Consider the following 57671-nt stretch of genomic DNA (forward strand, 5'->3'; position numbering starts at 1 on the left):
CCAATTTATTGGGATTAATTTAAAAAAGCCACACACACTTTTTGTCCTATAAGCCCATGATTTGAATATAAAGAACACATATTAACATTGTTCGTAGTAGCTAAGACTTTTTCTTGATAGGTTTAAAGGCGCCTATTTGTTTATATCTGGGCAATTGATATGAACATTAAGACGCCTCTTTTATAAAAACCTATAGTATGTTAGAATAAAGGTAGTTAATTCAATTAAAAACTTTGTTTTTAGCCGTTTAGTACGCCAATACTAGACGGTTTTTTCTTTTTCTTAGTGCAGTCAATTGTATATATGAGACCTCCTTTTTAAAAAAATCCCTCATGTATTACTGACATTCTTTTAAATACGTTTGCTCTAATATCATCTCCTTCTTTCTTAAAATTAGAAAATCCTTTAAAATGTAACTAGTTATAATAGCCTTTCTATAATCATTTCGGCTATAATTGGATTATAACATACTTTATGTTAATTGTCGATTTAGAATTGATTTTACATAAAAAGTAATTTGAAATAGATTTTTGGAGATAGGGAGATTAATAAATGTTTATATGCAAGCTAAGCAAAATTTTAAAAGAGCGGAATCTGAAAAAGACGTCATTTGCTTTGGACAATGGTTTCCCCAAAACTTTTATTGAAAACTTGGTAAGCAATAAGTTCCGAGATATTAATATGGAATCATTGGAACGGGTTATGCAGATTTTGGATATAACCAGGCTCGAGGATATTTTAATCTACGTTCCCTATGAAATAGAGATTGGAGATACCTATGAGTCCAAGACACAGGAAGAAAGTTATGTATTGGGCTTTAAGGATATTTCTATTGATGTAATTTTAAAAAATAAGGAGGGCGCCAAGACGCTGACGACGTTGATTCGGATTCCTCATGGCGAGATGCGCAGTAATGTTATGCTCCTTTCTATCGGTAGTATTGAGGATATTGTAGAAAGGGATAAGTGGCTAGACTTTTTTAATGAGTATGATCCTTACTTTTTATATTATGTATTGGCAAGGGTTGCCGAGCAGGCGCGAAAAGAATTTAAAATTAAGAATTTTGTAACGTCGAGTAGCTTACAAATTAATAAAAAATAGGCGAGAAACTAAACACCCCTGCAGATTTAGGTTTGCAGGGGTGTTTAATTTAATTGAGTTAAATTTAATTGTAGTTAGGAAAAGTTCGCAATCTATCTTGCAGATAATTTTGGTATAAGGTTCCCGTCATTGTCTGTGCTGAGGCCGGGAATTCGTGAGTCCCAAACTGACGTACCGGCATGATGCCCATGAGGGAATTGGTAATAAAACACTCATCGAAGGAGCCGATTTCATGAGGAATGATGGTCTTTTCAACTACTTCATAGCGCTGACAAAGGTAGGCCCGGACGATGCCCGGCAAGAGGCCGGCCTCGATGGGTGGTGTATAAAGTCGGTCGTTTTTTATAAAAAAGAGATTGCTTACGGATCCTTCCGTAAGTTCGCCGCGACTGTTACAGAAAATCGGCTCGTCGATGCCTGCCTTAGCAGCTTGTCGCTTGGCTAAGATGGATTCACCGTAATTAAAGGTTTTGTGGTAGACAAAAGGGGATGATTCGTTACGGCGAATGTCGGACATGGCGAGGACAAAACCCGGACGAGACGGTAAATTCTCATAGGGGTTAGCTCTTACTGTGAAGCTTAGATTGTTAGCTGACACCATGATTTTAACAACGCCCATGCCGTCACCATTTTTGTTTAAATAAATTTGAAGCTGCTGTTGCCAATCGTCAGGTAGGGTGATGCCAAGCCAGTCGAGTGTGCGGCGTAGGCGCGCTTCGTGGGCTTCTAACCAAATTGGCTGATTGTTTACGAGGGCTATGGTTTCGAAGGCACCAAGGCCAAACTGATAGCCGTCATCAAAGGTAAGGTTCATAATCAAAAGTTTCTCCTTTCAAGGCACTGAGTAAGGCCTTTGCCTTTTGCCAGATTTCTTCATATTCAAAGCCACGTTCCGATTCGGCGGTAATACCGCCACCGACACCGATATAGTACGAATCGCCTTGGTGGACGGCCGTGCGGATGACGATGTTGAGGTCGCAGTTGCCGTCGAGGGATAAGTAACCGATGGTGCCGGTGTAGAGTTGGCGACGGCTCGATTCCAGTTCGTCGATGATTTCCATGGCCCGTCTTTTTGGCGCGCCTGTAATGGAGCCACCTGGGAAAAGTGCCGAGAGGGCATCGATGGCGGTCTGATTCGGTTTGAGCGTGCCAATCACGTTGGCGATTAAATGGAAGACTGTGGCATACTCTTCTACCGCAAAGAGGTCGGGTACGATAACACTGCCGGGCTCACAGATTTTATTGAGGTCATTTCGCTCCAGATCCACAATCATCAAGAGTTCGCTTTGGTCTTTTTGCGATTCGGCCAGTTCTTTACGAAGCGCCGCATCTTCCTCGGCTGTTTTGCCGCGTCGGCGAGTTCCTTTGATCGGACGGGTTTCAATTTTTTTGCCGTTGATGCGAAGCAATCGTTCCATGGAAGCACTGATTATCTGATAGGAGTCGTATTGCAGGTAGGCTCCGAAAGGCGACGGATTATCTCGGCGCAGCCGGCTAAAGAAGGTGTACGGCGGGCACTGACAATCGATGGTCAACGTACCGGTAAAATTGGTAACATAAACGTCACCGGCTATAAGGTAGTCCATCAATTTATGAAGGGCCTGAGCATATTCATCCGATGTGCTGTCCGGATGAATTGCTAGGGGATAAGTTTCTGCCAGTGATTGTGACTTGAAGTTAGCCATCTTCGCGGCGATAAGATCCTCCATCTTTTTCAAAAGAACGGGAGCCGGTTCGGTATGACCGTTAGCGATGAACCAAAGGGAGTGATCTTTTAAATCTTCTATGATAAAAAAGTCGTAAAAGCCCCATTTCATATCGGCCATGGTGACCTTCGTTTCGTGTTGCGAGGTAAGTCCCATTTCTTTCATGCCGTAATCATAGGTAACATAGCCGATGGCACCGTCTGTCAAAGGTAGGTCGGTATCGTTTTTACGGTAATGATTTTGCAAGTAGGTCTTGAGATAGTCTTCGGCGCTTCCCGGATGGGCTTTGCCGTCCACATAAAGGCACCCGTTTTCAACTTTTACCTCGTGATAAGGTACGAGACCGATGATGGAATATTGACCGAGGTTGTTTTCTAAGGATGAGTCGAGAAAGGCGGCGTTCTTTTCGTCGGCAAAGAGGGTGAAAATATCACCGGCGCTATAGGGCAAAGTTGAACGGCAAATACAGGCTTCAGCCTCTGTTTCAATCATGGTGTCGCCAATAGATTCCGTCATTGTTTTAGTGACGTTTTTTATCATGGCTTCAGGCATGGGGGTGACCTCCTTCTTCGGCACGACGGCAAAAGGCTTGGATTAATTCAGAGCCATATTCTGACAATAAGGCTTCCGGGTGAAACTGCAGTCCGAAGAGCGGTAATAGTTGGTGTGACATGGCCATAACGGCCCCATCGTCGCTGATGGCATCTACGTGATAAACGGGCGGCAAGGTGCTTTTTTGGACAACCAGCGAATGATAGCGGGTCACGTCAAATGTTGTGGGCAGACCTTTGAATAAGCCGGTTCCTTCATGATGAATGGCCGTAATTTTGCCGTGCATCGGCTTTTCGCCGCGTACCACGGAAGCCCCGGCGTTATGAGCCAGGATTTGCATGCCCAAGCAGACGCCGAGAATAGGCATCGTATTTTTAAATTCACGTACAATATCCAAGGATTCTTTGGCATCGGCAGGCCCCTTGGGGCCGGGCGAGATGATGATGCCGGTAGGTTTCATAGAAGTAATTTCATCCACCGTAATGGTGTCGCAGGGGCGCACCTCGACTTGGCGTCCCGTTTCGGCCACCAAGTTGGCCAGGTTATAGGTAAATGAATCATGATTATCGACGATGAGATACATAATAGCTCCTTATATGAAAAAAAGTATAACGATGGCAGCAAAAAACTGCACAGTCGTTATCCTTAAAGGCCCGTAAACTGTAAGTGGAAAATTCCTTTTATTAGTATATCATATTTAGCTCTTTGACTAAAGTTTTTACTATGATTGTTTTAAATAAAAAAGCCCTACAAACCTAGGTTTGTAGGGGTGTAATCTAACTGGCGGAGGATTAGGGATTCGAACCCTAGCGACGGTAACCCGCCCTAACGATTTAGCAAACCGTCCTCTTCAGCCTCTTGAGTAATCCTCCATATCTAATTACTAAAATATCATATCATTAGTAGAAGGCACTTGTCAAGATTTTGTAAATAATAGTTGTAAATTTTATTAATTCTTTTAGGATTAAATTGCTTAGCAATTAAGCTATTGCCGTCTGGTGTTTTTAGTTTTTAGACGCCTTTAGCATCGGGATCCCAAATGAATTTGTGGATTTGTAATTGCAAGCGAATCTGCTGCAGATTATTTTTCAGTAAATACGCTACGATTTCTTGCGGGTCGATTTTGCCAAAAACGGGGGATACGAAGATATGTCCTTTCGGCTTTTTAGTGAGCACGATTTCTTTCATGCGCTGTAAATCGCCGTAGGAGCTGACTACGAATTTCAATACATCTTTATCCGTCATGGCTTCACATAATTTAGGGTGCATGGACTCTTCGGCACTCGAATCGGGACATTTGTAATCGTAAGTATAGAATACATTATCTCGCTGGAAGGGAGCAATAATGCTGCCGTTCGTTTCGATGTTGAACTCATAGGGACCAAACGGCGTTGTTTCACGGCTCAATACATCGATGAGCTGTTCTACTTCGTCGGCTTGCAACAAGGGTTCGCCGCCGGTAATGGTAATGTAGCGATTCCCCATTTGGCGCAACGCATCCGCTACGTCTTCCACGGATTGTACTTCATAGTCTACTTCGTCGCCGTAGCTGTACGTTGTGTCGCAATAGACACAACGTAAGTTGCAGTCGTAGAGTCTTAGAAAGGAGCAAAGGGACCCTTGGCGGGTACCTTCACCTTCGATGGAGCTGAAACGCTCAATCACGTTCATAAATCGCCACATTCCCTTCCGATTCCTGAACAACAACTTTGAAGCATTTTTCGCCCAACTGATCGGCAATCCATTTCGCCATATTTTCGGCAGTCGGATTGATGTCGCCCATAACATCGTTCACGTGTTTGTGATCAAGTTGGCCGTGAATCGCTTCTTTGATATGACCGAAGTCAATGACCATACCGTTCTCATCAAGCTCGGCGGCGCGTGCGTGAATGTGCACAATCCAGTTATGACCGTGTAGGTTTTGACACTTACTTGGGTAGGTCAACTTCAGCTGATGAGAGGCGCTGATTTCTAGTTTTTTTACTACTGTAAACATGTATACCTCGCTTAAAATTGTAATGTTTTAATTCGCTCAATGGCACGCAATGTGTTTTCACGACTGCCGAAGGAGGTGAGACGTAAGTATCCTTCGCCGCAAGGGCCGAAACCGGCACCCGGGGTGCTTACGATATGTACTTTTCCCAATAAAAGGTCGAAAAACTCCCAGCTTGTCATGCCGGCCGGAACTTTAAGCCAAATGTAAGGCGCATCAACACCGCCGAATACGGTGAGTCCGATGGCAGTAAGGCCTTCGCGGATGATGCGGGCATTTTCTTTGTAGTACGCAATGGCTTCACGTGTTTGACGATGGCCTGCTTCAGAATAAACGGCTTCGGCGGCACGTTGAATAATATAAGGAACACCGTTGAATTTAGTGCATTGTCGACGATTCCACATAGGGTTTAAGGCCTGTTTTTGACCGTCTGCCGTATTGACCGTTAATTCCTTCGGAACCACTGTATAGGCACAGCGTGTGCCGGTGAAGCCGGCTGTTTTGGAGAAGGAACGGAATTCAATGGCTACTTCGCGAGCCCCTTCGATTTCGTAAATGCTGTGAACTGTGTCTTCACTGCTGATGAAGGCTTCGTAGGCGGAGTCAAACATGAGCACCGTATCATTGGCTTTACACCAGTCAACCCATTCTTTAAGGCGTTTGCGGCTCAAAACGGTACCGGTCGGGTTATTCGGGCAGCAGAGGTAGACAATGTCTACATGTTGATTCGGAAATTCCGGCGAAAAGTTATTTTCCGCATTGGTTGGTAAGTAGACGATGTTTTCAAAACGGCCGTCTTTGAACTGACCGGAACGTCCGCCCATGACATTGCTGTCGAGATACACCGGATACACCGGGTCGGTAATGGCAACTACGTTGTTGGCACTGAAGAGCTCCTGGATGTTGCCCACGTCGGATTTGGCTCCGTCGGAGATAAAGACTTCGTCAATATCGAGGTTGATTCCGAGTGGTTTATAATCGTGATCGACAACGGCTTGACGTAAGAATTCGTAACCTTGTTCCGGGCCGTAACCGCGAAACGTTTCGGCTTGACCCATTTCGTCAACTGCTTTATGCATGGCTTCAATCACGGCAGGTGCTAATGGTCGTGTTACATCCCCGATGCCTAAGCGAATGATGTCGGCATCCGGATTATTTTTCTGAAATTCTGCCACTTTGCGAGCAATGTTAGCAAATAAATAGGAACTTTGTAGGTTGGCATAATTTTCGTTGATTAGAGCCATGGTGAACCTCCTTGAAGCTTGGGTACAACTGAATTAAAATTTATAAAAACTACATTATATAGAAATTTATAAATTTAATAGTAACATTTTACTATATATGAAGCCCCTCTGCAAATAATGGCCTGTAAAGACTTTGTCAATAAGGGCTAATAGTAGTGTATAAATATTTGAAAATAAAGAAAAACAGGAATCCGGGGAGGGATTCCTGTTTTTCTTGTAAGGGGAGTGTTAGTGTTAATCAAATGAAATCTTGATCACCTATATTGGCTGAACAGGGAGGGTTCAGTATCAATATAGTTCCCTGTAATCAATGATGGAGGTAATTCGAATGGGGTATCGAAATTACCATTCATTTGATGATATAACTATACGTCATCAAAATGAACGCAAAATGAACGTTTTTGAGTTTTAATGACTTTTTTTGATAAAATTTTCAGATTAAAATTAATAGTGATAATTAGTAGTAAAACACATGTACTATGTGACTTTAAATTATCCTAGAATCTTAGTGGAAAATAGATTTTATAATATGTCCATTAACCCCGTCGATAATTAAATCATAGGTCAAACTGGAGCGTTTGGCTGTAATTTTATACAACGGATGCTTTAATAATTCTTTAGGCGGAGTCCGCGTGAAATCATTAATTTGTACGCCCTTGGCTAATTCGTCAATTGGGGGATGCTCACGATCGGTATTACTCTCATTCGGTTTGATAAGCGTTCTTTCGCTTTCCAGCGGCGGTTTTGGCCCGGCTGCAGCTATTGGCGGCGGCACACGAAGAGGCGGCAATGAGGCCACATTACTGTTTTCGGCTGTAGCCGGCAAGTTTAAGTTCTCATGGCTATCAGACGAATCGGCAGCTTGTCCGTTCATGGGCTTATTTGTCGAAGAATCTGCATTTTTATCATTAGGCATCATTCCTTGGCCGATAGGCGGTCCCGGTGGAAAGGGCAGATCATCAAAGGTGATTAAGGCAATTTCCTTAAATGTCAGCTCATTCAGGGGCACCCCGGTATTAATGGCCGTCAACTCTTTAATGGTATCTTCGCTCAAGAGGGTCAATTTATTGGCTTTGGCCTGGGCTTTGATCATTTCGGTGCGGGCTGCACTGACACGCATCGCTTCCTGTTGTGCCATATAATCATGGACTGCATAGATACCACCGCCGATTGCAAAAGCGGCAACAAATAGCAGTATTATACGGTGTAAAGCTCGTCGAGGCGGCTCTGCATCGTTGGATTCTACTGTGAACTGTCGCAATAATGGTTTCATGGTGTATCCTCTCTAAAGACCTCATCGGTCATGATAGGAAATTCTAAAATAAAACTTGTTGATACATGAGGCTCACTAATTGCATAGGCTTTGGCTTGATGCAAATTAATGACATTTTTTACAAAATAAAGACCTAGTCCCAACCCTTGATTAGCTTTTTTGGTACGGGCCTGATCGACTTGATACATGCGATTCCAAATCTTATCGAGGTCGTCTTGATTAATACCTTCGCCATTATCTTTAATGGTAATACGAATGGTATTGTTTAGTTTTACGACCTGAATGGATATAGCATCTTTGGTAAATTTTATAGCGTTGTCAATCAAGTTGCCCACCGCGCGTTTTAAAAACGGCAGATTGCCGACCATGGATAAATCCGGTTGGATGGTTGCGGTTAAGGTAATATTTCTCTCTTTACAAATTCGTTGATAACTGTCGGCTACTTCTTGCATCATTTGACTGATGCTGAGCGGATCCTTCTTGATGCTGTCCATATTGTCCAAGCGGGCAATATCCAATAATTGGGTAACCATGGCGGTCATGAAACGACTTTGTTGGAAAATATGTTCAAAGCTTTCTTTAGCTTCGTCGATATTGTCGATATAGGCACGACCGTAATCGCTTTCTGCCTGAATAACGGCTATCGGCGTGCGAAGCTCATGGGATACGTCGGAACTGAACTGCTTTTCACGCTGCGAAGAGCTTTCTAAACTGTCAAGCATTGTATTGAATGTTTTAGACAGTGCGGAAATTTCGTCGTGGCTGTCTACCAGTTGTTCGATACGTTGAGATAAGTCGCGTTTTTGACCAATGTCAGCGGCTGTTTGGGTCATATTACGAATCGGTCCGAGACCACGCTTGATAATCCAATAACCGCCACTGGTGCCGATAACGAGGAATATAACCCCGCCGAGAATCAAAGAAAGCAACATAATGTTGGCCGCACGACTGGCTGTGGTAGCGGGCATTACGCCGCGAACCCAACCGTGGAAAGCCGGGTCGGCTACAGGTGCGTCATAATAATAGAAGGTAGTGTTTTTGACAGTTACTTCTTGGATGTGATGGGGAGAAATCATACTTTCCGGTGGGAAACCGTCAGGAATGACCCCTTTGACAGCCACGCCGTTATCCGTATAGAGAACGGTAAAAACACCTTCTTGGAACGGACGGAACCGGGTCAGATTGTCGGCTGTATTAATAACCCTTGATTGTAAGGTACTGCGCATTTCCGAGGCTTCCCACAGTTGCGTGAACTGCAGAATGAACACGGAGAGCATGAGTAACATTAATAAGAGAAATATAGAATACCAGCCGGTAATCTTAAGCGTTAGCGGTAAACGGCTGAAAGGGTTAAGCGAACGACCACCGGAACTTAGCTTATTCTTCCACTTTGAAAACATAGCCCACACCTCGAACTGTGTGAATTAATTTGGCTTCGTTGGCTACATCCAATTTTTTACGTAAATCCTTAATATATACATCTATTAAGTTGGAATAACTTTCGTAGTCGTATTCCCATACGTGGTCGAGAATCTGTTGACGGGATAATACGATGTTTACATTGCTGGCTAAATAATATAATAAGTCAAATTCTTTAGCGGTAAGTACTAATTCCTGGCCGTGTAAGGTAGCGGTACGGCTTTGGCTGTTGATTGTCAAAGGACCGGCTTCCAAATCATTGTGCGCATGATTGTAGCTGCGGCGGGATAAGGCATAGATACGAGCAATCAACTCTTCAAATTCAAAAGGTTTGACGAGATAATCGTCGCCACCGTGGTTCAGGCCTTTTACTTTATCTTGCAAAGTATCTTTGGCGGTTAAGAACAATACCGGCGTTTTGTTGCCTTCCTGGCGCAAGTGTTGCACAACGGTAAAACCGTCCATTTTAGGAATCATTACGTCCATAACGACTACGTCGTAGCTGGATGTATTAATGTGATCCAAAGCGGTTTCGCCGTCAAAGCAGCAGTCAACCGTCATAGATTCAACGCGCAAGCGTTTGGCGATAATATTATTTAGCATTTCTTCGTCTTCAACAAGTAAAACTTTCATACAATCACTCCTGTCTTACAGAAATAAGCCTGTTTCACAACCTCCGTCGGTGTAACAGACTATAAAATAAAACTATAAATCAATTTAAAGAACGTCTAAATTTATTATAACACTTCATAGGCATAATAATAATAGCCTTAAGTTGAAGTCAGTATAGCGTAAGGGTATGAACCCATTGTGAAGGGATAACGTTAAGGCATTAAATTTATGATAACTAAATTGTGTACCTTTGTGTTTTATGCATAGATTGGACGTTTTTCGGACGTTCTTGAAAAAATCAAAAAAAATGTGTGAAAATGATTTTCGATTAGATATTCCGTTTTTCTATCCGGCCATATAAATAAACAGAATAATATTAGCGTTTGTCTAGAAAATACATTAGTTTATGATAAATGTCGGTTTAAATACACACTAAAAATAGGGGGATTTAGCAAATGATAAAAATTATCATTTATGAGGGCTGTTTTCAAGTATGCGTATTTGATTTTGGACAAAAGGCTTTGTAAACCGCTATAATTAAAGAACAAGCTATAGGAAAGGCATGCCCAGGTACGGCGTGCCGGATAAGTCTGTAGGAAGTAGGTACAAGTTTAGGAGGTTATTATGGAACAGTATGATGTTCTAGTAGTAGGTAGCGGCGGAGCCGGCCAACGAGCAGCTTTAGAAGCAGCTCATCAAGAAGGTTTGCGCGTAGCACTTATTACCAAGATTTTCCCAAGTCGTTCTGCAACGGCTATGGCTCAAGGCGGTATTAATGGCGTATTAAACAATGTGGCAAAAGAAGACACTATTGAAGACCACATCTTCGATACCGTTAAAGGTAGTGACTATCTTGCCGACCAGGATGCTGTTGAATTCTTTATCAACCGTTGTCCTGAATTAATCAAAGAACTTGATTATTTCGGTACCCCATTCTCCCGTACTAAAGAAAATAAAATCGCACAACGTAACTTCGGTGGCCAGGCATACCCTCGTACATGCTACAGTGCCGATAAAACCGGTCATGTAATTTTGCATACGTTGTATGAACAATGCTTAAAGGAAAACGTACATTTCCTTCAAGATTGGTACTTATTAGACATCGTTAAAGCCGACGACGGTTCCGTAGGCGGCGTTGTTGCTTGGAACATGAAAGAAGGCCGTGTTGAAAAAATCGCAACTACTGCATTAGTAATTGCAACCGGTGGTGCCGGTCGTATGTATTGGACTCGTACTTCCAACCCTTACCTTTCCACAGGTGACGGTATGGCCGCATGTTTCCGTGCAGGTTGTGCTTTGAAAGACCCTGAAATGGTTCAGTTCCATCCAACCGGTCTCGGTAAAAGCGGTATCTTGATGTCCGAAGCTGTTCGTGGTGAAGGTGGTTACCTCTTGAATAACAAAGGGGAACGTTTCATGAAGGATTATGCTCCTAGCAAAATGGAACTTGCACCTCGTGACGTTGTAGCTAAAGCTATCGAAACTGAAATCGCTGAAGGTCGCGGCTGGGGTACCGGTCTTGACGCATATGTAGTAGCTGACGTTCGTCACTTACCAAAAGAAGTTATTCTTGAAAAACTTCATGGTATCCGCGACCTCGCTATCACATTCGAACATGCCGATCCATTAGTTCAACCTATTCCAATTCGTCCAACTTGTCACTATTCCATGGGCGGTATTGATGTAAAAGATTTCAAAACTTGCGGTACTGTAGTCCCTGGTTTATTTGCAGCCGGCGAAGCTGCTTGCGTATCCATTCACGGTGCTAACCGTCTTGGCGGTAACTCCTTGGCTGACGCTGTTGTATTCGGTAAAGTAGCCGGTGAAGGCGCTGTAGCTTACGTTAAAGAAAACCAAGCTAAAGACGCTGCTAAAGCTCTTAACGAAGCAGCTAACGGTTGGGAACAACGCTTCCGTGAAGTAACCGGCCGTACAACCGGTCGTCCTATTTCTGAAATTCGTGACGAAATGGCTCTTACTATGTGGAACAACGTAGGTATTTTCCGCGAAGAAAAGAAAATGGAAGAAGAATTGGCGATCTTGAATCGTTTGCTTGAAGAATATAAAACTTGCTACGTTGGCGATACTAACCGTACGTTCAATATGGCTTTCGTAAACTACGTTGAAGTAGGCAGCCTCTTAACTATTGCTAAAGCTGTTACTTTGGGCGCTATGCGTCGTAAAGAAAGCCGCGGTAGTCACCTTCGCGAAGACTATGCAAAACGTGATGATGCTAACTTCTTGAATCACACAGTTATTACACTTAAAGAAGATGGCGAATACGAAGTAGGTCAGAGTGAAGTTGTAATTACTCGCTTCGAACCAAAAGAAAGGACGTACTAAGATGAGACAGATTACTTATAAGATTCATCGTTATAATGAAGGTCGCTCCTATGTACAGACCTATTCCTTTGATTATGAACCGGACCGTACAATTCTCTGGGGCCTTCAAAAAATTAAAGATACTATCGATCCAACCTTAACATTCATCGCTGCTTGCCGTAGTGCTGTTTGTGGTGCTTGCTCCATTAAAGTTAATGGTCAGGCTATGCTTGGTTGTGAAAGCAAAATCGACGACATTACCGAACGTTTTGGCAGCGACACTATCGAAATCGCTCCAATCGGTAACTTCGACGTAATCCGCGACTTGGCAGTTGACTGGGAAGCTAAAGTTAACCGTCTTAAAACAGTTGCTCCATGGATTTTCATGAAACCTGAATTCAACCGCGACATGGGCTCTCGCCAAACTCCGGAAGATTTCAAAAAATTTGTTACTAACACAGAATGTATCCTTTGCGGTTGCTGTGCTTCCGAATGTAACAAATTGTCCGCTAATCGCGAAGACTTCTTGGATCCATATGTTTACACTAAAGCTAATCGCTTTGTTCAGGATTCCCGTGATGCTGCACCTATGGCTCACGTAAACCCTGCTTTTGAACATGGTCTTTGGAAATGCGTTCATTGCATGAACTGTATCTCCCGTTGTCCAAAACACTTAAAACCTGCAAAAGATATTTCCGAACTTCGTGCAGTAGCTACGAAAGCCGGCTTATCCAATAAAGGTACTCGCCATGCTATCGCCTTCAAACAAGACCTCATGCAGACCGGTCGCTTGAACGAAGTAACGATGAGTCTTAAAACTGACGGTCTTGTAGATTCCGCTAAACAAGGTCTCTACGCATTGCGTCTCTGGGCACATGGTAAGATTAATCCTCTTGAACTCGTAGTTCCACACAAACCTGTTCAAGGTATTAAGGATGTGCGCACCATTATTAAGGCAGCAGAGGAGGCAGAAAGATAATGAAATACGCATTTTTCCCTGGTTGTGTACTTGAAGGTGCAGCCAAAGAAGATTTTATCGCCACTGTTGCGGTTGCTAAAAAATTAGGCATTCAAATCGAAGAATTGGAAGGTTGGACTTGCTGCGGTGCGTCCCACGTTCAGGACGTTGATCCATTGGCAATTCTTTCTACCAATGCTCGTAACATTGCCTTAGCTGAAGCACAAGGCGTTCAGTTAATGACAGTTTGTAACACTTGTACTTTAATGCTTCGCGAAGCTAAAAATGAACTCGACCGCGATGAAACTCAACGCGCTCGCGTAAACAACATTTTGGGCCAAGCAGGCTTACGTTATAAAGGTACCAGCGATGTAACTCATTTCTTATGGGTATTGATTCGCGACTATGGTTTGAACAACCTTAAAGCTAAAGTTGTTAAACCTTTAAGCGGTCTTCGTGTTGCTGAATACTATGGTTGCCATCTTCTTCGTCCGCAAGAAGAAACCGGCTTTGAAGACTTCCAGATTCCAACCAGCTTGGCTGATGTAATCAAAGCTATCGGCGCTACACCAATCGATTTCTCCCGTAAACTCGATTGCTGTGGTTTCCATGCTGTATACCCTGCACATGATTCCGTTATGCAGATGACCGGTTCCATCAATGCTGATGCTGCTAAAGAAGGCGCTGATTGTGTTGTTACACCTTGCCCACTTTGCCAGATGCAGCTTGATATGTTCCAAAAAGAAGCTAAACAATATGTTCCTAGCGACAAAGATATGCCTATTATCCATATGAGCCAGTTAATCGGCTTAGCATTGGGTATCAGCCCTGCTGAACTTGGCATGACTAAACGTCATATGACAAGCACAGCTGCTTTGAACCGTTTTGTAGGTGCATAATAAGCTAAACAAACTAATACAGGCATTTGATTGATAGCTTGTGCCTATGAAGAAAGCCCCACCCGGCAACGGGTGGGGCTTTCGTTTGGTTATTAGAAGCCAAGTCAGGCTTATAGGACGAAGCGTGTTGGTTTTAGCGGCCAAGTTATTAGAAACCAAGTTCTTCGTTGACAATGATGACCTCCATAATGTCCATATTGCGCATTTTCTTGTAGTAAATGGTAAGGGCGTTGCAGATTCGATCCGGAGAGGCGCAATCATAACAATGATCCTGTTTAATGGCACATGGAGTCTTGGAGAGTTTTTTGTTTTTTACAACATTACGAGGTGCCGCTACATTACGAGCTCGATAAATGGCGGATGCCAAATCGGGGGTAATCTTATTTACGCCGAGGACGAAGAATACTTCTTCGGAACCGAATAGGGAGCAGGCTACGCGATTGCCGGTGCCGTCGATATTAACGAGTTCTCCTGTTTGAGCCAAGGCATTTACGGACGTAAGGAAAACATCACGCTGCATAGTACGAAGGGCTGTCTGACGGAAATTTTCCCCTTCTAAGGGGCGGTGAATATCCGTTATTTCCTTATTGGTAGGCTCTAAGGCTTCATAGACTTTAAGGGCTTGTAAGGTGCGGGAGTCGCCCAAGCCAACCCGTTTATTTTGAATGCGTTCTTTTAAGTAAGCCGTGGCTTCGGCGCCGGTCTCAAAATAATGCACAACAAAGTTATTGCGTGTCAGATTTTTAATGGTTGTTTCTATGTTAATAGCTGTGTAATTCGGTTCAGGATTGGTAACTGCATTAATTGTGGTGTCGGTGTTGGCCATGGGACTTCCCTCCAAAATAAACTGCGAAATATAAGGATCCTAAAATAAATACACTATATGTATATTATACCACCAAGATTGATTGTGATGTGAGAATTCAAAAAAATATATGACGCTTTAAATCCCAATTAATGCTTGTTATTAAGGTATTGGTAAAGCTTAGTTTTAAATTTTATGAAAACCTTACAAAAAAAATCTTGACATTTGACGTCATTGTGTATATTATAAATACAACCTAAGTGGACAGAGTTTCTTGTTAAAAGAACAAACTGATAAAAATTGTACATCACGAGATAACACGAAGGTAGCTTGAGGGAGCAGAGAGAAGGATTTGTTCGGCATAGGGATTGCCGGGCAATATGGAGTGAGAGACATTTGATTTTAACGGCCGCCGGGGTGGTGGCTCGTATATAACTTTATAGCGAACCTATAAACCGTTGAGACGGAGATAAAAATAAGACGTGCACTTACAGAGAGTGGAGTTAGCTGAGATTTTCACAGAACGCAGCTTATTAAATGGACCGTTGAGGGCGCTGGGAAAGAGTTATGTTAATAGCTTTAGTATACAGCGACGCGACATTGGCGTTAGCAATGAGGGGTATGTTAGTACCCTGCGAATGAGGGGGCGTTTTATTGTATGTAGAACGTCAAACAAGGTGGTACCGCGAGTATAATTACCCGTCCTTGGCATATATTTGCCAAGGACTTTTTTGTTACCAAAAGAGAGTTAGCATAAAAAGCTTGGCATGGAAAGTATTAAATGTTATAAGCGTTGGCCCAAATGATTGAGAAAAAGGAGCTGCCATTATGAATCAGTTACCATTGGAAACATTAAAAAAATACGCTGCAGATTATCCGATTGTGCCCGTATACAAAGAAATCTTTTCGGATACGCGTACCGTAGTGAGTGTGCTTAAAGCGTTAAAACGTGTAAGCAAAACCGCCTTTTTATTGGAAAGTGCGGATAACAAAGAGAACTGGGGTCGCTATTCATTCCTAGGCTATAATCCTCTCCTTGAAATCACCTGTAAGGCCGGCACGATGACGATTAAGGGCGCTACGACACAAACCTATCGGACGACCAAGCCGAATGAAGAAATTCGCCGGGTAATGAAAGAATACCGTAGTCCGCAATTCGATTTTTTACCCACCTTTACAGGTGGTCTTGTAGGTTACTTCGGCTATGAATACATGACCTACCAAGAACCGCATTTGGATCACGGGTTTCAAGCACAACGGATGAAGTTGATGTCCACCGGTCCTTACGATATACTCATTTTCAACGATGTGGAGCTTTTGTTGTTTGATAAAGTTATTGTGTTTGATCATTATAAGAAAAAGATTATTTTAATTACCAATATTCGCACCGATGAGTTGGAAACGAATTATAACAAGGCTCAACTGGAGCTGGAAAGTTTAGCCAAATTGGTGGCGACAGGGGAAGAAGTGAATGAACCGGCCGGTAACCTCTTAACGGAATTTGAAGACGAGTTTACCAAAGAAGAATTCATGGCAAAGATTGAAACCTTACAGGAGCATATTAGAAAAGGGGATATTTTCCAAGGCGTGTTATCCATCGGACGTCGCGCACGGTTTAAAGGCAGTTTACTCAATGCTTATCGTATCTTGCGTACTACAAATCCATCGCCGTATATGTTTTATCTCAGCAGCCCGCATATGGAATTGACCGGAGCCTCACCGGAAACTTTGGTGAAGGTTCGTGATGGTCAGGTGGAAACCTTCCCAATCGCCGGAACGATGCCGCGAGGTAAGAATAAAGCGGAAGATATGGCGTATGAAGAGCGGTTGAGAAATGACGAAAAGGAATTGGCCGAACATAATATGTTGGTCGATTTAGGCCGTAATGATTTAGGTCGTGTTTGTGAATTCGGTAGTGTGAAGGTAACAGCGCTTAGAGAAATTCAACGATTCTCTCATGTGATGCATATTTGTTCCGCCGTATCGGGAACACTTCAAAAAGATAAGGATGCATTGGATGCATTAAGTGCTACCTTACCGGCCGGCACCTTATCGGGGGCACCGAAGATTCGGGCCGTAGAGATTTTGCAAACACTTGAGAAAGCACCGCGCGGCGTGTATGCGGGGGCTATCGGATATTTAGATTTTGCCGGCAATATGGACACTTGCATCGGCATTCGCATGGCGGTGGCCAGAGGCGGTTATGTAGCGGTTCGTTCCGGCGCCGGTATCGTACGGGACAGTGTACCGGCCAATGAATATGAAGAAACGCGCAACAAGGCGCAGGCTATAATCGAAGCGATTAAGAAAGGGGTAGAGGTGACCGGTTATGATATTGTTGATTGATCATTATGACAGTTTTTCCTTTAATTTATATCAATTTATCGGAACCTTGAATTCGGATATTAAAGTGGTTCGCAGCGATGAATTAACGGTACCGGAAGTGCTTGAACTGAACCCGAGTCACATTGTATTATCACCGGGACCGGGTCGGCCGAATGAAGCGGGCATTTACGAAACCTTGATTCCGGCCGTGGCCGGTAAAATCCCGCTTTTAGGAGTTTGCCTCGGTCATCAGGCCTTGGCGGAAAGTTTTGGCGGCACCGTAGGTTTTGCCAAAACGGTAATGCACGGCAAGTCCAGTGAGGTCAATATAATTAAAGACTCCAAGTTGTTTGAAGGTCTGCCAAAGCACTTCGAAGCGGCTCGCTATCATTCTTTGGCGGTAGATAGAGCAAGCTTACCGGAAGAGTTGGTGGTTACGGCGGAAACGGCGGACGGCGAAATCATGGCCATGGAACATAAATCAGAACCACTATACGGCGTTCAATTCCATCCGGAATCGATTTTAACACCCCATGGCATTGAGATTTTAAAGAACTTTTTGAACATGAGTGTATAAGTAAATTACGATGAAATATTGAGAACTGAGAGTATTGACAAATAAGAGAGGGCAGGGCCCGAGAGGAGCTAATCATGATAATTAAAACGGCGATTGAAACAGTGGTAGATGGTAAGGATTTGACCTACGATATGGCTTTGGGAGCCATGCGTGAGATTATGAACGGTGAAGCTAATGAGGCTCAAATTGGTGCTTTGTTGGGGGCTCTTCGCCTTAAGGGGGAAACCATCGATGAGATTACCGGTTTTGCTCAAGGCATGCGTGAAAAAGCCATGCCCGTAAAGCACGCTAAGGATGTATTTGAAATTGTCGGTACCGGTGGTGATAAGGCGAATACGTTTAATATTTCCACCACTGCAGGCTTTGTAATCGCTGCCGGCGGTATTCCGGTTGCTAAGCACGGCAATCGCAGTGTATCCAGTAAATGTGGCGCTGCTGATTGCTTGGAAGCCTTAGGGGTCAATTTAAATGTACCGGGACCGGCCAATCAGGATGTGCTTAATAAAGTAGGCATGTGCTTTATGTTTGCCCCGCTCTATCATAGCTCCATGAAATACGCCATGCCGGTGCGCAAGGCTTTAGGAATTCGCACCGTGTTTAATGTTCTGGGACCTTTGACGAATCCTGCCGGTGCGACCATGCAGCTCATGGGCGTATACGCTAAGGAATTAGTTGAACCGATGGCTCAGGTATTAGCTAATCTGGGGGTTAAACGAGGCGCCGTAGTTCACGGTTTTGACGGTCTCGATGAAATCACCGCTTGTGATAAGACCTATGTTTGCGAAATTAATGATGGTAAGTTAACCAGCTATGTGCTGGATCCTGCTGAATTCGGTCTTGCCTATGCCAAACCGGCTGAACTCGTAGGCGGTGACGGTCCGGTTAATGCGGAAATTACCCGCTCCGTACTGAATGGTGAAAACGGCTCCCGTCGTAATGCGGTTCTTCTTAATGCAGGCATGAGTTTCCGTTTGGCAGAAGAAGATACTACTTTAGCTGAAGGTATCGCTAAGGCGGCGCGGCTTATCGATGAAGGCAAGGCTCTGGCGGTGTTGGAAGGTTTAATCGCCGCTACCAATGAGGTGGCTTAATGATTCTTGATACGATTGTAGCAGCCACTAAAGCGCGGGTGGCCAAGTTAAAAGAAAGTGTGCCTTTGGAGCTGATCAAGGCCAAAGCAGAGGTGATAGCACGAGCCGAACTGACAAGACAGGGCGGACAATTCCCCTTTGATTTTGAAAAAGCGCTTCGGGCGGGCTCGATGAATTTTATCTGCGAGGTGAAAAAAGCATCGCCGTCGAAAGGCGTTATTGCGGAAGATTTCCCTTATTTGGCGATTGCCGAGGATTATGAAAAGGCCGGTGCCGCCGCTATATCGGTATTGACGGAACCGGAGTTTTTCCAAGGGGCCGATACATACCTCACAGAGATTGCCAAGGCAGTACAGATTCCGGTGCTGCGTAAAGATTTTACTATCGACAGCTATCAGATATATGAGGCCAAAGTAATCGGTGCCTCCGCCATTTTATTGATTTGTGCGATTCTATCGGAAGAAGAATTAAAGAATTTTCATGGGTTGGCAAACAGTTTAGGCTTGGCCTGTTTGGTTGAGGCCCATTCGGAAGAAGAGATAGCTAAAGCTCTTAATATAGGGGCACGGGTTATCGGCGTAAATAATCGTGATTTGCGTGATTTTACGGTAGATATTAATCACAGTTTGAAGCTTAGAAAGCTGGTGCCTGATTCGGTTATATTTGTATCGGAAAGCGGTCTTAATACGGCCGCTGATATAGAAGCTCTTCGTGAAAACGGTATCGGCGCCGCCCTTATCGGGGAGCGTTTTATGAGAGTGGCCGATAAGGGAACAGCGATTGCCGAACTCTACGGCAAAGTACCACCGGTGAAAGCAAAAATTTGCGGCTTGAAACGGCCGGAAGATATTGCCTTAATCAATGCGTTGCCCCATGAATTAAGACCGGAGTATATAGGTTTCGTATTTGCTCCCAGCAAACGGCAGGTGACTTGTATTGAGGCTAAAACCTTGGCGGCCCATTTGGTGCCGACAGTAAAAAAAGCAGGCATCTTTGTTAACGAATCATTAGAAGTTATGGCGAAGCTGGCTATAGCCGTGCCCCTTGATGTAATTCAGCTTTCCGGTGATGAAACGGAAGAGGACATTGAGGCGTTACGTCAATTGACGAAGGCGGCCATTTGGAAAGTCGTTCCGGTGAAGTCAGCCGCCGATGTAGCGCGATGGCGTGACAGTTCAGCCGATATGATTCTATTTGATACGTTTGTAAAGGGCGAACGGGGCGGATCCGGTCAAAGCTTTGACTGGTCGCTTTTAAGAGATTTTACGAAACCCTTTATGTTGGCCGGCGGTTTAAATATTACAAATGTAGCTCGAGCGATGCGCATTGCCAAGCCTTATGGCGTTGATGTGAGCAGTGGTGTAGAGACTGACGGCGTTAAAGATGAACGAAAAATAGAAGACTTTTTGAAAATAGTAAAACAATAAAAGAGAAAGATTGGAGAGGTGAGTTTTGTGAGTGAAGTACAACGCAAGGGCCGCTATGGTGAGCATGGCGGGCAATATATTCCGGAGATTTTGATGAACGCCGTCCTTGAAGTAGAAGCAGCGTATGAGAAATATAAAAATGACCCCGATTTCGTGGCCGAATTGGAAGAACTACAGGTGAATTACACGGGTCGTCCGTCGATTTTGTACTATGCCAAGCATATGTCGGAAGATTTGGGCGGTGCCAAAATTTATTTGAAACGTGAAGATTTAAATCATACCGGCTCCCATAAGATTAACAACGTATTGGGACAGGTTTTGTTGGCCAAACGAATGGGTAAAAAACGTATCATCGCTGAGACCGGCGCCGGTCAACATGGTGTTGCGGCGGCTACGGCAGCGGCGCTTCTCGGCATGGTATGCGAAATTTTTATGGGTAAAGAAGACACGGAACGTCAGGCCCTTAATGTGTATCGCATGGAATTATTAGGTGCGAAGGTACATCCCGTAACGTCAGGGACTATGACCTTAAAAGACGCAGTCAGTGAAACGCTTCGTGAATGGACTCGCCGGGTGGATGATACCTATTATGCCATGGGGTCAGCCGTAGGTCCGCATCCGTTCCCCATGATTGTCCGCGATTTCCAAAGCATTATCAGTAAAGAAGCGCGGGAACAAATTTTGGACGCTGAAGGCAAGTTGCCAAGCATGGTGCTCGCCTGTGTCGGTGGTGGCAGCAATGCTATCGGCATGTTCTATCATTTCATCCCTGATGAAGGGGTTCAGTTGGTCGGTTGTGAAGCAGCGGGCCTCGGTATCGAAACGAAAGAACATGCGGCTACGTTGGCAAAAGGAACACCGGGGATTTTCCACGGCATGCGTTCCTATTTCGTGCAAAACGAATACGGCCAAATTGCACCGGTATACTCCATCTCTGCCGGTCTTGATTATCCGGGTATCGGACCGGAACATTCGTACTTACACGATACGGGTCGAGCTACTTACGTTCCGATTACCGATGAAGAAGCGGTAACGGCCTTTGAATATTTGTCGCGCACCGAAGGCATTATTCCGGCTATTGAAAGTGCCCATGCCGTAGCCCATGCTATGAAGGTGGCACCGACAATGGGTCGTGACGAATCGATTATTATTTGTATTTCCGGTCGCGGTGATAAGGATGTAGCGGCTATGGCGCGATACAGGGGGTATGACATCAATGAATAAGGTACAACAAGACAGTTATGCAATAGAACAAGCTTTTGCCAAGGGCAAAGCATTTATCGGATTTTTGACTGCCGGCGACCCTAATTTGGAAGCCACGGCCCGTTATATTAAGGTTATGGCTGATGCGGGCGCCGATTTAGTGGAAATCGGCATTCCCTTCTCCGATCCGGTGGCCGAAGGGGAAGTCATTCAGCGCGCCTCACAAAGAGCGCTAAAAAGCGGTGCTCTTACGGATGCCATTTTTGCCATGGTTCAAAAAGTCCGTGAAACTGTTACGATTCCGTTGGTGTTCATGACCTATTTGAACCCGGTTTATGTATATGGCGCGGAAAAATTCTTTGCTCGCTGCCAAGCGCTTAACATTCGCGGCATCATTGTACCGGACATGCCTTACGAAGAAAAAGGTGAAATTGAAGATGTGGCGGCTGCTGCGGGAGTTACCGTGATTTCCTTAATCGCCCCAACTTCAGAACAGCGTATCGAACGCATTGCATCTGATGCGAAAGGTTTTGTTTACTGCGTATCTTCCTTAGGGGTAACGGGCGTGCGCAAAGAAATTACTACCGATATCGCAGGCTTAGTGCAAACGATAAAAAAATATACCGATGTGCCGGTGGCCATCGGCTTCGGCATTGCTGAACCGGAACAGGCGAAAGCTATGGCAGCCGTTTCGGATGGGGCTATCGTAGGCTCGGCTATTGTAAAAATCATTGAAGCTCATGGTGATGCGGCTGATGAAGCGTTAGGGGAGTACGTAAAAACTATGAAAGCGGCTGTTCTGAGTGCCGTGTAAGTTAAAACATTGTAAGGGATAACAGTTGAATAGATAAAAACGGCTTTTTACTTAAACATTAGTATGTTGGTAAAAAGCCGTTTTTCATGAAATTCCGAAATGAATTTTGTATAGTGCTGTTAGGACCATATTTGCTTGAAATGGGAGGATTTTTTTGAAAAAGTTAGGGCTATGTTTGCTTGAAACAGGCGAAGCTTTTGGAAACAGGCGAATAACTTTAATTAATTTTGATAATGACTTTCAATGATAGCAAAGTTCGTAAAAACATGGTATAATATTGATGAATTTAAGAAAATAAGGAGATTGACCATGAATTGGAAAAAAGCTTTATTAGTAGCCGGTTTATGTACCGTTTGTACTGTAGGTATCAGTCAGGCCGATAATCGCCTGGCCGATGTGAAACCGTCGGATTGGGCGTATCAGGCGTTAATGACGCTCGAAAAGCATGGGGCACTTACTGATACTAAAGGTTTAAATTTGGGTACGCAAGTATATACGCGTTATGAATTGACACCACTGGTGGCGGATATTGTGGAACGTCGTGAGACAATGAATGATACGGATAAAAATATTGCCATTCGCTTGTATAGTGAATTCCGTGAGGATTTGATGCAATATAACCGGGATCAGGAAATTCGCGAAGGTAAGCGCGGCGAAGATGCTATTTCGCAAGGTCAACAGCCGGCATTAACCCGCGAAGAAATTGCGGAAAAAATGAAGCATTTTGAAGTGGACAGCAGCAAGGTGCAAACTGGTGGCGATGTGCGCCTTCGTTTTGATAATCGCGGCCGCAGTGATGCCAGGGCTCGTGTAGGTGTGGTCATTTCGAGCAGTGGTGTGGCAGCACCGGATGCTTTATATGATAAAGTAGGCAAACAGGCGATTGCTCAGGCTGATGAAGAAGCGGCTAAATCGCGTGAAAAATTTCAGGAAAATCGTGCACGCATAGAAGCGGAAGAAAAAGCAGAACAGGCTAAACAGGATAAAGCAGCAGCTAAGGCACAGGCTAAAGCCGATAAAGAAGCGGCTAAGGCCCAGGCTAAAGCTGATAAAGCAGCCGCGAAAGCACAGGCTAAAGCAGATAAAGAAGCTGCCAAGGAACAAGGCAAATCCGGTAATAAAGAGACCGGCGCGCAGGCTCAGCCCGGCCCGGTAGTTCAGGGAGCAGCTCAAGCTGATGCGGCTAATAATGGCGAGGCCAACGCCGATGCTAAACCGGTAAATCCAAATAGTGCTGCTGAAAGTGCATCTGCTGCACAATAGTGTTTGGACTGTGACAGGAAGGGGACCCTTGCTGAAATCCAAGCCGTAATTATGAGTGTATGTGAATCGGTGTCGTTGGATTATAAAAGATAGGAAATGGTGAAGGGTATGTTGTCACGTATTAAAGAAAAACTAAATACGGTCCACAAACAGGGAGTTTCGGAAGTTTTCCGATACATTGGACCGGGGATTATCGTAACGGTCGGGTTTATCGACCCGGGGAACTGGGCGGCCAACTTAGCGGCCGGGGCCCAATTCGGTTACAGTTTGTTATGGGTTGTTACGCTTTCAACGATTATGCTCATCTTGTTGCAACATAATGTGGCCCATTTAGGTATTGTAACCGGTCGTTGTTTGTCGGAATGTGCCTATGAAACATTGCCCCGTTGGTTGTCGCGCACTTTACTGAGTACGGCAGGGCTGGCAGCGGCGGCCACAGCGTTGGCGGAGTTTATCGGGGCGGCCATAGCTTTAAAAATGCTGTTCGGCATTCCGCTTTTTATCGGATCTATTTTGACGGCCATTGTGTGTACCGTCATGCTGTTGACAAATTCGTACAGTAAGCTTGAAAAAGTTATTGCCGGCTTTGTATCGCTCATTGCGTTAGCCTATTTGGCAGAGCTTTCCATGGTTGATGTAGATTGGGCTGCATCAGGACTCGGTTGGGTGAATCCGACATTGCCGAATGAATCGATGCTCGTTATCTTGAGTATTTTAGGGGCCGTTATTATGCCTCATAATTTATTTCTTCATTCGGAAATTATTCAGAGCCGTGAGTTCAATAAAAAAGATCCGGAAATTATGAAGAAACGCTTGCGTTATGAGTTCTTGGATACTATTCTTTCCATGGGGATTGGCTGGGCCATCAATTCCGCCATGATTATTCTGGCGGCCGCTACGTTCTTTGCGCAAGGCGTAATGGTAGAAGAGTTAGAACAGGCTCAGGAATTGTTGGTACCGTTAATCGGGCCGTCGGCAGGGGTTATTTTTGCCATCGCCTTACTCTTTGCGGGGCTTGCTTCGTCGGCTACGGCCGGTATGGCGGGAGCCAGTATTTTTGCGGGGATGTTTGGTGAATCCTATGATATGAAGGATTTGCACAGTCGCATCGGGCTCGCACTTACTTATATTCCGGCGCTCGTGCTCATTTTATTCATTCAAGACTCGTTTAAAGCACTCCTCGTTTCACAAATGTTCCTCAGTTTGCAATTGCCGTTTACCATTTTCTTGCAGCTCTACTTGACCGGTTCGGCCAAGGTTATGGGGGTATACAAAAACAAACCGTCTACGGCGGTTATGTTGTGGCTTATCGGGCTTGTGGTGACGGGGATGAATATTTATCTCTTATTTGAAGCGTAATCGTTTATATTTGAAGCCTAATCGTTTACTGCAGATTGACCGCGTGTATGCATGACGCGTCAATGTAACAGTCAATATTGGTTATACTAAGGACTTTCGCAAATTCTGCGGAAGTCCTTTTGATTTTTGACGAAATATAATGAAAAACATATTATATGGTATTGTCCATGGGGGATATAGAATATTTTAGGTAAAAATGCTATAATTATATGGTTAGAATTAGAAAGAAGCTTGACTGTTTCGATTTAGTGTATTGATGTAGGAGGATCGCGTAATGGCAGAAGTTAAACATTCCGATTATGAAGAAGTTGTAGAAGATGTAGCGGTTCAGTTGTCAGCACAGTTGAAAACGGCCGAATCAGGCTCCGTTATAGATATGTTTTTGAGTGATACCTTAGATCCGGCAGAACAATTCTTGTTCTACGGCGCTTTGGAACAGGCTCTTTTGGAGTACCGCAAAGGTCATAACCAAAAGACTGTATTTATTCGTTTGCAGCCGGAAGGCCTGGCTACTACGGAACCAGTTTCGACGCCGGCTAATGCCTTGTTAGATCGTATTATATTGCACCGCATGGACGAGTTTATGCACGATAAATTATTCATTGAAGAGATTTTCTACAATGGTGAACATATGGTATATTCCGGCATGGATTTAAAAAATCGCCATGTTGTGATTTTGACTGACGGTATTGATGAAGGTTCGCCATATTTGAATGAAGCAATTCATATGTGTAAGGAAATGAAAGCCAAGTATGTTGTAGGCTTGCCAATGATGATTTGGAGTAAAGACTTGCAGGCGCAGTTAGTAGCCGAAGACGAAGCTATGCATGAAGAGGCAGGTATGAGTAAGCATGAAAATACTCCTGTCTCCTAGTAAAACGAAAACCTTGCAGGGCAAGGCTACAGCACCGGTTTTTGCTAAAGCCTTAACCGAAGCCATTGTGGCCCATATGCAAACTTTATCGGCGGAGGCCATCATGAAGGCTCTTAAAGTTAAGGAAGATATGGCGGCTGACTTGGTCGAGTTTTATCAAAACTATGAAACGGCGCCGGAAGGGGCTGCCGCACTCAGCTATTCGGGCCTTGCCTTTAAAAATTTGGCTTGGCAGGATTTGTCTGAAAAAGCACAGGCCTTCGGTAATGACCATGTATGTATTTTATCCGCTTTGTATGGCGTAGTAACGCCGCAGAGTCCGGTTACCGATTATCGGCTCGATTTGGTAGACCGGATTTTTGCCAAAAACGTGATAACCGAGCCGGTAGCTGAAGATCTCCTTAAAGACGCCAAATCACTTTATGATTGCTGGACCGGCAAGGTAACGGCCTATTTTCAAAAGGAAGATTGGCTCTTGAACTTGGCATCCAAGGAATATTCAAAATTAGTGACTCATCCGCATATAGTGACGGTTGAGTTTTTAGAATTAAAACAGGGCGTGTGGAAGCAGCTCAGCACCTCGTCAAAACAGATGCGCGGCCGCCTCGCCCATTATATGATTGCTCATGAATTAACCGAATGGACCGATTTGCCCGCTGAATTGGATGGTTTTGTAAAAGATACGGACCTGCCGGCTACGCTGACAGAGCCGCTTACCGTGGCCTATCGTCGTTCGCAATGAAGACGGTGAAGCCAGCGGATTCACTGATGGGGGCCTATCGTCGTTCGGAATAAATGGAGGAATATGACAGTTCAAAAAATGACAGTACAAGATATACTTAAGAAAGATTTGGTCGGCAATGACACGTTGACCGTCGATGAGTTGCGCTTTTTGATGAGCGTCACCGACGAAGATGATTTGCAGGCTATTTATAAAAAGGCCTATGAAGTTAAGGCTAAATATGTAGATAAGATGGCGTATTATCGCGGTTTGATTGAATTCTCCAATCGCTGTGTGAAAAACTGCGAATATTGCGGCATTCGTCGTGAGAACGATAAAACGGAACGCTTTGATATGAAGCGCGAAGATATTATTAAAATGGCGCAGTGGGCCTATGACCATGAGTACGGCTCCATTACCTTGCAGTCTGGCGAGCGCAGTGATGCGGCCTTCGTGGACTATGTAGTAGACTTAATTCGTGAAATTAAATCTATCGGCGACGGCTCCTTGGGGATTACCATGTGTGTCGGTGAGCAGACTGAAGAAAGTTATCGCCGCATGGTGGAAGCGGGTGCCAGTCGTTACTTGCTTCGTATTGAAACAAGTAATCCGGAATTATATAAGAAAATCCACCCGAATGATGAACTCCATTCTTTTGAAACGCGCGTTAACTGTTTAAAGAGTCTTCGCAAAGTGGGCTTCCAGGTGGGCACCGGGGTTATGATCGGTCTTCCTCATCAGACGGAAGAAGATTTGGTGAATGATATTCTCTTCTACCGTGATATGGATATCGACATGATCGGTATGGGACCATATGTGGTACATCATGACACCCCACTCGGTCAAGAAGCATTGGCCATGGGGATTGATGATGAAGCGGGTAAAAAACGTCGTATTCAGCTGGGGCTCAAGATGATTGCGTTGACCCGCTTATTCTTAAAAGACGTTAATATCGCGGCTACCACAGCCCTACAGGCCCTCGATAAATTGGGACGTGAAAAAGGTCTTGCGGCCGGCGCCAATATTTTGATGCCGATTATTACGATTCCGGAACACCGTGCCAAGTACTTACTCTACGATAACAAACCTTGCGTAGACGATAATGCCGATAAATGTAAGGATTGCTTGACTCGCCGCGTTATGTCCATCGGTGATATGGTTGGCTGGAAACAAAACGGCGACTCTAAGCATTACGGTAAACGTACGGGCTTATTTTAAATTATTAATAAGAATTTTATAAAATCCCGATTGTCATAGAAAACATAAGGGAGAATTGTAAAATTGATAATTATATATTTAAAAAATAAATAAATAGTTAAAACAGGTAATAATGCGTGCATTATTACCTGTTTTTATTTTTAGACTTATCAAGAACTATTACAAATTTATCAAGTACCATTACAAAATAATATAAGTCAAAATATGATTTATAGCGTATAATTGGTGTGTGTAGTTTTTATATGTATTTTTGTTTTCTTCTGGAGGACAAGGTTATGGGATTATTAAAAAACTGGAAGATTCATCTGCTGTGTTTGCTGATTACGTTGGTGGCGGAGGGGATAGGCATCCAAAAATTCGGCATTGTTGTATTTTTGCCACTGTTATATTCTTTGGTAATCGGTCTTGTTATTTCAATTCCTAAACTTAAGATTGTTACGGAAGAGCAAATGGTAGCAGCTACTGATTATCTGAATATTTCAATTATGATTTTGATGACCAAGATTGGTCTTGGCATCGGGCCTAATTTGCATATCATAATGAATTCCGGTTGGGCTTTGATTTTACAAGAGTTGGGTCACTTCTTCGGAACCATTGTTCTCGGTTTGCCAATCGCCCTCTTAGTGGGTATGCGTCGTGAAGCGGTAGGGGCTTGTTACTCCATTGACCGTGAAGCCAATGTGGCGATTATTATTGACCGCTACGGATTCCATTCACCGGAAGGTCGCGGCGTTATGGGCATGTACATTTGCGGTACTTTATTTGGTGCTATGTGGATTTCCGTATTGGCCGGCATGATTGCTCAACTAGGCTGGTTCCATCCGATAGCCCTCGCTATGGGTGCCGGTATCGGTAGTGCCAGTATGATGGCGGCTGCCACCGGATCCATCGTGGCAGTACATCCTGAATTTGAACGTGAAATTATGGCCATGGCAGGGGCTGCCAACTTATTAACCAGTGTTGTGGGCGTATACTTCAGTTTATTTGTATCGTTGCCGATTATGGAACGCTTATACGGCTTCTGTGCCCGTGTATTACGTCATGATTCTGAGGAGGTGCGCTAATGAGTACGGAAAAAACTATGACCTTACAGGAAAAAATAATTCAATTCTTGGTAGTTGTTATTATAGCGGCTGTGATTACAGCGGCCGGTAATATTTTAGACGGTAAGCATGCCTTCGGACCGAGTTTGGTAGGCTGTTTTGTATTGGCCGGTATCGCTTTTGCCGGTGCCGTGCTTTCGTATTTGCCGGGATTTAAAAAATTACCGATGGTATTCTGGGTTTCTATTTTAGGCGTTATTTTATCGATTCCGGGCGTACCGGGTAGTGACTGGATTACCAAACAAGCGGCTCAGGTTACCTTCTTAGCCACAACAACACCGGTATTGGCGTATGCCGGTTTGTCCTTGGGCAAGGATTTAGGCGCTTTTAAACAATTGTCGTGGCGTATTGTTCCGGTTGCCTTAGCCGTTGCGGCAGGGACCTTCGTTTGTGCCGCTTTAGTAGCACAAGTAGTTTTATATTGGGAGGGCGTAATTTAACATGAGTGGATTAACTAAAATAGAAGTAAAAGAACGAGTCTGTGCAGCCATTGAGAAGGCGATGCCAAGATTAATGGAAATTGCCGAAACTATTATGGCAGCTCCTGAATTGGGCTATAAAGAAAATAAAACAACGGCCTTTGTACAGCAGTTGTTTACAGAGTTTAATATTCCGTTTACGACCGGCCATGCTTTGACCGGGGTGAAGGGCCGTTTAAAAGGTAAAAGCGATGCTTATCGCGTTGCCATGATTGGTGAATTGGATGCCATCATTTGCCCTAAACATCCGCGCGCCGATGAAGTGACCGGTGCGGCTCATTGTTGCGGCCATAATGTACAGATTGCCAATATGTTGGCCGTGGCCATCGGTTTGCAGGCCGAAGGTGTTTTGCCGGAGTTAAACGGTGAAGTTGTTATTTTTGCCGTACCGGCTGAAGAATATGTAGAAATTGACTATCGCAATAAATTGCGCGAAGAAGGCAAAATTAAGTATTTAGGCGGCAAGCAGCAGCTTATCTATGAAGGCGCTTTTGACGATATTGATATGGCTATGCAAATGCATGTGGAAACAGCGCACACCGAAGGCGGTGAAATGGGCTTGGGCTCTACATCGAATGGCTTTATCGGTAAGTTGATTAATTATCACGGTAAAGCGGCTCATGCAGCCGGCGCCCCTCACGAAGGTGTCAATGCATTGCAAGCCGCTATGATGGGGGTTATGGGAGTCAATGCCATTCGTGATACCTTCAAAGAAAGCGACTATGTGCGGTTCCATCCGATTATTAACAGTGGCGGCAGCTTAGTAAATGTAGTGCCTGATTATGTGGCTATGGAAAGCTATGTGCGGGCGGCCAATGTAGAGGCCATGATAGCGGCTAATAAACGCGTTAATCGCGCTCTCAAGGCCGGTGCCGATGCAGTGGGTGCAACTTGCGAAATCAACGATTTACCGGGCTATTTGCCGATGCGTAATGATGCCATTATGAATGAGTTTTTAAAAGAAAATTCCATTCCATTATTTGGCGAGGCTAATGTAATTCAAGGCGAACACATGGCCGGTAGTACGGATATGGGCGATGTAGCGCATATTATACCGGTTATTCATCCGTGGGTTGGCTGTATTGAAGGCGTTCTTCACGGTGCCAATTACAAGATTTCCATTCCTGAAGTAGCCTATACCAAAACTGCGCAAGCTTTGGCCATGACCATTGTTGACTTGCTATATGGCGACGGTGAAGGGGCTAAGAAAGTGCAGGATAATTACAAACCTGTATTCACTAAGGACGAGTACATTAAATTAATGGACAGCATTAGTGAAGGTGAAAAATAATTATTAATATTTAAAACGAGCGAGAGCGACGAACTGTTAAGTCCGTCGCTCTCTTTGTCCATTACGAGGCAAGCTCTTCGATAATGTGGGATTTTTTTGGATGGCCAATTAGCTGGCTTTAACTTCCGGTGTCAATTCAGAAGTACAATGCGGACAACGCGTTGCTTCTTCGTCTACGTCCTGTTTACAGAATGGGCAAGTACGCATTGGTTTAACCGGTGCTTCTTTTTTAGGATATAGATTGTTGATTTGTTTGATTACTAAGTAAATCGCAAATGCTACGATGAGGAATTGAACTACCGCATTCAAGAAGCTACCGTAAGCGATAACCGGAATACCGGCTGCTTTAGCTTCAGCCAAAGTAGCTGCCTGCTGGCCGTTCAAGCTGATGAAGAAATCGGAGAAATCGATACCGCCTAAAAGTAAACCGATCGGTGGCATGATGATGTCGCTAACTAAGGAAGATACAATCTTACCGAAAGCAGCGCCGATAACAACACCGACTGCCAAGTCAATTACATTGCCGCGCAATGCAAAATCTTTAAAACCTCTTAAAAAATCGTTCATGGATATACGCCCCTGTCTAAAAACTTATACACAGCCACTTTGGCTGTTTACTTATAGTTGTCGGTCATTATGATTTATGATAGTTAATACCGACTTATTATTGCAAATTCAGTATAGCATAGAACGAGAGCAGTGTATATATAAAATATCGATTTTTTTGAAACTAATTATAGAAATTCGATATTTTAGTAAAATGTACTATTATTTAAGCCAGTGTAAAGTAAATTTGTGCCCCGAAATATAAATTTAGGCTATTATAAATATGGTTTGCCGGAAATAAGAATGAAAAAGAGCTCTGAATCAGTCGTGACTCAAAGCTCTTTTTTATTAATCTTGAATTTTACCGGTAAAACGGCCGACGATGTATGTCAGAACTGCAATGACAATCATAACCGGGAATGTGGTTCCCAAAGGTGTTTCATAGGTCATCACATTTCTGTATAAGACAAACCCGACTAACCAAAGAATCAGGTTGGGAAGGTAAAATTTACGCCCAGATGCATCCTGCTTAAGGAGAAAGTATTGGGTAAAGAGAATCGCGATCATGGGCGTGAAAACCGAACCGATGAGGAACAAGAAGTTCTCATATTCTGTCATAGGTACTAAAATGGCTAATACAATGCCGAGTACCGTGAGGCTGATAGCCGTTGTTTTTTCAGACAATTTCGGAAAAATGCTGACAAAGCTGACACCGGCGGAAAACGCATCGAGATACGTTGTCGTTACGGTGGCAAAGATAATGATTAATAAAGGCCAGAGGCCGAGCCCCGTTTTTAACATAACGGCGGCAATGTCTGTTTCGCCGGCATAAATAGCGGATCCGAGACCGATAATATACATCCAAATGCTGACAATGGTATATGTTAAGGTACTCACTACCGTGGCTGCTACGGGGCGTTTGGCTGTACGTGTATAGTCAGACACGAGCGGTAACCACGATAACGGCATGGCAGCGGCCAGTTCAACGGCGGCACCGAAGGAAAGACCTTGGTCTTCCGTTAACTGTAAAGCACCGGCCACGGCTGAGGACGGATCAAAAATAATGAAACTGAGCCAAATGGTAAGGCAGAATAAGAGTGCTACGGCTACGAGGTTTAAACGGGTAAGATTACTGTAACCGAGGACGAGCCAAAGAATGATGAGAACGCCGATTACGAGGGACCAAACGGCAGTACCCCAAGGTAAAATCGCATTGGTAGCGGCGGCGCCGGTAATAATCATGACGGTAGTCCAACCGATTAATTGCAGTACGTTGGCCAAGGCAAAGCCGGACGCTCCTTGACGGCCAAAGCCGATACGAACGGTTTCCATGGCACTGCGGCGCGTGTTGGCACCGATGAGACCGGCTAAGAAAAATAGAAAACCGCCGATAATATGGCCCAGCAAAATGGCAATGACGCCTTGCTCAAAGCCGAGTGGTGCGAATAACGTGCCTGTAAAAATTTCGGCAATGGATAAGGCGGCGCCAAACCATAAAAGACCGTGAGATAATAATTTCGTTTCAGAAGTAGCTGTACTCATAGAATACCCTTTCTCCGGCATCAAGGGACCATAGGCGGCCAACCGACAATCGGCGCTTTCAGCTATGCTGAGGCGTCAACAAGGGCTTAGGCACGGTCTATAGATTAGGCCTACTGATGCTGTTTTAATTGCGCTAAGGCTCCGGTGCTGCGTAATGTATAGAGCAAAATCCCTGCCAATAGGGAGCCACCTATGGTAGAAATCAAAAAAGGAACCACATAGGTATAAAACGCAATTTGACCGGCCGATTTACCCAAAACGATAATGGCCAGCGGGTAGGCAGAAAGACCGCCAAGAATGCCGGTACCAAATACTTCGGCTAAGAGCGTTAAGAATAGATTGCCGGTACGATTATAGACAATGCCGGCCAAGAGGGCACCCCACATACTGCCCGGAAAGGCGAGTACACTGCCAAGGCCCGTAACGAGACGCAAAGTGCTGGCGCAAAAAGCTACGCCCACCCCGTAATAGCGACCCAATAATACGGCGCAAAGAATGTTAATCATATGTTGTACGGGGGCACATTTACTGATGCCAACGGGAAAGGAAAAGGTGCTGCCTACTACGGCTACGGCCACTAAAATACCGGCCATGGTTACTTTTTTTACATTACTGGTAGATTCGTTCATTACAAACTCCTGTAGCGGTCGAGACTTACTGGTCTCCTCTCACGCCGGAACACGGCTTCCCTTCGCTGTAATGACAGCTGTCGGGCGCTCCCCCGCCAGCCGGTCTGTTTTGACAGACAGCATAAAAAAACAGAGGCACCAATACGGTGCCTCCGTGAGAAAGTCGCTATAACATCTTCCTACGACGGCATTATCCGTACAGGTATAAGGGTCGAAGTTTGATGACTTCCTCTCAGCCTACGTTCATAAGCTCCCCTGAATTTTCTAACGTGATTATAGCACAGGCGGCGCATGCTTGCAATGTTTTATTGTCAGACCGTTTGAAAATAGGGTGAGAATGTTTTATAATAAAGCGGATATATTACACCTGAAAAAGGAGGGGGAGATACTATGAATATCGATGTTTTACCGATTGGGGCGGACGATGTGAAAACATTGCGCGACTTATCGATGAGAACATTTTCAGAAACATTTAGGGATGAGTACACTGACGAAGAGTTCGACACCTATTTTAATACCTCGTTGGCGGAAGCAACGTTACAAGCGGAGCTAACTGATTCCGAATCACAACACTTTTTTGCCGTAGTAGACGGCCAGCCGGTCGGTTTTTTGAAAGTTAATGTAGGCCGTGCGCAAACTGAGCAGGAATTGCCACATGGTTTTGAAGTACAGCGTATTTACGTATTGGCTGATTACCAAGGACTCGGCCTTGGTAAACTTCTCTTTGAAAAGGCTCTGCAATTAGCGACCCAAACAGACTGTGATTATGTTTGGCTCGGTGTGTGGGAACATAACTACAAAGCTCAGAAATTTTATGCTAAATTCGGTTTTGAAAAATTCGGGGAGCATACCTTTGTGGTAGGTGATTCGAACGATACGGATTGGCTCTTGCGTCGTTCGGTGGCAAGTATCCGTGAAGAATTGAACAAATAGAGTTTTCATGCGACTTAAATTATTCAAGTCTGCCTGAATGATCAAGTGAGATTAAAATTTAATAGGCAATATGGCAATACCCCTGAATCCATAGGACTCAGGGGTATTTTTATAAGGGTTAGGCATTGCGTGTAAAAATTTTATGCATGAGGTTATTGTCTATTAGCCGGATATTAGGCTTTTAACGGTTTTTTCAAAATAGCCAATAATAAAGCGGTCACAACAGAGCCTACTAAGATAGCCAATAAGTACATGAGCGGGTTGCCGATGGTAGGTACTACGAAAATACCGCCATGTGGAGCGCGCAAGGTACATTCAAAGGCCATGGATAAAGCACCGGCTACAGCTGCCCCAACGATACAGGATGGAATTACGCGAACCGGATCGGCTGCGGCGAATGGAATAGCTCCTTCGGTGATGAAGGAGAAGCCCATAACATAGTTGGTAATACCGGATTTACGTTCAGCCGGAGTGAAGCGATTAGGGAAGAACGTTGTGCAAAGGGCGATAGCCAATGGAGGCACCATACCGCCGGCCATAACGGCCGCCATAACACCGTATTCGCCGGTAGCGAGAAGACCTGTGCCGATTACATAAGCCGCTTTATTTACCGGACCACCCATATCAACGGCCATCATGCCGGCAAAGATGATACCGATAACGATACGGCTGCTGGTGTCCATGCTCTTCAAGGCGTTCATCAAGCCTTCGTTAAGTGCACCAACAGGTGGGTTAATAATGAAGGTAATGATGATACCCATGAAGAGTACCCCCAATACCGGATAGAGTAAAACCGGTTTGATACCTTCCAAAGATTGTGGTAAGCCGGAGAAAACTCGTTTTAATAAGAGCATGAGATAACCGGCCACAAAACCTGCCAAGAGGGCGCCGAGGAAACCGGAACCGCCTGCGTTGGCGAGATAACCGCCGACGAAACCGACGGCAAGACCCGGACGGTCGGCAATACTCATGCCGATGAAACCGGCTAAGACCGGCAACATGAAGCTGAAGGAGGCACCGCCGATTTTCATGAAGAAGGCGGCCAGTTCCGTACCGGAACCGAATTTACTTGGGTCGGCCGGATTGAAGTCGTCGAATAAGAAGGCGAGGGCAATAAGGATACCGCCGCCAATAACGAACGGTAACATATGGGATACGCCGTTCATCAAATGTTTGTAAATCTGGCGACCGAAGCTGTCTTGGGCGGTAATGGCATTTTTGTCGGCTTTTTCTTCGCCTGCTTCGAAGATTGGCGCCTTGCCGGACGTTGCTTCTTCCAATAATTCTTTGGCTTTATTGATGCCGTCGGCTACTTTTACCTGAATGAGCGGTTTGCCGTTAAAACGCTCCATAGGAACGCTCTTGTCGGCTGCCACAATGATACATTCCGCATTTTTGATGTCTTCGGCGGTGATGGCGTCTTTAACGCCGGCTGCACCGTTTTGTTCTACTTTAATGGTAATGCCCATGTCAGCAGCTGTGCGGGTTAAGGCTTCAGCGGCCATAGCGGTATGAGCGATGCCGGTAGGGCAAGCGGTTACTGCTAGTACGCGATAAGAGCCGTCGGCAGCTTTAGCCGGCATTGCTTTTGGTGCTTTTGCCGGTTGTTGAGCCTCTTGTTTAGCGTTAGGCGCAGCGGTAGCGGCTGTGGTTACGTTTTGTTCCACAATAGCTAATGCTTCCGTTTCTGTCATTTTCGGTTTGAATTGGTCTGCTTCTTTTACATCAATTAAAGCGAGGAATCCTTCAACGGTTTGTGCTTTGATGAGCGCTTCTTTAAATTCGGGATCCATGATGAGGGTTGCTAAGTTGGCAAGAACCTGCACATGGGTATCGGCTTGCCCTTCCGGGGCGGCAATCATGAAAAATAGGCGGGTCGGTTCGCCGTCCAGGCTTTCGAAGTCCATGCCTTCCGGCACCGTCATAGCGGATAGGCCCGGTGCTTTTACGCCGATACTTTTAGCATGCGGGGTAGCAAGCCCCATGCCGAGACCGGTGGAGCCGGATTCTTCACGAATCAATACATCTTTGATGTACTGTTCTTTATTTTTTAAATTACCGCTTGCATCCATCAATTCGGCCAGTTGGCGAATGGCGATATCTTTGTTGGTCGGATGGGCGTTCAATTGAATTGATTGCTTCTGTAGTAAATCCGTAATTTTCATGATATTACTCCTTCTCCAATAATGCTTCTACTTGTTCACGATTTGCGAGCCACTCTTCAAAGGCGGACGCTGAACCGGCGGCGACGCCCATAGCCAGGGCTTTGTCATATTGGCCATCCGATTCGATATAGCCGGCCAAGAAACCGGCCACCATGGAATCACCGGAACCTACGGAATTGACGAGTTTGCCTTTCGGTACGGGGCTGGTTCGTACCTCGCCGTTAGCATCAACTAATACGGCTCCGTCAGCGGCTCTTGATACGAGGACGTTCTGAGCACCTTTGGCCTGTAATTGGCGGGCGGCTTCGATGATGTCTTTTTCCGTTGTAAATTTTGTATGGAATACACTTTCTAATTCGTGATGATTCGGCTTAATTAAAAACGGTTTTAAATCGAGTACATTCATGAGTAAATCTTGGGTGGCATCGACGATGATGCGAATATTGCGAGCGCTGAGGCGCTCCATGATATCACGATAGGTTGTTTCCGGAAGTCCTTTGGGAATGCTGCCGGAGAGAACTAAGGTATCACCGCTCTCTAACGTATCAAGCTGTTTGTAGAGCTTAGCCATGGCGTCTTCGGTGATAACCGGACCTTGCGCATTGATTTCTGTTTCACCGTTGCTCTTTAATTTCACATTGATGCGGGAATACCCTTTTTCAAGTCGAATAAAGGCTTCTTCACAACCTTCTTCGCGCAGTTGACGAACGATTTCATCGCCCGTAAAACCGGCAATGAAGCCTAAGGCTGTGTTCTCGTGGCCTAAATGACGCAACATAATGGATACATTAATCCCTTTACCGCCGGCTACGATGAAGTCTTCATAGGTGCGATTAACGCCGTTTGCTTCAAAGCCGTTAACGCGCATGACATAGTCGAGGGACGGATTAAAAGTAACCGTGTAAATCATGGCTCTACCTCCTTAATTTCAGTATAGTTATGATAAGCACCTTTTACTTTAGTTGTAATAATCGTTGCACTTTCCAATGGGGCAAACGTAACAGACGATATTTTGTCAAATTTTGACGAATCACAAAGTACGTAAGCACGATGACATTTATGAATCGCTTTGGCTTTGATAGCTGCTTCGGCCGGATCCGGTGTACTGAAACCGCCTTTTATGCTGACGCCGTTGGTTCCGAAGAAGCCTTTGGTAAAATTAAAAACATCTAATTGTTGTAAAGCTGTGTCGCCAATGATGGCACCGGTAACCGCTTTTACCTGACCACCAAGGAGAATGACACGACGATAACGGGCTGCCAGCGCTGCTGCATGAGATGTGCCGTTTGTGACAAAGGTTACATTTTTAGCATTTACAAAAGGTAACATCATTTCCGTCGTGGTGCCTGCATCGATAAAGACGAAGTCGTGCTCTTCAATGAGAGTGGCTGCTGCTTGGGCAATCGCCGTTTTTTCATCAGTAAACAAATTGGCTTTCGTCGACATATCGGGTTCGGTGGTGAAATAGTCTACATCGCAACTTACAGCGCCGCCGTGCACCTTTTGTAGTAAGCCCTTCTGATGCAGTTCGGTTAAATCGCGACGAATCGTGGCCGCGGAGGAATCAAGGTCTTGCACCAACTCCTGTACGGTAACGGCCCGTTTAGTCCGTAACCGTTCGAGAATTAAGGATTGCCGTTCTTCTGATAGCATGGGAATCTCCTCTGTGTAACATCACATATATTTTATTAATTATATTAGTATTTTGCTTAATTATGGTTTATCTTAACTATAATATAATCATAATCGCTCATTTAGTCAATGATGAATGACGTTTTTTGAACAAATGTAATCAATAGTGGTAAAAACGATGATTGAATGCCTTTTGGGTATATTAAAAATGCAATTTTTAAAAATCTTTCGATTAAATTATAAACCATACTAAAATGGTTCGAGTTGACAATAACCCCTTGGCGTGATTAAATTAAATCAAAATCAATTTGTTAACCACGTGTTAACAAATAGGGTAATAATAGAGGAAGGGATGTTATTATGGCACAACTCGAATCAAAGAGTAAGGGCTTATTTGTATTGGGCACGGGAACGGATATCGGCAAGACATTCATTACCGGCCTTTTGGTGAAAACATTGCGAGACGGTCAATATAAGGCCGGTTATTATAAAGCGGCGGTCAGTGGTGCGCCGTCAATTGCAGCCAGTGATGCGGGTTATGTGAAAAAAGTGGCCGGCATTGATGTACCGGACGAAGATTTATTATCTTATTTATATGATCATGCCGTATCGCCTCATTTGGCAGCTCAATGGGAAGGTCATCCTCTTGAAAAAGCCGTAGTAGAAGCGGCTTTTGCGAAAGCAAAAGAAAACTTCGAATACGTCACCATGGAAGGTAGCGGTGGCATTATGTGTCCATTGCGCTATGATGAAACGGCACATATTTTTCTGGAAGACGTTATCCAATGGTTCAATTTGCCGACCTTGTTGGTAGCTCATGCCGGATTGGGTACGATTAATGCTACGGTCTTGACCATCGAATACTTGCGGGCTCGTAATATTCCGGTTAAAGGGGTTATTTTAAACTTCTATACGGATAGCCCGATGGAACGGGATAATAAGCTGATGATTGAAGAATTAACGGGCGTACCGGTAATTGCTTGCGTACCGGAAGGGGCTAAGGACTTAGGTGTTTCCGCGGATACGTTAGCCGCCTTATATGACGAAGTGTAAGCAATATTTTTTTCAAACAGCAACATGTAAGGGTTATATATAAGTTTTTACATATTAAGTTAGGTTACGTATTAGTTAAGTTAGGCGCGTATCAGGCTGCGAATACAGTTAACATACGTAATGATTAGGTATAGGTATTTAGAGGTAAAAGGAGTTCAACATGAGTTCACAGGTGTGGGTTGAAAGAGATTTAGCGCATATTTGGCATCCTTGTTCACAAATGAAGGATTATGAAACATTGCCGCCCATTGTTATTGACCATGGCAAAGGTTCGTATTTATATGATGTAGACGGCAATGAATATATCGATATTATCAGCTCTTGGTGGTGTAATTTATTGGGGCACTGCAATCCGAAAATCAATGCGTCCATCAAAAAACAGCTGGATACATTGGAACATGTTATTTTTGCTAATTTGAGTCATAAACCGGCTATTACCTTGGCGGAAGAGTTGACTAAAGTATTGCCAAAAGGACTCAACAAATTACATTTTAACGACAATGGCTCCGGTGCCGTTGAATGCGCTCTTAAAGTGGCTTTCCAGTATCAATATCAAACGGGGCATCCGGAACGTCAGAAATTCATGTGTCTCACTGAAAGTTATCACGGGGAAACCATGGGTGCTTTGGCTGTTGGCAGTATGGATTTATTTGCTAAAATGTATCAGCCAATGCTGATGGAAACAATCCATACGGAAGCGCCGGATTGTTTCCGTTGCCCATATAATAAGACGCGTGAAACCTGTGGCTGCGAATGTTTCGAGCATATGGAAGAAAATTTCGCCAAACATAGTCATGAATTGGCGGCTGTTATTGTGGAACCAATCGTACAGGGCTGTGCGGGTATGCGTATCTATCCGCCATTGTATTTGAAAAAATTACGTGCTCTTTGCGATGAATACGGCGTCCTTCTTATTGCGGATGAAATTGCCACCGGTTTTGGCCGTACGGGCAAAATGTTTGCGTGCGACCATGCCGGCATTACACCGGATATCATGACCATTTCCAAAGCCTTGACCGCCGGTTATATGCCGATGTCCATCATGGCTGTTACCGATAAGATTTATGATGCCTTCTATGCCGATTATTTCGAGTACAAAGCGTTTATGCACAGTCATACCTATGCGGGCAATCCATTGGGGTGTTCAGCTGCGCTGGCTACTTTGGATATTTTGCAAAACGACGGTGTCTTAGCGGCGGCGCAAGATAAAGCGGTCTTCTTGCACAATGCCTTGGAAGATGCATTGGGTAAACATCCGAATGTGGGTGAAATTCGTCATATCGGACTCATTAATGCCATTGAATTGGTTAAAGATCCGGCAACGAAAGAACCATTGCCAAGCAAAGCACGTACAGGCTATCAGATATACAAAAAAGCATTGGACCATGGTTTATTGCTTCGTCCATTGGGTGATGTGCTCTACTTCAATCCGCCGCTCAATACGGATAATAAGACATTGACTGATGCCATAGATCGTACGGTGGAATCCTTTGCCGATGTATTAGGAAAATGAGAGGCCCCCATATTAGGTAAATGAGAGGCCGATATATTATGAAAATGAGATTATATCTCAAGATAATATGCATCTGAAAATAGGCTATTATTCGTAATTGGTATTTGTCACAGGAACAAAATAAGAGTACTCTATATATAGAAAATATTAGAATTGATATAAATTATCAATAGGAGGACTTTTATGAGCAATGTGCGAGTAACGAATATTCACGAAAATGAAGTGGAATGGCGCTCAGAACAAGAGGCGTGGAATAATCGTTCCGAATTTTTTGTGGAATTACATGACAAACAAGAACGTGCTGCGCAAGTTACGAATTTTATAGATTTTTTGAAAAAACATAACTTGTTACCGGTTCCGGGCGGTCGTACCCTCGATGTAGGCTGCGGTGTCGGTGACTACTCCTTGGGCCTTGCCAAACTGGGGTATCAGGCTACGGGCATCGATTTATCGAATGGTATGATTGCGGGCGCTCGTAAAATAGCGGAAAAAGAAGATCTTGATTTGGACCTTTACGTAGGTCCGTGGAGTGAAACCACTCGTGAAGAACTCGGCTGGGAACGTCAATTTGATTTGAGTTACAGCTTTTTCTGTCCTGTTATGTTTGACATGAACAATATTGAAGCATTGACCAAGACAAGCCGCAATGCCTGCTTGTTCGTTGGTTTTGCCGGTCGTCAGGACACTATCGTGGACGCTTTATATGAACACTTTTACGGTCAAAAAGACGACTTCAAATGGCAGGCTAATGTAGATGATGTTATTGCTACGGTTAAAAAAGTTGGCCAAGACGTGGCAGTGGAATATGTAAACGTGCCGGAAGTGGAATTTTTCACGGAAGAAGAAGCCCTTCGCTACTTTACTATGCGCCTTCATTCGGAAGAATGGGGTACGGAAGAAGCTATGCGTGCTGAAATTTTGCCTTTATTGGCGCCGTATCGCACGGAAGACGGCCGCATTCGTAATACATCGGAAGATAAGGTTGCGTGGGTTTCCTGGCGCGTTAAATAGCCTTAATTTACAAATAAATTAAATAAAGCCACGGTAGCCGAAGATGATTACGGCTTACTGTGGCTTTTTGTAGTGGTCTGAATGATAGCAGTTCAGACCATTTTCACTTTTTTAGACTTGAAAACTCAGTCTAAGTGGGTATAATGTTGTGTATGCTAAACAAATCGATATAGTTTAGTATGGATATTAGCATGACACTAGCATGCCCATTAGCATGGATATTTTATAATGTAACTTTTGATTTATTTAGGTTTTAATTTATATAGAAAGAGGCTAATTATGAGACTACTGAATAGAACATTGGCCATGTTAGGCCTGGTAGGTACATTGAGCCTATCATTGTTAGCGCCTGTACAGGCAGCGGATTATTGGTATTATGTAGGTGCCGACATTCATGATAACACAACATCCATCGACAACAGCAGCGTCGACAAAGAAGACGATGTAGCCCAACTTTGGATTCGTGTAATTCAACCGGGTGGAGACTATTATTTTGAAAAAATGGAAATTAAGAAGAATGAACGCACCATCCAAACCTTGGATATGCAGTATTTCCATCAAACCGGCATCGCTTACGATAAAAGCGAATACACTTATGATTCCAAACCGGCCGCCATTCAGGCAGGCACTATCGGCGAATCGCTGTATAATTTAGTGTGGGGTGCCAAGTAATAAATGATTTTGCATATTTTCCTGACGACGGTTCTGCCTATATTATTATTGGTCCTCATCGGCTATTTTATGGATAAAAAATTCCACATGGACCTTGATACACTCAGTAAAATGAACTTCTATGTGGTGGCGCCGGCATTTTTGTTTACGAATACATACAGTTACAACGTGACCGCTGAAAGTGCCCAAGTAGTGTGGCTCACGGTGATTGGTTTTGCGGCCACCTGGCTGGCCAGTTTGGTTTTTGAAAAAATGTTGGGCCTGTCCCATGAAAAAAGCGGTATCTTCCGCAATGCGGTACTCTTTAATAACTGCGGTAACATTGGTGTGCCGCTTATTGTATTTATCTACTCCAATGAACCGTTTTTACAAGACGGCTCGCCTATATGGCTGCAGGCGGCTATCGCCATTCAAATCGTTGTCTTTGTTTGGCAAAACATCGTGACCAACAGCCTTGGCTTTTATTTTGCGGGACAGGGCAAAATGAGTAGCACTGATGCGGTCAAATTAGTTTTTAAAATGCCGATTATTTACGCCGTAGCCTTGGCTTTAATTTGTAATTTCGGTAAAATTCCCGTGGATCAAACATTCTTTTGGCCCGTCCTTACCAATGTGAGTAACGCTCTCGTCATGGTGGCCCTCTTTACTTTGGGCGTACAACTGGCCAGAACCCCGTTCAACTTCTTTAATCGCGACGTTATGTGGGGTAGCGCGGTCCGTTTGATTGTGGGACCATTAATGGCTTGGCTCGTTATTTGGCCCTATGAACTCATAGCCGGCCCCGTTTCGGAACTCGTTATGCAAGTCCTCGTTATCTCCGCGGCTGTGCCGGCCGGCGTAACCACAGCACTCATTGCGGGCGTACTTCGTACCGAAACTGAATACGCCACCCAACTAGTCGTCGCCACCACCGTGCTGTCGGCCGTTACATTGCCGATAGTAATTTTATTAGTTAAGTAAAACACGCGAGCTTTTTTGCGAAGGCCGTGATGCAATTTCTAAGGCTTGGTTTTGCGCAGCAAAAAGACTCTCAGAAATTGTATCACGGCCTTCTTTTCGCAGAAAACCTCTCGCCGTTTTATAACGGGGAGAGGGAGAAGAGGGGAGGTTTCTGCGTTGCAGAAACCTCCCCTCTATCCTCCTCCGCCGGTAAGAACGGCCATAAAGTTCTTTGCGCAAAGCCCCTGATGGAGTGCTCTACGTCGCTAAAAACAGACATAAAGTACTCTGGGAAGAAGAAATGGAGAGGTCCACATCTAAGGGTCTTTTTTGCTTGCAAAAACCAAGCCTTAGATGTGGAGCCTCTCCATTCTTTATAAGTTTATGCTGTTTTTAGCTCTGATGTAGAGCCCATCAGGAGCTTAAGGACGAACCTTATGCCGTTCTTACCAAGTCCCCATCCACGTAATAATAATGGCATTGACGAAGTCAATCAAGAAGGCACCAACGAGTGATACGATGAGCCAAGCTTTAGGGGACGGACCGTATTTTTCAGCCAAGGACTGCATGTTGGCAAGACCGTTGGCAGTAGCACCCATGGCAAAACCGATACCGCCTACGCCGAGCATAACGCCGTCGTAGTTTTTACCAAAGAGCAAGAAGTAACCGAGCCATGCGAAGACAATCATGAGAAGTGTCTGAGCAAGGAGGATGACTACGAGCGGTAAAGCCAAGTTAATCAATTCGTAGAGTTTCAAGCTGTTGATAGCCATGGTAACGTAAACTGTTAAGGCTACTTCGGATACTACATTGAGGCCGCCGCCTTGTACACGATACATACCGGAGAAATCGCCGATGTTACGGATAACAGCTGCTACGAGCATGGCACCGATGTAAGCAGGTAAGGTAATGATGGTGTTGAGGTACGCACTAAGTACGGCACCGAGACCTACGGCTACGAATACGAAGCCGGCTGCTTTTAATACGCCGTTTACGTCGGTTGTTTCTTCTTCTTCAAGAATAGACATATCGAATACATGCGGTTCCAATTGAGCTGCTGCCGGATTATCAGTATCGGCTGCCGGAATATTTTTAGTTGCATTTGGCGTTGTGGCCGGATCGATATGTTGTGTACCCGGTGTTTTAATTTTGTAGTGTTTGATTAAGAATTCGCCGAAAGGTCCACCGAGTACGAGGGCTACTACCATCCCGAAGGTTGCTGCTGTGATGGCAACGGTTGTGGCACCCGGAATACCGTAAGTGGTTTCAAAATATGGACCGAAGGCTGCCGAGGTACCGAGACCACCCATGAGGGAAACAGCACCGGCCAAGATGCCGTAGTGGAAGTCAATGCCCATGGCACCGGCAATGGACATACCCAAGAGGTTCTGAACAAAACCGAGAATGGAAGATACAATTAAGTATAAGATGAGAGCTAAGCCACCGTATTTGATGAGTTTTAAGCTGGCCATCATACCGATGGTGGTAAAGAATACTAAGAGGGCTACGGTAGATAAGGTGTTGTCAAAATCTACTTGTAGAATTCCGTATACACGCAAACCGGAAAGGATAAAAGCGAACGGTAGACCACCGATTACCGCAGCCGGTAAGCTGAGTTTTTGAAATACGGGAACTCGGTTTTTAATCTATAAACCGATGAAATACGTCACAAATGCGAGTGCGACCGCTTGTACGCTACTGATTTTGACTGTCAAGACTTCTGCGCCCATAAACAACGCCTCCTTTAAGCAAGCTGACTCCCTTATTAAAAGGGGCTTCATAATACAGGTGGGTAACCGTAGTAGTTGAATTAATTGGAATAATGATGGCATCCGGTATTATGAAACTGGAAAATGATGAGTACGGAAGGAGAGTTTTACGAGTGAAAAAGCCCTTCATTTAATAAATATTTCAACTTGATAATATTATACTATGTGATTGCGTAAAAATACAATAAAATTTCAGTAAACTTCTATGTATACAAAAATCATGAGAATGCATTTAAGCCGATATATATTAGAATTCGTGCCTTAGTTCTTATAAAATATATTATATTATAAATTCTATATGTTGTTTATTTGTGCATAAAATATAACTAATTATACACATAAAAACAAATGTAGTTACCTTAAAAACACAATAAAATAAACAAAAGTAGAGTATATAAGGACATTTTTATATACTCTACAAAATGTATAAATGTATAGAAAATTTTGTATATTACTGTTGGTCTAAATAGAGGATAAGGTCTTTCAAATATTTTGTACCGGTTACTAAATCCTGAATGTCGATAGCTTCGGCCGGGTTGTGGCTTACGCCGGCGCGACAAGGAATGAAAATCATGCCTACATCGGTGTAATCACCCCAGTTCATGGCATCGTGGCCGGCACCGCTGGAGAGGGTCATATAATTGTACTGTTTAGCTTGAGCCACCGTTTCCATGGCTTTAATCATAGAGTCTTTGACCATGAGCGGGATTTCATCGGCGATTAGCGTGGTGTCGATAGGAATCTCGCGTTGGGCGCCGACTTGTGAAATGGCGTGCAGAATGTCTTGGGTAGCGCGCGTTTTGGCTTCGGCGGAAATGCTGCGAATGTCGAGACCTAAGGTTACTTCGCCGGGGATGACGTTCATGACACCTGGCGTGGCTTCGATAACACCGACGGTAGCTACGACCGGAATAGGTTCGCTGTTTTGAGCAATCCGTTCGGCAGCAAGGATGATTTCGGCGGCTGTACACAGACCGTCGTGGCGGTGATTCATAGGCGTGGCTCCGCTATGACCGGCGGTGCCGTGAATATGCACCTTATAGCGTGTGGGTGCAGCGATACCGGTTACGATACCTATGGTGTGGTTTGTTTTTTCGAGAACAATGCCTTGTTCGATATGAAGTTCTAAAAAGGCTTTTAGGGGCGTCGTAAATTTTGCATGAGGAAGGGTATCCGGATTAAAGCCGCGTTCTTTGAGTACTTCATAGAGACTGAGTCCCTTTTTATCGCGCAATGTTTGCAAACGATCGAGACTCAATTGACCGCGCATAGCCTGGCTTCCCAAAGTGGCACTGCCAAAGCGGCTTGATTCTTCGCACATGAAGAGGACAATATCAAGCGGATGCTCCGGCATTTCTTTTGATTCTTTTAAATCGGTGATAACTTCCAGGGCGGCCACGATACCGGCAAGACCGTCGTAGTTACCGCCTTGGGGCACGCTGTCGGTATGGGACCCCATCATGATGGCCGGGGCGTCGGGATTATGACCTTCGTAACGGCCGATGACATTGCCGAAGTCATCGATGCGTAAGCTTAGACCAAGCTCTTTCAGCTGTTTTATGAGATAGTTCCGTCCCTGCCAATCCTCATCAGTAAAGGCAATGCGATTGATTCCCGGCACACCTTCGATGGTGCTTATGGTTTGCATGGCGTTGAGATGTGCTAATAGGCGTTCTTTATTAATCATGGGGGCCTCCACAAATTAAAAATTGAATAATGATTTATAGTTAGCAAAAAAGCAGTATTTAATTCAATTGTGAGTTAAATACTGCTTTCATATTTGCGGATATATTTTGCTAAGAACGTTTAGAAATTCTTGCAAAATCTTTTGGCTATAAAGCTATTTTTTAAAATCTGTATTTACGACGATAGGAATGCGGTGTTTCCGAAGTAGCTTCTTTGAAAACCTTGCAGAAGTAGCTGGTTCGATTATAGCCCAGATTACGAGCAATGGATTCGATAGATGAGTCAGAACCGCGAAGCATCAATTTGGCCTGTTCCAATTTGCGTTCATTAATATATTGCACGAGGGACATGCCCGTTTCTTGTTTAAAGATTTTGGACAAATAGGATTCACTTAAGTAAACGTGGGAGGCAATATCCCGTAGTGAAGGGTTGTTGTTTAAATGCTTGTCGATATAAACAAGAGCCCTTTTTATTTCCGGACGATACGACATTTTCATATGATGCTGTACATCGGATTTACTGCTTTGTAATTCAGGAATATCAAGACTGCGGTTTAATATGTCCGGGAAATAATGGCCGGCCATAAGGTTCAATACTTTAGAGGCACTATTTATTTCTTCCGTAGAATAAATGGGCAATTGACGGTAATACATTTTGGCCGTTGTGTCGTTTTGCCAATCACTGCGTGCTGCAATTTGTGGCAACTGCGGATCCGTTACGGCTGTTTGACCGGCACAAATAAAGCCCAGTAAATGACCTTCATGAATTACGGGCACAGAAAAGTCTACAATGCCTGCATGACAGCGATAAGCAGACGGGCAATGTCCTTTGGATGCTTCGAGGCCGCCATAGGCGTCGCAATAGGCGCAAAGACGCGACAATGTAGGATGACTGCGAATATACTTGCAAAAATTACTGAAGTTGTATTTGCACGAAAGCACACGACCGCGCAAATCTACATATACGGCTGCTAATTCCGTAATGTTTGTAAAATCACGCATGATCTCATTAATCATGGTTGTTTCTGTCTTAAAATTACCGGTTGGCATCGTTGCCACCCCTCTCTCTTTTCTGTTTGTATGGGCGTACAAAACAAAAGGATTAAAAAATAGTAATACAACAAATAACTAAAACACATGATAAACACAGAACTTACTGAGGTTTTATGATTAATCGTTATACCAATTATAACAAAAAATTGTTAAAAGTAGAACAAAAAAATCAAAATTCGTAAAAATGTGTTAAAAAATGGAATACTAGTATTTTGTATAATTAGCGTATACAGAAAACCGCAAAATGTGGTGAATATTTGAATTTTTATTTTTTGTTTTATGTGCGCCCAAGATAGGAGATGAATTGTATGTCGCAAGAAGCACTAGGTATGGTTGAAACTAAAGGCTTAGTCGGTGCTATTGAAGCCGCCGATGCCATGGTAAAGGCCGCCAATGTAGCCCTCGTGGGAACTGAAAAAATTGGTTCCGGTCTCGTAACCGTTATGGTACGAGGCGATGTAGGTGCCGTAAAAGCATCTGTCGATGCCGGTGCAGCAGCTGCCGAACGAGTAGGGCAAGTTGTCTCGACGCATGTAATTCCACGGCCTCACAAAGATGTGGAAAGCGTTATCTTAAAGGAAAAAGGTGAAGCTTAATGAGTAATACGGATCAAATGGTTGATGAGATTTTGAAACGCGTTTTACAAAAAGCCGATAACTTATCGGCAGCCACCCCGAATCAAAGTGAAAGCAAAGGAGCGGAACAAATTATGGCGAACAGTTGCAGTTTAACAGAATTCATTGGCACAGCAAAATTTGGTGATACTATCGGTTTAGTAATCGCTAACGTGGATCAACAAGTATTGGATGCCATGAAATTAACAAAAAAATATCGTTCAATCGGTGTTGTAGGTGCTCGTACCGGTGCCGGCCCTCACATTATGGCCGCTGATGAAGCCGTAAAAGCTACCAACACTGAAATCGTAAGCATCGAACTCGCGCGCGACACTAAAGGCGGCGCCGGTCACGGTTCCTTAATCGTATTCGGTGGCGACGACGTTTCCGACGTAAAACGTGCCGTTGAAGTAACGCTTAAAGAAGTTGAACGTACTTTCGGCGACGTATACGCTAATGAAGCAGGCCACATCGAATTACAATATACAGCTCGCGCAAGCCATGCTATTAACACCGCATTCGGCGCTCCTGAAGGCAAAGCATTCGGCCTTATCGTAGGTGCTCCGGCAGCTATCGGCGTGGTAATGGCTGATGTGGCTGTAAAAGCAGCTAACGTAGACGTTATCGGCTATGCATCTCCTGCAAACGGCACAAGCTTCTCCAACGAAGTAATTTTACAGATCTCCGGTGATTCCGGTGCAGTTCGTCAGGCTGTTATTACAGCTCGCGAAATCGGTAAAGAATTATTAGGCACTTTAGGTAGCGAACCTAAAAATGATGCTCCTTCTTACATTTAACTTCGATAGAAAGGAAGCTTGACATATGAGATCAAAACGTTTTGAAGTATTAAGCAAACGCCCTGTTAACCAGGATGGTTATGTAAAAGAATGGGTGGAAGAAGGCTTTATAGCCATGGAATCGCCGCAGGATCCTAAACCTAGTATCCGCATTGAAAACGGTCGAATTGTAGAACTTGACGGCAAACGTCGTGAAGATTTCGACTTGATTGATACATTTATTGCTAATTATGCAATCCGCTTGGAACGTGCTGAAGAAGTTATGGCTATGGATTCCCGCAAAATCGCCAACATGATTTTGACACCAACCGTACCTCGCAGCGAAATCGCCAGTCTTGCAAAATCCATGACTCCGGCCAAAATGGTTGAAGTAGTAAGTAATTTCAACGTTGTTGAAATGATGCAATGTATGCAGAAAATGCGTGCTCGTCGCACCATGGCTAACCAGGCTCACGTAACAAACGTTAACGATAACCCGGTTCAAATCGCTGCTGATGCGGCTGAAGGTGCACTTCGCGGTTTTGCCGAAGAAGAAACAACCGTAGCGGTTGCTCGTTATGCACCGCTTAACGCTATCAGTATCTTGGTAGGTTCCCAAGCCGGTCGTCCGGGCGTATTGACTCAATGCTCCTTGGAAGAAGCTACTGAATTGGAACTCGGTATGCGCGGTTTCACAGCGTATGCTGAAACAATTTCCGTATACGGCACTGAAGATGTATTCACCGATGGTGATGACACTCCATGGTCGAAAGCATTCTTAGCATCCGCTTATGCTTCCCGTGGTTTGAAAATGCGTTTTACTTCCGGTACAGGCTCTGAAGTTCAGATGGGTCAAGCAGAAGGTAAATCCATGTTATACCTTGAAACTCGTTGCCTCTACATTACTAAAGGCGCCGGCGTACAAGGTATCCAAAACGGTTCTGTAAGCTGTATCGGTATTCCGGCAGCTGTACCTTCCGGTATTCGTGCGGTATTGGCAGAAAACTTGATCGCTGCTATGCTCGACCTCGAATGTGCATCCAGTAATGACCAGACATTCAGTCATTCCGACTTACGTCGTACGGCTCGTACACTCATGCAGTTCTGCCCTGGTACTGACTTCATCTGTTCCGGTTACAGCTCCACGCCAAACTATGACAACATGTTTGCCGGCTCCAACTGGGATGCGGAAGACTATGATGACTGGACAATCATTCAGCGTGACCTCAAAGTTAACGGCGGTTTGAAACCGGCTACGGAAGATGCTGTAGTAGCTGTTCGTAATAAAGCAGCTCGTGCGCTTCAAGGTTTATTCGCTGAACTCGGCTTACCGGCTATTACCGATGAAGAAGTAGAAGCTGCTACTTATGCTAACGGTTCCAAAGATATGCCGCCTCGCGATAAAGTAGCTGACATCAAAGCAGCTGCCGATCTTATGAATCGCGGCGTTACCGGTATTGACTTTGTAAAAGGTCTTGCTAAACGCGGCTTCAATGATTTAGCCCAAAGCGTTCTTAATTTGTTGAAACAGAAAATTGCCGGTGACTACTTACAGACATCCGCTATTTTTGACGATAAATTCAATGTAATTTCAGCAATTAACAATCCTAACGACTATGCCGGCGTTGGCACAGGTTATCGTTTGGAAGGCGAAGATTGGGAAGTAATTAAAAATATTCCTAACGCAATCGATCCGCGTGATATTTAAGGAGGCATCAATATGGCTGAAGTTAATGAGCAAGTTTTACGCGCACTGATTATGGAAGTGCTTAAAGAAATGGGTAGCGCCAGCAAGCCTGTTACTTTTGCCGGTTCCTCCGAAACGGCGGCTCCGGCTCGTCCTAAAGAAGAGGACGTAGATGATACTTGGATTCAGACCGGCGGCCCGGCTGAAGCCCATACATCACCTGATGAAGTGGTTATTGCTGTAGGTCCTGCATTTGGTCGCAGCCAACGCACGACTATCGTAGGCGTACCACATCGCAATGTAATCCGTCAACTCGTTGCCGGTATTGAAGAAGAAGGCTTAAAAGCTCGTGTAGTTCGTGTATATCGTTCGTCCGACGTAGCAGCCGTAGCCGTTGAAGGCGACCGCTTATCCGGTTCCGGCGTTTGCATCGGTATTCAATCCAAAGGTACTACCGTAATTCACCAACGTGATTTACAACCGTTATCCAACTTGGAATTATTCCCACAAGCACCATTGCTTACGGAAGAAGTATACCGCGCCATCGGTAAAAACGCAGCTAAATACGCTAAGGGCGAATCCCCTAATCCGGTAGCTACGCTTAACGATCAAATGGCACGCCCTAAATATCAAGCGTTGTCAGCCCTTTTACACATTAAGGAAACAAAACGAGTGGTTAAAGGTAAACCGGCTGATGAATGCCGCGTAAGCCTATAAGGAGGCCTTTATGAGTCAAGATATGGAAGCGATGATTCGCAAAATTTTAGAAGATATGCAAAAGGGAACCCCTTCTCCGGTAAGTGCCGTAGCTCAGACAAGCACAACCGAACACGTTGCTACAGTAGCGGATTACCCAATTGCTAAAAAACATCCTGAATGGATTAAAGTGGGCAATCGTTCCTTAGATGATATTACCTTGGATGCCGTTATGGCCGGTCAGGTTTCTATGGATGATATGCGTATCAGCCCTGAAATCTTAAAAGCACAAGGTCAAATCGCTAAAGCCGGCGGTCGCGATCAGATTGAATACAACTTCTCCCGCGCTGCTGAAATGACTAAAGTAGGCGATAAACGCTTATTGGAAATGTATAATGCTCTTCGTCCATACCGTTCCTCCAAACAGGAATTATTGGCTATGGCTGATGAACTTGAAAAAGAATACGGTGCTGTAATTTGCGCTGAATTCGTTCGTGAAGCGGCTGAAAACTATGAAAAACGTAAGAAATTGAAAGGTGATAACTAAGAGTTAGGAGTTTTGTGTATGAAGCGAGTCGTTGGTATTGATATAGGTAATTCCACAACAGAATCAGCGTTAGCGGAAATTCACGAGTCCGGTGAAGTTCGTTTTCTCGGATCGGCGATTGCCAATACGACCGGGATCAAAGGAACTAAGGATAATATTCAAGGACTCTTTGAATCGCTTCGTCAACTGGTTGCCAAAACGGGCCTGTCCCTTAAGGACATCGATTTAATTCGTATCAATGAAGCTACCCCGGTTATTGGCGACGTGGCGATGGAGACGATTACAGAAACGATTATTACCGAATCAACCATGATTGGGCATAATCCGAAAACTCCGGGCGGTCTTGGTATCGGTGTGGGCTATACGGCTCATATCCTACAATTGCTGGATAAACCTATGTCGGATGACTATATCGTAGTCGTACCGAAAGAAATAGATTTTCAGCTTGTAGCCGAATTGATTAATGCGTATGTAACAAAAGGCTATCGCATCAAAGGAGCTATCTTGCAGGCCGATGACGGCGTGCTGGTAGCCAACCGTTTGCAGCAGCCGATTCCGATTATTGATGAAGTAGCCTATGTCGATAAAGTACCGCTTGGTATGTTGGCTGCAGTGGAAGTAGTAGAACCGGGTAAAGTAATTTCCCAATTGTCTAATCCTTACGGTATTGCTACAGTTTTCAACTTGACAGCGGATGAGACCAAGAACATAGTACCTATCGCCAGAGCGCTTATCGGCAATCGTTCGGCGGTGGTTATTAAAACCCCTGCCGGGGATGTCAAAGAACGTGTAATCCCAGCCGGTTCCATCGTGGCATCCGGCGACGGACGTACCGTATCCATCGATATTTCAGCAGGTGCCGAACAGATTATGGCTACCCTTGGCCAAGTGTCCCACATCGACAATGTATGCGGTGAAGCGGGCACGAATGTGGGCGGTATGCTGGAACGAGTTCGTCAGACTATGGCGGACTTAACCAATAAATCACCAAATGATGTTTTTATTGAAGATTTACTGGCAGTAGATACATCGGTGCCGATTAATGTGAAAGGCGGCCTTGCCGGCGAGTTCTCTATGGAACAGGCCGTGGGCATTGCCTCCATGGTTAAATCGGATCACTTACAGATGGAAATTATCGCCAAAGAAGTAGAACGGGAGCTCAAAATCCCTGTAGAAATCGGCGGTCAGGAAGCTGAATCGGCCATTCTCGGGGCTTTGACTACACCGGGTACGGAAACGCCGTTGGCGATTCTGGACCTCGGGGCAGGTTCTACCGATGCTTCGATTATGTCACCTGACGGACGGGTTACGGCTATTCACTTAGCCGGAGCCGGTAATATGGTAACAATGTTGATTAACTCTGAATTGGGACTGGAAGATATCCATTTAGCTGAAAGCATTAAGAAATTCCCATTAGCCAAAGTAATCAGCGTGTATCATATCCGCCATGAAGACGGCAATGTGCAATTTTTCAAAGATCCGTTACCGGCCGATTTATTCGCCAAGACGGTAATTGTAACCGACGAAGGACTCGTTCCTATCGAAGGGGACCAATCAATGGAAAAAATTAAGATTGTTCGTCAAACTGCGAAGGAACGTGTTTTTGTAACCAATTCCCTGCGAGCCTTACGGGCTGTAAGCCCAACGCACAATGTGCGTGATATTCCTTTCGTAGTTATTGTAGGCGGTTCGGCTTTGGACTTTGAAGTGCCGCAGCTCGTAACGGATGCGTTGTCTCACTACAATTTGGTAGCCGGGCGCGGCAATGTGCGCGGCACCGAAGGGGCACGTAATGCGGTGGCAACCGGCTTGATTCTATCGTATGCCAAAGAGCGGAGGGGATAAATTATGGAGGTTATTATTGCACCTAAACCGACCATTATGATTTATCACCACCCCAATGTATCAGTGGAAACTATTCAGGATCTCTTGTTCGGTATTGAAGAAGAAGGAATTCCCTATAGCTTAGAGGCACGTGCCGCAAGCGATGATATATTGCTTATGGCTGATGAAGCCTCTCATGCATCGGCCTTATCCGTAGGAGTAGGCTGCAGTGCTGATACTTTGGTGTTGAGTTATAAAAACTTACCGCCTCATCAATTTATATATCGTTTGCGTAATTATAAACAAGCAAAACAAACTATGCGAGCGTTAGGGGCCAATGCAGCTCGCCTGGTAAAAGGCAATCCTTTTAAAACCGACCCCGGATTGGAGGTGGCATTTTGAAAGAAGCATTAGGACTCTTGGAAGTAGCCGGATTGGCAGCGGCCATTAAAGCGGCTGACGTGATGGTGAAAGCAGCTAATGTAACGATTTTGAACGTGGAAAAAGCACGTGGCGGCGGTTGGATGACCGTTAAAGTAACCGGTGATGTAGGTGCTGTTCAGGCAGCTGTACAGGCCGGGGTAGCCCAAGCTAAACACGAACGTCATTACATTGCGCATAAAGTAATTCCAAGACCGGCTGAGGGCATTGATGCAATGCTATTAAGCGGTGGCGGTAAACCGGTATTAAACCCTAAGGCAACGGACGTTGTGAGGGAAGAAACACCGGCTCCCGCTGAAAAAACCGAAGCTAAACCGGTAGCGGCTACTAAAGTAGCGGCACCTGCCAAAGCAACACCTGCTAAGGTACCGGCCAAAGCGGAGGCTAAAACAACAGCTTCTACGGCTAAACCGGTGAAGAGTACACCGGCTAAATCGAGTGAAGCAGCTAAGCCGGCTGAAACCGCTAAAGCGGAACCGGCAAAAGCAGCGACTACGGCGACGGTAAAAGCGCCGGCTAAAACGGCCGAACCGGTTAAAACGGTTGAAACTGCCAAAACTGAGGCGTCTAAAACAAATCCAACCGCAAGCACCAAGGCGGAATCTTCCGTTGATACAGCGAAAGAAGCCTTGATGAAGGTTGTAAAACCAACGCCAAAGAAACGACCGAGTCGAGCTAAAACAACTACAAAACCAAAAGAATAGCCCAAAAGGTAAGCACTTTGGTTGAAACACAAGATTTACAGATAAGCAGGATCCATTAAAGGAGGATTTATAATGAATAATGCATTAGGCATGGTAGAAACAAAAGGTTTAGTAGGCGCTATTGAAGCAGCCGATGCTATGGTAAAAGCAGCTAACGTAACATTGACCGGTTATGAAAAAATCGGTTCCGGTTTGGTAACTGTAATGGTTCGCGGTGATGTAGGCGCTGTTAAAGCTGCTGTTGATGCAGGTTGCGCAGCAGCTGCTAAAGTGGGCGAAGTTGTATCCACTCATGTAATTCCACGCCCTCATAGCGATGTAGAAAGCATCTTGGTTAAATAAGACCATTGCTTTTTATAAAACACTTGAATTAGTAACACTGATTACAGATTAACTAATTAGCAAAGGATAACCTATGATGGATAAAGATGCTTTAAAAGAGCTGATTCGCCAGATTATCCAAGATGTGCAGACGCCGGAAATCCCAATTGGGATTTCCAATCGTCACATTCATCTCAGTCAAGCCGACTATGACCGTTTATTCCCTCATGTGACCTTACAGTCCAAGAAACAATTAAAACAACCCGGTGAATTTGCGGCTGAACAAGTGGTAACTATTGTGGGTCCAAAGAATGAAATTGGTAAAGTTCGTTTATTGGGACCGCTTCGCAAAGCATCGCAAGTGGAAATTTCACAAACTGATGCTCGTATGCTGGGCGTAAAACCACCGATTGTGTTATCCGGTCAGCTTGATAAAGCGGTGCCCATTACCTTAAAAACGGAATTCGCTCAAATTACGATTCCTTGCTGTATCATCGCCAAGCGTCACATCCATGTGAATGCCGATGATGCGCCAAAGTTGGGCGTAAATAATGGCGATACCGTAAAGGTACGAGTTGTGACACCGGAACGAACGACTGTTTTCGAAGATGTTATCATTCGCGTTTCCCCTGATTATGTGACGGAAATGCATTTAGATACGGACGAGGCGAATGCGGCACAAGTGGATGCTCATACGATGGCGAAAATAGTACGGTAGGAGGCAAGTATGCGCAGTATTGAAGAAGTAAATCAACTATTGGCCGCTTTTAATCAATGCGTTGAGGAAGGAGCGACACGCACAATTTCAGAAAAGGAAGCTGATACCTTACGGGTCGGCGTCGATCTTGGCACATCGTCCATCGTCCTTGCCGTAGTTGATGCGGGCGGTCAACCGGTATACGGTGCTTTTGAATACGCGCAGGCCGTAAGAGACGGCTTAGTGGTAGATTATGTGGGGGCAGTTACCATAACTCGGCGTTTAAAAGCAAAAGCCGAAGCGGAACTGGGTTGCTCCTTAACGAAGGCAGCAGCGGCCGTACCGCCCGGCACTTTAGGCAAAAACAAAGACGTGGTAAGTCATGTCCTTGAAGGCGCTGATTTTGAAGTAACCGCCATATATGATGAACCGACGGCAGCCGCCTTGGTACTTGATATGGTAAATGGTGCTGTAGTCGATGTGGGCGGCGGCACGACGGGAATTACCGTGATTAAACGGCGCAAAGTGAGTTACACCGCCGATGAACCGACCGGCGGTTCTCATATGACGCTTGTGCTGAGCGGTAATTATGGAATTTCCCAAGCGGATGCGGAACTTCTCAAGCGAGATCATTCAAGAGAACGGGAAGTGTATCCGGTAATTCGTCCGGTAGTCGAAAAAATGGCCACCATAACCAATAAAGCCTTGACGGACGGGGCCTATCGCAAGAACGGTCCGGTATATGTCGTAGGCGGTGCCACTAATTTTACTGATTTTGCCGATACCTTTGAGAAAGTCATCGGACGGGAGGTTATAAAGCCTCTATATCCGGAATTTGTAACCCCTTTAGGAATTGCCCTTGGCAGTGTATAACTCAAATGTGGATTTCATGGCTAAGGTGAAGTGCTGATAGAGTTAAAAAAACATCGCTACAGGCAATTTTACAGGGAATGAGGTAGTTATGGACGAAATTATTGCAGCAGTACTCAAACGCTTGCAGGCGCGAATGGAAAGCCGAGGACAGGTGGATTTGGCTCACGACGGCAAGCTTGAGGAACGCACCTTGCTGCATCATCAACGGGTGGAGGTTACCGGCTTAACTCAATCACAATTAAATGAACTGACCGAGCGAATCGAAGGTCCTTTAGTGACGTGGTTCGACCGAGCTGTCGCTTATGGTTGTGATATGACGGTGGTTACGGATATGTGTGTCAACCAACAATGGAATCCGGCGATGATATTAGCCTGGCCGTTTACTTTTAAAGATAAACAAGGCCGCAAGGTATACAGTTTCAAAGAGCGCATCATTAGTGCGTCGGCGATTCGTACCTGCAACAAAGAGTCCGTTATACTAATATTTCGTGGTCAGCGATTTACCGCTCTCGGGCTTGATGAATTGCGCGACCGCCAACTTGTATGTGTAGAAGGGACGAAACGATATGCAGACTGGTAGAGTAATAGGCAGTATTGTATCGACACAAAAACACGAGTCCTTAGTGGGCTTGAAGTTGATGATTATACAATACGTTGACGGCAATCAGGAACCGTTACCTTCGTATGAAGTGGCGGCGGACACTGTGAGTGCCGGGATTG

56 protein-coding genes, 1 tRNA gene and 1 riboswitch (1 of these 58 running past the window's edge) are annotated in these 57671 nt (G+C 44.7%); of the genes, 37 read left to right on the forward strand and 20 right to left on the reverse strand.

Translation table 11 applies throughout. From position 1 onward, the window contains the following. The first annotated feature begins 552 nt into the window (after positions 1 to 552). On the forward strand, positions 553 to 1101 hold the full coding sequence (locus tag MXE28_RS03260) for a helix-turn-helix transcriptional regulator (protein ID WP_021842270.1): 549 nt from the start codon (positions 553 to 555) through the stop codon (positions 1099 to 1101). Between the two features lie 64 nt (positions 1102 to 1165). Here MXE28_RS03260 and MXE28_RS03265 read toward each other — a convergent pair whose 3' ends face one another. The 10 genes from MXE28_RS03265 to MXE28_RS03310 form a co-directional block, all read right to left on the reverse strand. Then, positions 1166 to 1915 (reverse strand): aminotransferase class IV, encoded by a 750-nt coding sequence (locus MXE28_RS03265; protein WP_226974451.1) that lies wholly within the window; start codon positions 1913 to 1915, stop codon positions 1166 to 1168. Beyond that, positions 1899 to 3359 (reverse strand): aminodeoxychorismate synthase component I, encoded by a 1461-nt coding sequence (gene pabB / locus MXE28_RS03270; RefSeq protein ID WP_247239812.1) that lies wholly within the window; start codon positions 3357 to 3359, stop codon positions 1899 to 1901. The genes MXE28_RS03265 and pabB overlap by 17 nt, the downstream gene beginning before the upstream one ends. Further along, entirely contained in the window at positions 3352 to 3942 is a 591-nt protein-coding gene (locus MXE28_RS03275; protein ID WP_021842273.1) for an aminodeoxychorismate/anthranilate synthase component II, read from the reverse strand. Before MXE28_RS03275 ends, pabB begins: the two co-directional genes overlap by 8 nt. A gap of 198 nt (positions 3943 to 4140) precedes the next feature. Continuing rightward, positions 4141 to 4231, reverse strand: a tRNA-Ser gene (locus tag MXE28_RS03280). Between the two features lie 139 nt (positions 4232 to 4370). After that, positions 4371 to 5030: a radical SAM protein gene (locus MXE28_RS03285; protein ID WP_226974452.1), complete on the reverse strand. Its 660-nt coding sequence runs from the start codon at positions 5028 to 5030 to the stop codon at positions 4371 to 4373. Then, the gene (gene queD / locus MXE28_RS03290; protein WP_021842275.1) at positions 5017 to 5355 is read right to left on the reverse strand and encodes a 6-carboxytetrahydropterin synthase QueD; all 339 of its coding nucleotides are present in this window, start codon (positions 5353 to 5355) and stop codon (positions 5017 to 5019) included. The genes MXE28_RS03285 and queD overlap by 14 nt, the downstream gene beginning before the upstream one ends. 11 nt (positions 5356 to 5366) lie before the next feature. Further along, on the reverse strand, positions 5367 to 6596 hold the full coding sequence (locus tag MXE28_RS03295; protein WP_226974453.1) for an LL-diaminopimelate aminotransferase: 1230 nt from the start codon (positions 6594 to 6596) through the stop codon (positions 5367 to 5369). Between the two features lie 505 nt (positions 6597 to 7101). Continuing rightward, on the reverse strand, positions 7102 to 7869 hold the full coding sequence (locus MXE28_RS03300) for a hypothetical protein (RefSeq protein ID WP_021842277.1): 768 nt from the start codon (positions 7867 to 7869) through the stop codon (positions 7102 to 7104). Beyond that, positions 7866 to 9269, reverse strand: coding sequence for a HAMP domain-containing sensor histidine kinase (locus MXE28_RS03305; protein ID WP_247239813.1), 1404 nt, complete (start codon positions 9267 to 9269; stop codon positions 7866 to 7868). The genes MXE28_RS03300 and MXE28_RS03305 overlap by 4 nt, the downstream gene beginning before the upstream one ends. Beyond that, a complete protein-coding gene (locus tag MXE28_RS03310) occupies positions 9247 to 9921 on the reverse strand; it encodes a response regulator transcription factor (RefSeq protein ID WP_006555394.1) in 675 nt (224 codons plus the stop codon). Before MXE28_RS03310 ends, MXE28_RS03305 begins: the two co-directional genes overlap by 23 nt. Before the next feature lie 603 nt (positions 9922 to 10524). On the opposite strand from MXE28_RS03310, the gene MXE28_RS03315 reads away from it, so the two are divergent. The 3 genes from MXE28_RS03315 to MXE28_RS03325 are packed head-to-tail and all read left to right on the forward strand — an operon-like array spanning position 10525 to position 14079. Then, positions 10525 to 12243, forward strand: coding sequence for an FAD-binding protein (locus tag MXE28_RS03315; RefSeq protein WP_021842279.1), 1719 nt, complete (start codon positions 10525 to 10527; stop codon positions 12241 to 12243). Position 12244: 1 nt separating this feature from the next. Beyond that, positions 12245 to 13201: a succinate dehydrogenase/fumarate reductase iron-sulfur subunit gene (locus MXE28_RS03320; protein ID WP_021842280.1), complete on the forward strand. Its 957-nt coding sequence runs from the start codon at positions 12245 to 12247 to the stop codon at positions 13199 to 13201. Next, complete coding sequence (locus tag MXE28_RS03325) at positions 13201 to 14079, forward strand: CoB--CoM heterodisulfide reductase iron-sulfur subunit B family protein (RefSeq protein WP_021842281.1); 879 nt, start codon at positions 13201 to 13203, stop codon at positions 14077 to 14079. The genes MXE28_RS03320 and MXE28_RS03325 overlap by 1 nt, the downstream gene beginning before the upstream one ends. Positions 14080 to 14227: 148 nt before the next feature. Here MXE28_RS03325 and MXE28_RS03330 read toward each other — a convergent pair whose 3' ends face one another. Beyond that, a complete protein-coding gene (locus MXE28_RS03330; protein WP_021842282.1) occupies positions 14228 to 14905 on the reverse strand; it encodes a lactate utilization protein in 678 nt (225 codons plus the stop codon). A gap of 807 nt (positions 14906 to 15712) precedes the next feature. On the opposite strand from MXE28_RS03330, the gene MXE28_RS03335 reads away from it, so the two are divergent. From MXE28_RS03335 to MXE28_RS03400, 14 genes are all read left to right on the forward strand, one after another. Continuing rightward, positions 15713 to 17230 carry an anthranilate synthase component I family protein gene (locus MXE28_RS03335; RefSeq protein ID WP_226974630.1) on the forward strand — a complete coding sequence of 506 codons (1518 nt, stop codon included), beginning with the start codon at positions 15713 to 15715 and terminating at the stop codon, positions 17228 to 17230. After that, positions 17214 to 17786 (forward strand): aminodeoxychorismate/anthranilate synthase component II, encoded by a 573-nt coding sequence (locus MXE28_RS03340; RefSeq protein WP_226974631.1) that lies wholly within the window; start codon positions 17214 to 17216, stop codon positions 17784 to 17786. Before MXE28_RS03335 ends, MXE28_RS03340 begins: the two co-directional genes overlap by 17 nt. 77 nt (positions 17787 to 17863) lie before the next feature. Next, a complete protein-coding gene (gene trpD, locus MXE28_RS03345; protein ID WP_226974636.1) occupies positions 17864 to 18877 on the forward strand; it encodes an anthranilate phosphoribosyltransferase in 1014 nt (337 codons plus the stop codon). Then, positions 18877 to 20304 (forward strand): bifunctional indole-3-glycerol-phosphate synthase TrpC/phosphoribosylanthranilate isomerase TrpF, encoded by a 1428-nt coding sequence (trpCF, locus tag MXE28_RS03350; RefSeq protein ID WP_226974632.1) that lies wholly within the window; start codon positions 18877 to 18879, stop codon positions 20302 to 20304. The genes trpD and trpCF overlap by 1 nt, the downstream gene beginning before the upstream one ends. Before the next feature lie 27 nt (positions 20305 to 20331). Next, on the forward strand, positions 20332 to 21528 hold the full coding sequence (gene trpB, locus MXE28_RS03355) for a tryptophan synthase subunit beta (protein WP_226974633.1): 1197 nt from the start codon (positions 20332 to 20334) through the stop codon (positions 21526 to 21528). Continuing rightward, the gene (gene trpA / locus MXE28_RS03360) at positions 21521 to 22321 is read left to right on the forward strand and encodes a tryptophan synthase subunit alpha (protein ID WP_226974634.1); all 801 of its coding nucleotides are present in this window, start codon (positions 21521 to 21523) and stop codon (positions 22319 to 22321) included. The genes trpB and trpA overlap by 8 nt, the downstream gene beginning before the upstream one ends. Positions 22322 to 22630: 309 nt before the next feature. After that, positions 22631 to 23584, forward strand: coding sequence for a hypothetical protein (locus MXE28_RS03365; protein ID WP_226974635.1), 954 nt, complete (start codon positions 22631 to 22633; stop codon positions 23582 to 23584). A 108-nt stretch (positions 23585 to 23692) separates the two neighbouring features. Then, positions 23693 to 24943, forward strand: coding sequence for an Nramp family divalent metal transporter (locus tag MXE28_RS03370; RefSeq protein ID WP_021842134.1), 1251 nt, complete (start codon positions 23693 to 23695; stop codon positions 24941 to 24943). Between the two features lie 274 nt (positions 24944 to 25217). Next, entirely contained in the window at positions 25218 to 25817 is a 600-nt protein-coding gene (locus tag MXE28_RS03375) for a hypothetical protein (RefSeq protein WP_021842325.1), read from the forward strand. Continuing rightward, positions 25795 to 26559, forward strand: coding sequence for a YaaA family protein (locus MXE28_RS03380; RefSeq protein ID WP_021842324.1), 765 nt, complete (start codon positions 25795 to 25797; stop codon positions 26557 to 26559). Before MXE28_RS03375 ends, MXE28_RS03380 begins: the two co-directional genes overlap by 23 nt. Positions 26560 to 26637: 78 nt before the next feature. Continuing rightward, entirely contained in the window at positions 26638 to 27756 is a 1119-nt protein-coding gene (gene hydE / locus MXE28_RS03385; RefSeq protein ID WP_156704679.1) for a [FeFe] hydrogenase H-cluster radical SAM maturase HydE, read from the forward strand. A 275-nt stretch (positions 27757 to 28031) separates the two neighbouring features. Beyond that, positions 28032 to 28820, forward strand: coding sequence for a DUF3100 domain-containing protein (locus MXE28_RS03390; RefSeq protein WP_021842322.1), 789 nt, complete (start codon positions 28032 to 28034; stop codon positions 28818 to 28820). Then, the gene (locus tag MXE28_RS03395) at positions 28820 to 29299 is read left to right on the forward strand and encodes a hypothetical protein (protein WP_021842321.1); all 480 of its coding nucleotides are present in this window, start codon (positions 28820 to 28822) and stop codon (positions 29297 to 29299) included. Before MXE28_RS03390 ends, MXE28_RS03395 begins: the two co-directional genes overlap by 1 nt. A gap of 1 nt (position 29300) precedes the next feature. Further along, positions 29301 to 30629, forward strand: coding sequence for an amidohydrolase (locus MXE28_RS03400; RefSeq protein WP_247239814.1), 1329 nt, complete (start codon positions 29301 to 29303; stop codon positions 30627 to 30629). Positions 30630 to 30737: 108 nt separating this feature from the next. Here the strand turns inward: MXE28_RS03400 and mscL are convergent, their stop codons facing one another. The 3 genes from mscL to thiW all read right to left on the reverse strand — a co-directional run bounded on the left by mscL (position 30738) and on the right by thiW (position 33346). Further along, complete coding sequence (mscL, locus tag MXE28_RS03405) at positions 30738 to 31196, reverse strand: large-conductance mechanosensitive channel protein MscL (RefSeq protein ID WP_021842319.1); 459 nt, start codon at positions 31194 to 31196, stop codon at positions 30738 to 30740. A 327-nt stretch (positions 31197 to 31523) separates the two neighbouring features. Further along, positions 31524 to 32717, reverse strand: a complete 1194-nt coding sequence (cytX, locus tag MXE28_RS03410) for a putative hydroxymethylpyrimidine transporter CytX (RefSeq protein WP_021842318.1) — start codon at positions 32715 to 32717, stop codon at positions 31524 to 31526. Positions 32718 to 32827: 110 nt separating this feature from the next. After that, on the reverse strand, positions 32828 to 33346 hold the full coding sequence (gene thiW / locus MXE28_RS03415; RefSeq protein ID WP_021842317.1) for an energy coupling factor transporter S component ThiW: 519 nt from the start codon (positions 33344 to 33346) through the stop codon (positions 32828 to 32830). A gap of 159 nt (positions 33347 to 33505) precedes the next feature. Further along, a riboswitch (TPP riboswitch) is annotated at positions 33506 to 33613 on the reverse strand. A gap of 123 nt (positions 33614 to 33736) precedes the next feature. On the opposite strand from thiW, the gene MXE28_RS03420 reads away from it, so the two are divergent. Next, positions 33737 to 34279 carry a GNAT family N-acetyltransferase gene (locus MXE28_RS03420; RefSeq protein ID WP_021842316.1) on the forward strand — a complete coding sequence of 181 codons (543 nt, stop codon included), beginning with the start codon at positions 33737 to 33739 and terminating at the stop codon, positions 34277 to 34279. A 173-nt stretch (positions 34280 to 34452) separates the two neighbouring features. On the opposite strand, the gene MXE28_RS03425 is transcribed toward MXE28_RS03420, so the two are convergent. The 3 genes from MXE28_RS03425 to MXE28_RS03435 are packed head-to-tail and all read right to left on the reverse strand — an operon-like array spanning position 34453 to position 38097. Further along, positions 34453 to 36444 carry a fructose-specific PTS transporter subunit EIIC gene (locus MXE28_RS03425; RefSeq protein ID WP_021842315.1) on the reverse strand — a complete coding sequence of 664 codons (1992 nt, stop codon included), beginning with the start codon at positions 36442 to 36444 and terminating at the stop codon, positions 34453 to 34455. Positions 36445 to 36448: 4 nt separating this feature from the next. Then, the gene (gene pfkB / locus MXE28_RS03430; RefSeq protein WP_021842314.1) at positions 36449 to 37354 is read right to left on the reverse strand and encodes a 1-phosphofructokinase; all 906 of its coding nucleotides are present in this window, start codon (positions 37352 to 37354) and stop codon (positions 36449 to 36451) included. Beyond that, complete coding sequence (locus MXE28_RS03435) at positions 37351 to 38097, reverse strand: DeoR/GlpR family DNA-binding transcription regulator (RefSeq protein WP_021842313.1); 747 nt, start codon at positions 38095 to 38097, stop codon at positions 37351 to 37353. Before MXE28_RS03435 ends, pfkB begins: the two co-directional genes overlap by 4 nt. A 339-nt stretch (positions 38098 to 38436) precedes the next feature. Between MXE28_RS03435 and bioD the strand changes: the two genes are divergently transcribed. From bioD to MXE28_RS03460, 5 genes are all read left to right on the forward strand, one after another. Beyond that, a complete protein-coding gene (bioD, locus tag MXE28_RS03440; protein ID WP_021842312.1) occupies positions 38437 to 39129 on the forward strand; it encodes a dethiobiotin synthase in 693 nt (230 codons plus the stop codon). A 160-nt stretch (positions 39130 to 39289) separates the two neighbouring features. Then, a complete protein-coding gene (gene bioA / locus MXE28_RS03445; RefSeq protein ID WP_021842311.1) occupies positions 39290 to 40642 on the forward strand; it encodes an adenosylmethionine--8-amino-7-oxononanoate transaminase in 1353 nt (450 codons plus the stop codon). A gap of 183 nt (positions 40643 to 40825) precedes the next feature. Then, complete coding sequence (locus MXE28_RS03450; protein ID WP_021842310.1) at positions 40826 to 41653, forward strand: class I SAM-dependent methyltransferase; 828 nt, start codon at positions 40826 to 40828, stop codon at positions 41651 to 41653. Between the two features lie 279 nt (positions 41654 to 41932). Continuing rightward, a complete protein-coding gene (locus tag MXE28_RS03455; RefSeq protein WP_021842309.1) occupies positions 41933 to 42325 on the forward strand; it encodes a hypothetical protein in 393 nt (130 codons plus the stop codon). Positions 42326 to 42328: 3 nt separating this feature from the next. Further along, positions 42329 to 43285, forward strand: coding sequence for an AEC family transporter (locus MXE28_RS03460; RefSeq protein WP_226974423.1), 957 nt, complete (start codon positions 42329 to 42331; stop codon positions 43283 to 43285). 425 nt (positions 43286 to 43710) lie between these two features. On the opposite strand, the gene MXE28_RS03465 is transcribed toward MXE28_RS03460, so the two are convergent. From MXE28_RS03465 to MXE28_RS03475, 3 genes are all read right to left on the reverse strand, one after another. Next, positions 43711 to 44910: a sodium/glutamate symporter gene (locus tag MXE28_RS03465; protein ID WP_348644755.1), complete on the reverse strand. Its 1200-nt coding sequence runs from the start codon at positions 44908 to 44910 to the stop codon at positions 43711 to 43713. 574 nt (positions 44911 to 45484) lie between these two features. Continuing rightward, a complete protein-coding gene (locus MXE28_RS03470) occupies positions 45485 to 46720 on the reverse strand; it encodes a M20 family metallo-hydrolase (RefSeq protein WP_021842306.1) in 1236 nt (411 codons plus the stop codon). 160 nt (positions 46721 to 46880) lie between these two features. Further along, the gene (locus MXE28_RS03475) at positions 46881 to 47768 is read right to left on the reverse strand and encodes a PocR ligand-binding domain-containing protein (RefSeq protein ID WP_247239820.1); all 888 of its coding nucleotides are present in this window, start codon (positions 47766 to 47768) and stop codon (positions 46881 to 46883) included. 311 nt (positions 47769 to 48079) lie between these two features. Here MXE28_RS03475 and MXE28_RS03480 point away from each other — a divergent pair, with 311 nt between their 5' ends. The 13 genes from MXE28_RS03480 to MXE28_RS03540 form a co-directional block, all read left to right on the forward strand. Beyond that, a complete protein-coding gene (locus MXE28_RS03480) occupies positions 48080 to 48367 on the forward strand; it encodes a BMC domain-containing protein (protein ID WP_021842304.1) in 288 nt (95 codons plus the stop codon). Next, positions 48367 to 49182 (forward strand): propanediol utilization microcompartment protein PduB, encoded by an 816-nt coding sequence (gene pduB / locus MXE28_RS03485; protein WP_021842303.1) that lies wholly within the window; start codon positions 48367 to 48369, stop codon positions 49180 to 49182. The genes MXE28_RS03480 and pduB overlap by 1 nt, the downstream gene beginning before the upstream one ends. A gap of 25 nt (positions 49183 to 49207) precedes the next feature. Beyond that, positions 49208 to 50869: a propanediol/glycerol family dehydratase large subunit gene (locus MXE28_RS03490; protein WP_021842302.1), complete on the forward strand. Its 1662-nt coding sequence runs from the start codon at positions 49208 to 49210 to the stop codon at positions 50867 to 50869. Positions 50870 to 50881: 12 nt separating this feature from the next. Further along, positions 50882 to 51565: a propanediol/glycerol family dehydratase medium subunit gene (locus MXE28_RS03495; RefSeq protein ID WP_021842301.1), complete on the forward strand. Its 684-nt coding sequence runs from the start codon at positions 50882 to 50884 to the stop codon at positions 51563 to 51565. 10 nt (positions 51566 to 51575) lie between these two features. Beyond that, on the forward strand, positions 51576 to 52091 hold the full coding sequence (locus tag MXE28_RS03500; RefSeq protein WP_021842300.1) for a diol dehydratase small subunit: 516 nt from the start codon (positions 51576 to 51578) through the stop codon (positions 52089 to 52091). An 18-nt stretch (positions 52092 to 52109) separates the two neighbouring features. After that, entirely contained in the window at positions 52110 to 53936 is a 1827-nt protein-coding gene (locus MXE28_RS03505) for a diol dehydratase reactivase subunit alpha (protein ID WP_021842299.1), read from the forward strand. A 3-nt stretch (positions 53937 to 53939) separates the two neighbouring features. Then, positions 53940 to 54317, forward strand: coding sequence for a glycerol dehydratase reactivase beta/small subunit family protein (locus MXE28_RS03510; protein WP_021842298.1), 378 nt, complete (start codon positions 53940 to 53942; stop codon positions 54315 to 54317). Continuing rightward, complete coding sequence (locus MXE28_RS11515) at positions 54314 to 55060, forward strand: BMC domain-containing protein (protein WP_264294481.1); 747 nt, start codon at positions 54314 to 54316, stop codon at positions 55058 to 55060. The genes MXE28_RS03510 and MXE28_RS11515 overlap by 4 nt, the downstream gene beginning before the upstream one ends. Before the next feature lie 72 nt (positions 55061 to 55132). Then, a complete protein-coding gene (gene pduA, locus MXE28_RS03520) occupies positions 55133 to 55402 on the forward strand; it encodes a propanediol utilization microcompartment protein PduA (protein ID WP_006555510.1) in 270 nt (89 codons plus the stop codon). Positions 55403 to 55475: 73 nt separating this feature from the next. Next, the gene (gene pduL / locus MXE28_RS03525; RefSeq protein WP_226974422.1) at positions 55476 to 56099 is read left to right on the forward strand and encodes a phosphate propanoyltransferase; all 624 of its coding nucleotides are present in this window, start codon (positions 55476 to 55478) and stop codon (positions 56097 to 56099) included. Positions 56100 to 56108: 9 nt separating this feature from the next. Continuing rightward, positions 56109 to 56951, forward strand: a complete 843-nt coding sequence (gene eutJ, locus MXE28_RS03530; RefSeq protein ID WP_127057807.1) for an ethanolamine utilization protein EutJ — start codon at positions 56109 to 56111, stop codon at positions 56949 to 56951. Positions 56952 to 57039: 88 nt separating this feature from the next. Next, on the forward strand, positions 57040 to 57531 hold the full coding sequence (gene pduM, locus MXE28_RS03535; RefSeq protein WP_226974421.1) for a PduM family microcompartment protein: 492 nt from the start codon (positions 57040 to 57042) through the stop codon (positions 57529 to 57531). Then, positions 57518 to 57671, forward strand: partial view of a EutN/CcmL family microcompartment protein gene (locus MXE28_RS03540; protein ID WP_006555514.1) — the 5' portion only. The gene runs 119 nt beyond the window's last position; the window shows 154 of its 273 coding nt (coding positions 1–154); its start codon is at positions 57518 to 57520; its stop codon lies off the right edge, out of view. Before pduM ends, MXE28_RS03540 begins: the two co-directional genes overlap by 14 nt.

Origin of the sequence: Veillonella sp. KGMB01456 (assembly GCF_023051165.1) — a bacterium.
Classification (GTDB): Bacteria; Bacillota; Negativicutes; order Veillonellales; family Veillonellaceae; genus Veillonella_A.

Excerpts from the sequence above, each read along its gene's own strand:
- pduA (WP_006555510.1), top strand. The coding sequence starts at position 55,133 with ATGAATAATGCATTAGGCATGGTAGAAACAAAAGGTTTAGTAGGCGCT.
- MXE28_RS03425 (WP_021842315.1), bottom strand. The coding sequence starts at position 36,444 with ATGAAAATTACGGATTTACTACAGAAGCAATCAATTCAATTGAACGCC.
- MXE28_RS03390 (WP_021842322.1), top strand. The coding sequence starts at position 28,032 with ATGGGATTATTAAAAAACTGGAAGATTCATCTGCTGTGTTTGCTGATT.
- MXE28_RS03305 (WP_247239813.1), bottom strand. The coding sequence starts at position 9,269 with ATGTTTTCAAAGTGGAAGAATAAGCTAAGTTCCGGTGGTCGTTCGCTT.
- queD (WP_021842275.1), bottom strand. The coding sequence starts at position 5,355 with ATGTTTACAGTAGTAAAAAAACTAGAAATCAGCGCCTCTCATCAGCTG.
- MXE28_RS03510 (WP_021842298.1), top strand. The coding sequence starts at position 53,940 with ATGGAGGTTATTATTGCACCTAAACCGACCATTATGATTTATCACCAC.
- MXE28_RS03335 (WP_226974630.1), top strand. The coding sequence starts at position 15,713 with ATGAATCAGTTACCATTGGAAACATTAAAAAAATACGCTGCAGATTAT.
- MXE28_RS03435 (WP_021842313.1), bottom strand. The coding sequence starts at position 38,097 with ATGCTATCAGAAGAACGGCAATCCTTAATTCTCGAACGGTTACGGACT.
- eutJ (WP_127057807.1), top strand. The coding sequence starts at position 56,109 with ATGCGCAGTATTGAAGAAGTAAATCAACTATTGGCCGCTTTTAATCAA.
- MXE28_RS03365 (WP_226974635.1), top strand. The coding sequence starts at position 22,631 with ATGAATTGGAAAAAAGCTTTATTAGTAGCCGGTTTATGTACCGTTTGT.
- bioA (WP_021842311.1), top strand. The coding sequence starts at position 39,290 with ATGAGTTCACAGGTGTGGGTTGAAAGAGATTTAGCGCATATTTGGCAT.
- MXE28_RS03475 (WP_247239820.1), bottom strand. The coding sequence starts at position 47,768 with ATGCCAACCGGTAATTTTAAGACAGAAACAACCATGATTAATGAGATC.
- MXE28_RS03470 (WP_021842306.1), bottom strand. The coding sequence starts at position 46,720 with ATGATTAATAAAGAACGCCTATTAGCACATCTCAACGCCATGCAAACC.
- MXE28_RS03455 (WP_021842309.1), top strand. The coding sequence starts at position 41,933 with ATGAGACTACTGAATAGAACATTGGCCATGTTAGGCCTGGTAGGTACA.
- MXE28_RS03315 (WP_021842279.1), top strand. The coding sequence starts at position 10,525 with ATGGAACAGTATGATGTTCTAGTAGTAGGTAGCGGCGGAGCCGGCCAA.
- MXE28_RS03260 (WP_021842270.1), top strand. The coding sequence starts at position 553 with ATGTTTATATGCAAGCTAAGCAAAATTTTAAAAGAGCGGAATCTGAAA.
- MXE28_RS03265 (WP_226974451.1), bottom strand. The coding sequence starts at position 1,915 with ATGAACCTTACCTTTGATGACGGCTATCAGTTTGGCCTTGGTGCCTTC.
- hydE (WP_156704679.1), top strand. The coding sequence starts at position 26,638 with ATGACAGTACAAGATATACTTAAGAAAGATTTGGTCGGCAATGACACG.
- bioD (WP_021842312.1), top strand. The coding sequence starts at position 38,437 with ATGGCACAACTCGAATCAAAGAGTAAGGGCTTATTTGTATTGGGCACG.
- pfkB (WP_021842314.1), bottom strand. The coding sequence starts at position 37,354 with ATGATTTACACGGTTACTTTTAATCCGTCCCTCGACTATGTCATGCGC.
- MXE28_RS03460 (WP_226974423.1), top strand. The coding sequence starts at position 42,329 with ATGATTTTGCATATTTTCCTGACGACGGTTCTGCCTATATTATTATTG.
- MXE28_RS03490 (WP_021842302.1), top strand. The coding sequence starts at position 49,208 with ATGAGATCAAAACGTTTTGAAGTATTAAGCAAACGCCCTGTTAACCAG.
- thiW (WP_021842317.1), bottom strand. The coding sequence starts at position 33,346 with ATGAACGAATCTACCAGTAATGTAAAAAAAGTAACCATGGCCGGTATT.
- MXE28_RS03395 (WP_021842321.1), top strand. The coding sequence starts at position 28,820 with ATGAGTACGGAAAAAACTATGACCTTACAGGAAAAAATAATTCAATTC.
- MXE28_RS03420 (WP_021842316.1), top strand. The coding sequence starts at position 33,737 with ATGAATATCGATGTTTTACCGATTGGGGCGGACGATGTGAAAACATTG.
- MXE28_RS03505 (WP_021842299.1), top strand. The coding sequence starts at position 52,110 with ATGAAGCGAGTCGTTGGTATTGATATAGGTAATTCCACAACAGAATCA.
- MXE28_RS03285 (WP_226974452.1), bottom strand. The coding sequence starts at position 5,030 with ATGAACGTGATTGAGCGTTTCAGCTCCATCGAAGGTGAAGGTACCCGC.
- MXE28_RS03375 (WP_021842325.1), top strand. The coding sequence starts at position 25,218 with ATGGCAGAAGTTAAACATTCCGATTATGAAGAAGTTGTAGAAGATGTA.
- MXE28_RS03370 (WP_021842134.1), top strand. The coding sequence starts at position 23,693 with ATGTTGTCACGTATTAAAGAAAAACTAAATACGGTCCACAAACAGGGA.
- MXE28_RS03340 (WP_226974631.1), top strand. The coding sequence starts at position 17,214 with ATGATATTGTTGATTGATCATTATGACAGTTTTTCCTTTAATTTATAT.
- trpCF (WP_226974632.1), top strand. The coding sequence starts at position 18,877 with ATGATTCTTGATACGATTGTAGCAGCCACTAAAGCGCGGGTGGCCAAG.
- pduB (WP_021842303.1), top strand. The coding sequence starts at position 48,367 with ATGAGTAATACGGATCAAATGGTTGATGAGATTTTGAAACGCGTTTTA.
- MXE28_RS03325 (WP_021842281.1), top strand. The coding sequence starts at position 13,201 with ATGAAATACGCATTTTTCCCTGGTTGTGTACTTGAAGGTGCAGCCAAA.
- MXE28_RS03500 (WP_021842300.1), top strand. The coding sequence starts at position 51,576 with ATGAGTCAAGATATGGAAGCGATGATTCGCAAAATTTTAGAAGATATG.
- MXE28_RS03380 (WP_021842324.1), top strand. The coding sequence starts at position 25,795 with ATGAAAATACTCCTGTCTCCTAGTAAAACGAAAACCTTGCAGGGCAAG.
- trpA (WP_226974634.1), top strand. The coding sequence starts at position 21,521 with ATGAATAAGGTACAACAAGACAGTTATGCAATAGAACAAGCTTTTGCC.
- pabB (WP_247239812.1), bottom strand. The coding sequence starts at position 3,359 with ATGCCTGAAGCCATGATAAAAAACGTCACTAAAACAATGACGGAATCT.
- pduM (WP_226974421.1), top strand. The coding sequence starts at position 57,040 with ATGGACGAAATTATTGCAGCAGTACTCAAACGCTTGCAGGCGCGAATG.
- MXE28_RS03310 (WP_006555394.1), bottom strand. The coding sequence starts at position 9,921 with ATGAAAGTTTTACTTGTTGAAGACGAAGAAATGCTAAATAATATTATC.
- MXE28_RS03480 (WP_021842304.1), top strand. The coding sequence starts at position 48,080 with ATGTCGCAAGAAGCACTAGGTATGGTTGAAACTAAAGGCTTAGTCGGT.
- MXE28_RS03320 (WP_021842280.1), top strand. The coding sequence starts at position 12,245 with ATGAGACAGATTACTTATAAGATTCATCGTTATAATGAAGGTCGCTCC.
- MXE28_RS03275 (WP_021842273.1), bottom strand. The coding sequence starts at position 3,942 with ATGTATCTCATCGTCGATAATCATGATTCATTTACCTATAACCTGGCC.
- MXE28_RS03495 (WP_021842301.1), top strand. The coding sequence starts at position 50,882 with ATGGCTGAAGTTAATGAGCAAGTTTTACGCGCACTGATTATGGAAGTG.
- MXE28_RS03450 (WP_021842310.1), top strand. The coding sequence starts at position 40,826 with ATGAGCAATGTGCGAGTAACGAATATTCACGAAAATGAAGTGGAATGG.
- pduL (WP_226974422.1), top strand. The coding sequence starts at position 55,476 with ATGATGGATAAAGATGCTTTAAAAGAGCTGATTCGCCAGATTATCCAA.
- MXE28_RS03400 (WP_247239814.1), top strand. The coding sequence starts at position 29,301 with ATGAGTGGATTAACTAAAATAGAAGTAAAAGAACGAGTCTGTGCAGCC.
- MXE28_RS03300 (WP_021842277.1), bottom strand. The coding sequence starts at position 7,869 with ATGAAACCATTATTGCGACAGTTCACAGTAGAATCCAACGATGCAGAG.
- cytX (WP_021842318.1), bottom strand. The coding sequence starts at position 32,717 with ATGAGTACAGCTACTTCTGAAACGAAATTATTATCTCACGGTCTTTTA.
- MXE28_RS03330 (WP_021842282.1), bottom strand. The coding sequence starts at position 14,905 with ATGGCCAACACCGACACCACAATTAATGCAGTTACCAATCCTGAACCG.
- MXE28_RS03295 (WP_226974453.1), bottom strand. The coding sequence starts at position 6,596 with ATGGCTCTAATCAACGAAAATTATGCCAACCTACAAAGTTCCTATTTA.
- mscL (WP_021842319.1), bottom strand. The coding sequence starts at position 31,196 with ATGAACGATTTTTTAAGAGGTTTTAAAGATTTTGCATTGCGCGGCAAT.